A 44068-nucleotide genomic window follows, 5' to 3' on the forward strand; every position below is an offset into this window, starting at 1 on the left:
GGGATCATGGGCGCGACCAGGACGAGAAGTTCCACCGCCACCCGGTCGCAGACAAGCGGGGCGGTGAAGCCGCCGAAAGATTGCGCGACAACGATCAGATTGGTCCGATCGCCGATCGCCTCAGCCACGGTGTCGGCGTACTCGGTCAGGCCGGCCGAGTCGTCATCGCATGGAAGATCCGGCGAGATGGCCTCATGGCCTCGCGCATGTAGTTCGGCCTCCACCAAATGCCAGTACCATCCGACATCGCCAGCGCCGTGGATCAACACGAATGTAGCCACCCTGCCCCCTTCTGCTGTTCAGATCCCGATCCAGACCGCCACCTGCCCGTCTGGCTTTGGATAAATCGACGGGCGGGCCGCAGTTCCTTTTTCGTGGGTTAGGTTAGGCGACGGTGCTGACATTCTCGGCGGTGTCGCCGGGCTGTTGAGATCGGTCATGACCTTCACCTCGAGACCTGATCGCACCCAAATCCGTTCGGCTGCGGGACACCCAGCAACTCGCACGATCATCATCGTCCACGCGTTAATCCTTGCGATTCCTCACCGGGCGAGCAACGTGAGCGGCTGGCGACGGTTAGCGTTGCGCCAGCACCATCAGGTTGCGTGGGGTGAGGGAGCGGTCGCATAAGCTGCCGACCTGTACTTCGAAACCGGCCTCCTCGAGTCCGACGGCGAGGTCCATGACGAGCCACAGTTCCAATGCGCGGCGAAAGGCGTGGCGGACGAGCTCGAGGCGACGGATCTCGGCGCGGCGCTGCTCGCCGACGGCCAGCCAATGCGTCCAGTCGACTGCGGCCGGCAGGTCTACGCCTTCGCGGTGGGCCAGTACGTGGCAAAAATCGGCGAAGTCGCCCGACAGCCAGCGTGCAGGCATTGGGCGGAAGGTTCGGGCCGCTTCGCCTTCGAGCTGGTTGCGCAAGGCGATGAAGCCCAACTTCCAGGCTTGGTCGCGGGCAAGGCGCCGGCGGTCGTGGCGCGAGGCGGTCACGGTTTCGGTAACGGCCAGCCGGATGGCGTCGGCGTCAAGAGACAGCGAAGAGTCGCGGGCGAGCGGATGGTAGGCGTCAGCGATCCCAAGGTGGTAGCAGCACGGGGCGATGCGGTAGCCGTGGGCGCCGGCTTGTGCGGCGCGGCGTACAAGGCAGCGGTGTAGTTCGCCGCAGGCGTGCAGCGCGACCACCGTGCGGCCCTTCACCTGGGCGTGGGCCGCGTCGTCAATGGCGTCGGCGCAGAGCACTGTCTGCTCGATGCCGGCGCGCTCGGCGAGCTGCGTGGCGTCGGCGCACAGCCTCGGGTCGATCTCCAGCGATCGCACGGGCACCTGGTCGGCGAATGCGAGCCGTCGTCCCAAGTGACCTTTGCCGGCGCACCACTCCAGTAGGGGCGCATGTGCGGCCGGTGAGTGTGCGGCGAAAGCCTCGATCTGGGCGCGCTTGCGGCCGCGGATGCGCCGGTCGAGGCGAGGGGGCATGGCAGGCAGGTCACGCTTGGGCAGGGGCGGGAGGTTCGCCAGCCGTCCCAGTGTGTCGGCGACCGGCAACCTGGGAGTGAGCCAGTCGCGGCAGTCGTCGGGGTCGTGGGCCAGCTTTTCAAGCGTGCGGTCGTCGAGGCCGAGCACCGCCTCTGCCAGCTCAGGTTGGTCCGCGCACCAGTCCGGTCGGCGAACGTGGAAGGGCGACGGCCGCCAAAGTGTCTGATGAGCATCGAGCGCCGCTTGCAGCTCCAGTAGACGCTGGCGGTTCGGTCCGCGCTGCAGGCGAACGTGCACGGCGTCTGCCAATGCCGACCGATGGCAAACTCCCCGCGTTACGGAGAGATCGGAAGGTTCAGACTGCCTGGCGGTAACACTGTCCTGGCCATCCGCCGGCAGAGAAAATGAGCGCAGCATGCCACACACCCTTCGATCGGGTAGTGGGCAGCTGCGAGCAACTGCCGCCATCCCACGCGAGTACGGCGCGAGATGGCTCTGTAGGAACGAGTCGAGCGTGTCACAACGGGCCCGACCCCGGCAACCGGCTTGCCAGCCTGAACGGCCGGCCCAGCGTGAACAGGGTGATCCGCGATCACACCAGTAGGGCTGTGCGGTTGTCGAGAATGAACTGCGCCGCTGCCCGGTAGCCCTCGGCGTGGTTCTCCTGGCGGTGCACCTCGAAGTCGGGATTGCCGGCACGGACCTCCTGCTCGATGTGGGCGGCGATCGAAACCAAACGCAATACCACATGATCGAGAATCTCGGGCGGGGTAACTCCAAGCCCATAGGCGTCAGCGAACAGTTTCAGACGTGCGGCGCGCTCTGGCTCGTCGTTCCAACCGAACGGCGCCAGCGAGGCAGGAGGGTGTAGGGGCACGAACTGGTGTGCCGCATAGGACAGGTCCCACACGCGGTTGGACGGACGGATGGAGTCCCAGTCGATGATGCCGACCACTTGGCTGCCGTCGAAGACGATGTTCCACGGCGCGAGGTCATGGTGTCCAATGCAGTTGATACGTGCGGGGACAGCGGCTTCTTGGTCATGCCATGCATTCGGTCTCACCGGCACGAAGCCTTGGGTTGCGTCATGCATGGCGCGGATCGCACGAGCCACCTCCACCAACGCCTCGTCCGAGCGCTGAGCATCCGGCAGCGGGGGATAGCCGGTCTTCCCCTCGATGAAGCTGAGGACCTCCCGACGCCCGTCGGCCGTGATGCCAAGGACCCGTGGTGCCAGGGTGAAGCCGATCCGCTCGAAATGGCGCAATAGAGCGTGTACGTTGGCGCTCGCCGGGCTCAGACGGCGCTCGACTGTGTCTCCCTGACGCATAGGTTTGGAGAATCGGCCGCCGTCCATCAGCTCAGGCATGCGGCGACTCTAGCCGCTTACCTGGATTCCGACGCCTGCTGGCTCACCCCGGTCACGCACTGCCCTTCCCGCGCTACCCGTTCCTAGCGGTCGGGGGGCGACGGTCAGTTGCCTGGTGATCGGTCGTGGATCGTGACAGCGAGCAGAGGTTGGCCGGCGCGCCGCTTGTTTGTGAGTGCCCAGGGGTTCTCAGGCTTTGTGTCGGGGCGGAAGCCGTGAGCTTCAGCCATTGCGGCTGCCTCAGCGAAGCCCGCGCCAAGCGCCTCCGGGAGGTGGGCGTCGCTACCGAAAGTCACCCGTTGTCCGCCCTCCTCACGCCACCAGGCAAGGATCGTGGCGTCGAGCGGGCGCCGGGTGTTGATCTCCAACGCTCGTTCGCCGGCAGCCAGCGCTCTAAGGGCGTGCCGCAGTTCGTCTTCGAACACGTTTGGATCGAACGGGCCAAGGGCTTCGGGCCAGAAGCGTACGGGGTAGTCGATATGGCCGAGGACATCGAACACGTCGGACTCGGCCACCATCCGAGGAATCTCCGCTAGGTACTGACGGAACGCAGCGTCTGCCGGATAGTGGGGGAACAGCTCCCACGGTTCGGCGTACTCGTCGCCGTCGGGAATGCAGTGAAGTGAACCAATCATCCGGTCGAAGGTGCCCTGGGCCAAGAGGTCAGCGATCTCGCCCGCATGGCGGTGTGGCTGACCCACCTCCATGCCGGTGAGGATCCGCAGGTCCGGATACTTCGCGCGGCACTTCTCGACCGACTCCAGGTAGCCCTCAACATCGAGTTCGGAAGCTGTGAGGATCCCGTCTGTGACCAGATGACCGAACTTCTCGGCCAGATCGCCGGCCCGGAACGGAGTGAAATCCACATGCTCGGTAAAGGCGACCGCCGGAAGACCCAAGGCGACCGCCCGGGCACAGGTGGCGTCCATCGCGCCCAGATCGGTGTCCCATGACCACTCGCTGTGTACGTGACTATCTGCCGGAAGATCCATCCGGTCAGTCTGCCAGCCCGGAAGTACGCAGCCTGCTAGCGTCCGCCGAACGCCCAGCAGTGAGATCAACGCCGCAGCTGCTGGCACCTGGACGATCGGCGATCTTACGGTCAACAGGATCGGATTCGGAACCAAATGCCTCGCCGGGGTTCCGCATTCGATATCGACACCGCGAGCGACCGTTACCAGACGACTGCGTTGCTTCGGCGCGTCGTCGAACTCGGCGTCATTCACATCGACACGGCCACCTTCTAGCTCACCTACGCTGCTCCAAAGCTGGGGCAAATCCACCAACCAGGCTCGCCAACGTCTGCGTGGAGCATCTTGCAGAGGCCAGCACGATCGCTCCCGTCGTGGCGGTACAGAACCGATACGGCGTCGACTTCGAGCGCCCCTGCAGCCAGGTAAGGCGAGTGAGCCTGGAATGTACTCAGGAGGTGGCGTCCGTCGTTCCGTACGCGGCGAGGAAGACGCGCACGCCTTCGTCGGCGTGGCCATGCAGGTTCCTCTCGCGCCTCGGCACCTGGGTACCGTACCGTCCACCTCTATCCAAGGAAGGAGGGCGCGACCATGAACGAAATCTGGTCCGTGGTTCACATCGAACGCGAGGCGTTGATCCAGGATCTGGAGACCTTGCCGCCACAGCGGTGGGCAACGCCATCACTGTGCCCCGGTTGGGACGTCCACGATGTCCTGGCCCACCTCGTTGATGACGCGAAGACCACGCGCCTGGGTTTTCTCCGCCACCTTATCGCCGCGCGCTTCGACTTCGACCGCCTCAATGCCGCCGGGGTCACACGGGAGCGCGCTGACGATCCGCACCGCACTCTGGCCGAGTTCGGGGCGGTGAGCACCCGCACGACCAGTGCTCCGGCGGCGCTGGCCACTCGATTGGTCGAGGCGTTCGTACACGGGGAGGACATCCGACGCCCGCTCGACATCAGACGCGATTACCCGACTGTCCACATCGCAACCGCATTGCGTTACCAACTGAACACCGGCGTGGGGCTCGGCGGTGGTAAGGAACGAGCGCAGGGGCTGCGCCTTGTGGCGACGGATGCGGACATCAGCGCCGGCACGGGCCCAGAGGTACGCGGGCCTGCCCTCGAATTGCTGCTGGCAGTATCCGGGCGCCCTGTCAGCGCCAACGTACTGACAGGTCCAGGAGTCACGACACTGACCCGCGAAGGTGGCCACCGGGCTTGACAACGGCTCCGTCCTTATCGATTATCGAGACATCGACTTTCGATAAGGAGGGGTCATGAAGTTGTGGGAGAGCATCCGCCGGCCGGACTGGTTGAAGGAGCTACAGGCCGTGCTCATTCTCGGCCTGCTCGTGGTCGGCGCGCTGGGGGTGTTCGGTACCGGCGCCACGGCGGCGGTTGGCGACTCCTTGTCCCTGCAGTTACCCGCCTCGGCGGTCTCCGGCACCGTCGAATACGGACTGCGCGCGGGAGTCGCGATCGCCTCGGAGCAGGACGTGACTGTCACAGTGGCTGATCCGAGCCTCCAGCAGCGGGTCGTCTGGGCGCTGACCACGCTGCCGACCCAGGTGGTGGTCGCGGCACTCTTGGCGCTGCTCCTCCGCATCGTGCGGCACGCCCGCCACGGTGACCCGTTCACCCCGGCGACCGTGCGCCGACTGCGGGTCCTCGCGATGCTCGCGCTCGCTGGCGGTTACCTCGGATTCCTGATTGAGCTGATCGCCGCGATAAACCTGTCGACCACGGTGACCACCGACGGCGCGGTCGGGTTCTCGCAGCTGCCCCTGCACTGGTTCCTGATCGGATCTGGACTGTTGGCAGTCGCCGAGGTGGTCAAGCGCGGCTACGCGATGCGCGCCGAGCTGGAGACGGTGGTCTGATGCCGCCGGCGGAGGAACATCAGGTCGAGCTGCACCTCGACAAGCTGCTCGCGGAGCGGGGGATGACACTCACCGAGCTCGCCGACCGGATCGGCCTGACGCTGGCCAATCTCTCCGTGCTCAAGAACGGTCGGGCCCGTGCCATCCGGTTCAGCACCCTGAGCGCCCTGTGCCAGGAGCTTCAGTGTCAGCCCGGTGACCTGATGACCGTACGTCTCACCCGGCAGGCCCACCACTGAACTGGCCCTCCTGCGGCTCGACCGCGCCAACAGGACCGTCCTCATAGCCGGGACGAGTACGGCCCAAAAAAGCGATGGCGATGATTCGTGGAGATGGCTATGGTCCGTCGAGCGTGGATGTCTCTCGAGTGAGAAAGGGCGTCGATGCCTGGCTCCGTGCTCGCGACAACTGTCCGGTACCTGCCAACCGTCAGCAAGCCATTGACGCTTCTTCTCCTAGTCTTTTCGATCGCGCATCCAGCGCTGAGTGTCGCCTTCATTCTTTCCGTTGGTGAAGTCATCGATCGATTGCCGAGTGCGGTGTCCGGACGCACGGAGATCTGGATCCCGCTAGCGGTCGTGGCGATCGTTTACGTACTGCAGCAATGCGTCGGCCATGCGTCGAGGATCGTGGACTGGCATCTTGGTCAGCGACTGAACAACCTTCTCGATGATCGGACGATGGCTGCGGTGCTGAAGCCCGCCGGGCTGGACCACCTGGAAGACGACCGCAACCGGGATCTCGCCGCGGAGGTTGCCGACGGTCTGGGTGCTGGCCGTTGGCGACCCGCTGAGGCGCCAGGGGCATGGAGACGGTTCGTCAGCGGGATTGTCGGCGTCGTCTTCTCGGTCATCGTGGTGGGAATGTTCCAGTGGTTGATAGGGGTGGCGCTGGCCGTCGCGATGCTGGGCGCGCTCGCATTCAGTGTGAGGCACCTCGCGAGGATGATGCTGGAAAGGATCGACGAGGAGGGGGAGGCGGAGTTCCGGAGGCTTGATTACGAACGGGACATCGTCATGTCACCGGCCTGGGGAAAGGAACTACGCGTCCTCGGCTTCGGAGAATGGATCATCAATCGGTGGTATCGCCGTCTCACCTACGTCCTGGCGCTCGACATCAGAAAGATGGGCCGGTTGGGACCAGGCGTGATCGGGGCAACCGTCTCTCTCGTGGCCGTGATCTCTGTGGCATTCGTCTGGGCGTCGGTGCAGATCTCGTCCGGCGCACTCAGCATTGGCGCGGCCGCCGTGCTGGCGCAGGCCGTGCTGCGCCCACTTGCCGACGTGGAGTCCATAGGCCAAGCCCACTTCGATCTGACTGAGGCAAGCCGCCCGCTCAAGGCCCTGACGCTGCTGGAGAGCCGGATCGAGGAGAGATACGTAGCTCCGATCCTCACTACACCCAGGGCGGCCACGCAGGTAGCGAAGGACGCGCCTTCTACGAGTGTCGCCTTCCGAGGGGTCCACTTTCGCTATCCGAACTCCGACAGAGCTCTACTAAGTGGCGTTGACCTCGACATACCCGTCGGGACCTCACTGGCGATCGTCGGACTGAATGGTGCCGGAAAGACGACCCTGATCAAACTGCTGTGTCGGTTCTGTGAACCTTCACAAGGCGCGGTGCTGGCCGACGGGATCGATATCGCGACAATGGACGCAAGTGAATGGCAGGGACGAATAGGGGCGATCTTCCAGGATTACGCGCAGTTCCCCATGAGCGCCATCGACAACATACGGGTGGGGAATCTGGCCGCGAGCCGTGAGCGGGCACTGGCGGCGGCGGGTCGCGCCGGGATTGACCGAGCGATAGCGGAGCTTCCGCACGGTTGGGAGACCATGCTGGCGCGGGAATTCAGCAACGGTGCCCAACTGTCGGGAGGGCAGTGGCAGCGCGTCGCCCTGAGCCGGGCCCTGCTCGCCGCGGAGTCCGGCGCTCGCATTCTCGTGCTGGACGAACCCGCGGCCAACCTCGACGTCAGAGCCGAAGCCGAACTCAACAAGGGATTCCTCACCATGACGAAGGGCCTGACCACCGTGCTCGTGTCACACCGGTTCTCGACGGTTCGGCAGGTGGACAGGATCTGCGTCCTCGAAGACGGACACATCACCGAGACCGGTTGTCACGAGGAGTTGATGGAGCTGGACGGAAGATACGCGGAGATGTTCCGCCTCCAGGCTATGAGGTACGCCCTATGAGCGAAGCTGCCGCACCAAAGTCACCCTGGCTTCCTGACTCGGTTCGTGCCCTGAAGCTCATCCTGGTCCTCGCGTTCCGAGCGGATCTCGTGGGGACGATTCTTCTGTGCCTGTCGCTGCCGCTCAGCTACGTCTCGCCCGCTTTCGGTGCGCTGGCCGTGAAAGCGCTGATCGAGTCCGACATCGACAGCGCGTCGTCGGTCGCCTGGGCGGCGACGCTTGCGGGGCTGGCCGCCGCGGCAGCGTTCGGCTCCATGCAGTTGAGTGTCTACCTGATCCACGTTGTCGGGAAGAAGATCGACCTCGTTGTCCAGCGACAGCTCACCGAGATGCTCGCCGGACTTCCTGGCATCGAGCACTTCGAGCGGCCGGACGTCTTCAACCAGATCCAGGTCCTGCGTAAAGAGTCGGGCATCATCGGTGTCGGTATCACCGCGACGCTGAGCTTGTTCGGCACGGTGTTCCAAGCGGTCATCGCGTGCGTTCTGCTAGCCGCTCAGACTCCACTGCTGCTGCTCCTGCTGCTGTTCGCCCTTCCGTCGTTCGTCATCGGAGGAATCTCCAATCGTTGGATCCGCGTGGCCCAAGAGGAGACGGCAGAGTCCGATCGCCTGCTGCATCGCTTCGTCGCAATGGCCGGCGAGATGCCGGTCGCGCGTGAGGCTCGCCTCTTCAGACTCGGCACTGAGCTGCGGGACAGGCGGCGGCGCCTCGCAAACCACGTGGACCAGACCCAAGGCAGAGCCCTCACGCGCTCGACTCTGCTGAGCGCCGGCGGAGACCTCGTCTTCGCAGTGGGCTACCTTGGCGCCGTCGCGTTGGTTGTCGCCCGTACCCTGGCCGGCGAACTGACAGTCGGCGATGTGATCGTCACGCTGGTGCTTGCCGGTCAGACCCAGGGGTTCGTTTCCGGCCTCGTGAACGGGGTCCGTGACGTCGCCAGCGTATGCATCGTGGGAGCGAAGATGGAGTGGCTGTCTCGCTACCGACGTACGCAGGCACGCGACGCAGACACTCCGACCGCCGAACCCCCGCGCCGCCTCACTGAGGGTATCCGGCTGGACAAGGTGTCCTTCACGTATCCCGGCACCTCGAAGGAGGTCCTCAGCGATGTCTCGTTGGTGTTCGAACCAGGCACCGTGGTCGGGCTCGTTGGGGAGAACGGCGCCGGAAAGACTTCGCTTGTCAAGCTCCTGCTCGGCCTTTATCAACCGACGTCCGGACGGGTGCAGGTCGACGGCCAGGACCTGTCGGGGATCGACCCGGAGGCGTGGAGAAGGCGTACGAGCGGGGCGTTTCAGGACTTCTGCCGGCCGGAGTTTCGCGCGCGTGAGTGCATAGGCATGGGCGACGTGGAACGCATGGACGACGAGGACGCCGTCCTGACCGCAGTGAGGCGGGGTACTGCGGAGCATGTCATAGCTGGCCTGGCCCACGGCCTGGACGCTCAGCTCGGATCCTCCTGGAAGGCAGGCGTCGACCTCTCCGGCGGGGAATGGCAGCGGCTCTCGCTGGCGCGTGGCCAGATGCGCAGGACACCACTCCTGCTCGTCATGGACGAACCCACCGCATCGCTCGACACCGAGGCGGAGCACCAGATCTTCCTCACCTTCGCGAGCGCAGCCAAAGACGTCGCGGAGGTCGGCGGCATCACCTTGTTGATAACGCACAGGTTCTCCAGTGTGCAGATGGCCGACCAGATCGTCGTACTCGATGAAGGCCGCGTTCGGGAGGTCGGCACGCATCACGAGCTCGTTCGGAGGAACGGGTTGTACGCCGAATTGTTCGACCTCCAAGCGGAGGCCTACCGCTAAGCCAGCGGCTGCCGCACTCCTGGCCAGCACCGATCGTGCTGCGGCGAATTTGATCGAAAGACTTGCTCAACTCGCGTCATGATCGCGTCCTTGGCGTGTCCTAGCTGAGGGCGGCGAGTTCGCCTGCCCGGGTGTCCGGCCCGAATTCCCTGCGGGCCGGACACCGCCGCGACACAGCTGTCCCCGATCAGTTATCGGCAGGACGGTAGATGGCGATGATCACACCTGGGCCCGTGCGCTGCCAAACACCACCAGGTTCCCCTCGAGCTCCTTCTTGAGCGTGGCCACCTCGTCGGAAGCTTCACCCTTCAACAGCGTGGAGTTCTGCCAGGGCAGCGGCTCGCTCAGCGTCCTCGATGCCACGTACTTCTGCACGCGGTTGAGTGCCTCGGTGAACGGATTCCTCTCCTGCTTGGGCCAGTAGTCGGCGAATCGCTCGTACGTCGTACGGCCAGCCAGCAGGGACCACCCGCCTGACATGCGCGCGCTCATCACCTCCTGCATGGCCGGATCTGCTCCACGGCTCGCCCAACCGCCGTGCCGGAAGCCATCGCGAGGATCCTCATCCGGGTGCCCCGGCGCCTGCATGACACCATCGAGCGTCACGTGCTCGATCACCACAACCTTGCCCATGCGATCTCGTTCGTCGTCGTCCGCAGGGACTCGACAAGGAAAACGACAAGGAGGTACAGACCCCCATGTACGAACTCTCCCCATGCATCGAGCTCCTCTTCACCGAATATGACCGGCCGTTCCTCGACCGCATCCGCGCGGCCGCCGCAGCCGGTGTGCCCGCCGTGGAGTTCTGGTTCTGGCAAGACCAGGACATTGCCGAGGTCCAGGCAGTCCTCAAGGACACGGGCATGTCCATAACCTCACTGGTAGCTGAGCCCTGGGGCGCCGCTATCAACCCCGACCGACGACCGGAATTCCTCCAAGGAGTCACCCAGGCCTGCGCCCTGGCCAGCAGGCTCGCGGCACCTGCTGTCGTTGTCGTGGCCGGTGACGAGCTGCCGGAAGTCCCACGCGCGACCCAGCACGCGACAGTTGTCGAGGCGCTCACCGCCGCCGCACCCATTGCGGCCGACTACGGCGTGACGCTCGTCCTGGAACCCCTCAACACCTTCGACCACCGCGGCCACTACCTTCGCGACACGAGCGAAGGACTCGACATCATCCGTGAGGTCGACCAACGCAGCGTCCGGCTTCTCTACGACCTCTACCACTCCGTCATGATGGGTGAAGACCCACAGCAGGTCCTCTCCGGGAACGGCGACCTCATCGCGCACGTCCAGATCGCCGACGTACCCGGACGCGGCGAACCTGGTACAGGGAACATCGACTGGTCACTCCAACTCAACACCCTGCACGATGTCGGCTACCGAGGACGTCTTGGGCTGGAGTACTACCCGCAAACCGACTCCGCGGCCTCCTTGGCCTACTTGCAGCGGCTCTTGAGCAGGTCGGTCTGAATGTAGGAGTTGATGCGCGAGGCGGCTCGGCCGTCAAAGAAGACGGTTTACCGACCGTGTCTTGATGGGCACTCGTGCGTCATGCGTGCTATCTGCCCTATGTGCGGCGGGACCGGACAGCTCAGTGTCGAACATTGCGCGGCTTCGTTGCGGGACCGACGCGTTGTCAGCGTCCTTATCCCTCGACGATGCGCGACGTGCAGGGGCTGTGGATGGCCGCCGCACCCGCGATCGGCCAAGCCGACGCGCCCACCAGCGAGCGTCCTGGACACCTCACGGGACGTGAAACAACCCGCCCCGATCCCATGGAGGTGGGGCGGATTCATACGGTGGATCGAGAGCAGATTTAGACGGCGGCGCCGGGCGCGACCAGGCCGGACTCGTACGCGAACACCACCAGCTGGGCCCGGTCCCGGGCGGCAACCTTTGCCATCGCTCGCGAGACGTGGGTCTTGGCCGTCAGCGGGCTGACGACGAGCCGCGAGGCGATGTCGTCGTTGGACAGTCCGGACGCGACCAGACGGACGACCTCGCGTTCCCGCGCGGTCAGAGCAGTCAGCTCTGGTGGCTCCCGGCGCGGGCGGGCATCCGCCGACGAAGCACGGATGCACCGGGCGATCACGGTCCTGGTGATACTTGGCGAGAGCAGCGCGTCGCCGCGCGCCACGATGCGTACGGCCTGAAGCAGCTCATCAGGCTCGATGTCCTTCACCAGGAAGCCGCTGGCACCCGACCGCAGCGCCGCGAAGACGTTCTCCTCCTCCGCGAAGGTGGTGAGGACGACGACCCGCACGGCGTTCAGCCCCGGGTCGGTGGTGATCCGGCGGGTCGCTGTCACCCCGTCAACCTCCGGCATCTGAATGTCCATCAGGACCACATCAGGCCGGAGTTCGCGAGTCAGGGCGATCGCCTGCCCGCCGTTGTCGGCTTCGCCGACCACCTCGATGTCGGTCGCACTCTCCAGAAGTGCCCGGAAGCCGGCTCGGACCAAAGCCTGGTCATCGGCCAACAGCAGACGGATCACATCGCCTCCCGGGGCAGGCGCGCCCACACACTGAAGCCTCGTCCGGACTTCGGTCCGGCTTCGAACTGGCCACCGAGTGCCTCGGCCCGCTCCCGCATCCCGGCCAGACCGTGCCCGCCGCTCGGGCGCTTCCCGTCAGTGCGTACACCATCGGTGCCCACGCCCGAACCGCCATCGGCGGTGCCTACGCCGTCGTCGCTCACCTCGACCGTGACCCATTCCGGCTCCCAGGTCAGGCTCACCTGCGCCCGTGCCGACGGCCCGGCGTGGCGCAACACGTTGGTCAGCGACTCCTGGAGGATCCGGTACACCGCGTGGTCAGTCGGCTCGGCCAGTCGCGGGTCGTCGAGGTCGCTGTCGAAGGTGATGTCCAGGCCAGCCGCTCTTACCGCGGCCAGCAGATCTGGCAGCCGGTGAAGGCCGCCGTCGTGGGCTGCCATCGTGGCCGGCTCACCGTCAGCTCGTATGACAGCCAGGGTCGAACGCATCTCGGCCAACGCCTCCTTGCCGGTACGCCGGATCGCGGTCAGCGCTTCACGGGCGTGGTCGGGCTCACGGTCGATCAGGTGCAGCGCGGTGCCTGACTGTACGGTGATGGTGGCGATGGCGTGGGCCACTGTGTCGTGGAGTTCTCGGGCGATGCGCAGGCGTTCCTCAGCGACCCGCTGGCGGGCGAGCAGCTCCTGCTCCTCTTCTGCCAGGCGCAGACGCTGGCGCACCTCTGCGGCGTACGCTCGTCGACTGCACGCGAGCGCGCCCAGCAGCATCGCCACGGCCGCCAACGCGAACTCCGGCAGGAAGATGGCGAATGCATCGAGCGGGGGTTCGCCACGACGTACCGTCACGAAGTAGCCGGCCGACAGGAAGGCGACGGGGACCGGCAACGCCCGCCACAGGAACCCTGCCCGCGCTGCGTCGTACAACGGGATGGCAAGCACCACCGAGGGCGGGAAGCCCGGATAACCCAGCGTGTAGAACACCAACAGGGCCACCGCGACCAGGTAGAGCGTGGCCACCGGCAACCGCCGCCTCAGCAGCAACGGCGCGGCCATCGCCACACCGAGTACGTACGCCAACCAGTCACGATCGGCGGAATCGGCTTCACGCCCGGTCACGATCGCGATCTCGGCGGCGGCGAGCACCACACCTACCACCGCGGTATCGACCAACCATCGCCGAGCCGCGGTGCGCGTCCGACTCCCGACCTGATCTCGGTCGGGCACCCGCATCATTGCCACCGGCCAACGGTACGCTCCGCGTGGCCCAACGGAGGTACGACGTCATGAATTACCGAACTCTCCAAGCGGGGCAGACCGCGCAGGTCTGGTTCGGCGGCCCCGGCATGTCTGAGCCAGAGCTGTTGTTCGAGACGAGCCAGATCCTGATCGAGGCGCCCAACTGGTCGCTGGACGGAGCGTCGCTGTTCGTCAACGGCAACGGCCGCCTCTGGCGGATCGACCTCGACGCCCCCCACACGGGACTCATCCCGATCGAGTTGCGCGATCTTCCCGAGATCAACAACGATCATGTGCTCGACCCCGACGGGCGGAACGTCTACTTGTCGGCGATGGACGGCCACATCTACCGAGGATCACTCACTGGTGGCGAGGTGGTCCGGGTGACCTCCGAGGAAGGCATCTGGCACTTCCTGCACGGGGTGTCGCCCGACGGGACCCGGCTGGCCTACGTCAGGCTCCGCGACTTCGGCGAACCGGGGCGCCTCGCGCTGATGGAGCCGCACGGGCCGTCGGTGGTCGTCGACACCGGTGACGGTCACCTGGACGGTCCGGAATGGTCGCCGGACGGTACCTGGATCTACGTCAACTCCGGGAGCTTCACCCAGGCCCCGGGTCATGCCCAGCTCGCCCGCGTTCCAGACGGTGGCGGAGCCCTCGAGCGGCTCGTCACCAGCGAGACCGTCGACTGGTTCCCGCACCTGTCGCCGGACGGACAGTTCGCCTCCTACATCGTCTTTCCCGCCGGAACGCTGGGACATCCCCCGGACCTCGACGTCGAGGTGCGCGTCGTCGCGACCACCGACTGGTCGACTGCTGTCCAGTCCTACCCCGTGTTCGGCGGTCAAGGCACGATCAACGTCAACAGCTGGTCCCCGGACAGCGCGAGGTTCGCCTTCGTCGCGTACCCGCTGACATGACCGATCACGACCTCAACCGTCAGGACTGGCTCCGGCCACTCGGCTCGACCGGGCTCACCGTCTCCGCGGTGGCCATCGGAGGCGGACCGATCGGCAGCATGCCGCAGATGTTTGGCTACGACGTTCCCGCCCAGCAGGCGATCGATCTCGTAGCGGACATCCTCCGCGGCCCGATCCGCGTTATCGACACCTCCAACGGCTACTCAGACGGAGAGAGCGAGCGACGAATCGGAGCGGGAATCAGGCGAGTAGGAGGGCTCACCGGCGGGCACTGGATCGCCACCAAGGTCGACGGGCGAGACGGCAACTACTCCGGCGCACGGATTCGTCGATCCGTCGAGGAGAGCATGGAGCGCCTCGGACTCACGCACCTCCCGCTCGTCTACCTGCACGATCCCGAGTACGCGCTCGACCATGGACTCGACAGCCCGGGCGGCGCCGTCGATGCGTTGGTGTCCCTACGCGACCAAGGGGTCATCGGACACATCGGCGTCGCCGGCGGCGACATCGCCGTCATGAACCGCTTCCTTGACCTCGAGGTCTTCGAGGTGTTGCTGACCCACAACCGCTATTCCCTGGTCGACCGAAGCGCCGCCACGCTCATCGCGCGCGCTGCGGCCGCGGGCTTGGGCGTCGTGAACGCGGCGTACCTGGGTGGCGGCCTGCTCGCGAATCCACGCGGACCAAAGAGCTATGGCTACCGCCCCGCCAAACCGGCAACCATCGAAGCGGCGCTGGCCCTGGAGTGCTTGTGCAAGGAGTGGGGAACGGACCTGGCGACCGCCGCGTTGCAGTTCTCCCTTCGAGACCCGCGCATCCACATGTCGACCGTCGGGATCAGCAAACCCGAGCGACTCGCCGCTTTGTGGAGATCCATCCAGGTGGAACTGCCGAGCGAATTCTGGGCCGCCGCCGAAGACCTGCTACCTGATCCGGAAAACTGGCTGGAACCGCCCGCTTGACCGGCAGGGATTCAGCCGAGTGCCGCGAGGCCACGCTCGATCGCCGCGATCAGCCGGGGTCGCAGCTCGTTCGCGCTGATCACCGCGTCGACCGAGCCAACCTCGACGGCCCGCTGGATGCTGTGCACCCGGTCGAACCCGGCCGCGACCTCGCCGAGCTTCTCGGCCCGGACGGCGGTCCGCACCTCCGCCAGCTCCGTCGCCATCGCCGCGCGTTCCGCTCCGGCTGCCTTGGCCACCCGCGCGGCCAGGGTCGACACGCGGGGGTCGGCCGACGTGCGGGCGTCGACCTCGCCGGCGAACACGACCGCCGCCGCGGGCGCGCCACCGATCACAGAGGCGTACGAGCCCTCCACCGCCAGGACGGTCAGGCTCGGATTCAGTGCCTTGGAGAACACCACGAACGCCCCACCGTGGTAGCGCGACACCACACAGAACACGATCGGTCCGACGAAGTTGACGATCGCCCGGCCGATCTCCGCGCCGTACTCCAGCTGGAGGTTCCGCATCGAGTCCGGTGACCCGTCAAAGCCGGACAGGTTCGCCAACACGACTAGAGGCCGGTTCCCACTGGCCGCGTTGATCGCTCGCGCCACCTTCTTCGACGAGCGCGGGAACAGTGTCCCCGACGTGTAGGTGTCGGGCCCATCGGTGGGTGGGAAGCCCCGTCGGGGTACGGACTTGGATTCGATCCCGAGCAGGCAGACCGGGTACCCACCGAGTCTCGCGTCCTGGACCACGGCGGTGTCAGCGTCAGCCATCCCAGCCCAGCGCTCCAGCACCATGGAGTCCTGGTCGGTGACCGCCTGCATCACCGTACGGATGTCGAAGGCCTTCTTGCGGTCCGGGTTGGTCACCGCGGAGAAGATGTCGCCGACCGTACGGAAGTCGCTGCCCGGCGCGTCGTGCGGGTACGTCGTGACGTCCCGGTCCACCGGATCGGTCGTCTCGGCCCGCCGCGGCCCCGACTCGCCCGGAACGACGTATGTGTATTCGTAGTGGGCCATCAGCACGTCGCGGGCACCCTGCAGGTCCGGCGCCCAGTACTGCGCCTGTCCGTTCGGACCCATCACCCTGTCGTAGCCGCCGATGCCGAAGTTGTCCTCCGCGGAGACACCGCCGGAGAAGTCCAACGACTGTTTGCCGGTGAGCACCATCGCGCTGTCCGGCGTCATCACCAAAATGCCCTTGGTGTGCATCAACATCGTCGCCTCGGCGTTCCAGTACGGCTGCGCGCCGACGTTGATACCCGCGACCACGACGTTGATCTCGCCGCCGTTCTGGGTGAACTCGACGATCCGCTTGAGCGCCTTCGCGATCCAGTCCATGTTCTCGGTGCCGGAGTCCATCGAGATCCGGGCGCCGGCGGACAGCGCGTACCACTCGACCGGAACCCGCATCCGCTCGGCCAGGTCAAGAGCCGCGATCACCCGCGCGCACTCGGCCTCCGCCACGGCGCCGAGCGCCTTCGTCGGGTCGCCGCTGAGCACCACGCGGGTGACGCCCTCGGGATAGCGCAGCGTTGGCGTACTGACCACCCCGGCGATCAGCCCCGCCTTGTTGAGCCCACGTGGCCGGTCGGCTGGCACCAGCGTTCCGGAGTCGTCCAGGTCGTATTCGACGACCGAGCCGCCCGGGCCGGCGACCATGTCGGTCAGCTCGTACGGGTAGACCGTGTTGCGGCGACGCGAGCGCAGGACCTTCTGGGCGTAGTCGTCGAGCGGTTTGAGTCCCTCGGTCGTCGGCGCCTCGACAGAGGTGACGACACCGGATCCCCGCTGGTAGGAGAAGCGCGCGACCACCGGCGCCACAGTGCCGTCCGGCGTCCTGACCCGGCCCTGCGCCAACACCTCCTCGATGCCCGCACCGACGGTGAGCGGTGCGATGTTGCGCTGCAGAGCGGTCAGCTCATCGACCTGGACGTCGACGACGGGCCAGATGTGCACCCAGACGTGGTTCATGTCCAGGCGCGCGCCGGCCGTACCGCGGGTACTGCGGGCCCGGCGAATGCCCTCCAGGCAGTTCGCGATCGCCCGCTCGACGTGCGGCAGGGATGTCACCTGCCCGTCGTCGTCGCGTACGACGGCGAACTGGCGGACCTGGGCGAGTGCCACCAGTCGCTGGTCCGCGTCGTTGTCCCGCGCCACGCAGTGGTAGAGCAGCACGTCCTCGGGGGCCTCCAGCCGGGTGATCCGAAAGTCGCGAAGCCGCCACAGGTTCAGCCGCCGGCCCACCATCGGGTGGACGCCGCGGACGTTGTCGTCCTCGGCGACCGATCCGCCGGCCGGCCGGTAGGTGAAGTACTCCACCGCCTGGTCGCCGCCCCGTGCGATGGCCAGGGAGATCCGGCGTACGCGCCGAGCCCACGGTAGGGCCGCGACCAGAGCGCGGCACTCGTCCGACGCCTCCTGCTGTCCTTCCGGAGTGTCCGGTCCGAACAGGTACAGGTCGACCACTGCCCCGTGCCCGGCGGGTCTGGTATCGATCTGCGCGGTAAGAGCACGGACCAGACCGCTGTCGGAGTCGGCGAGCTCGGCGACCGTACCGACCGTACTGACCAGGTGGAGCGGACGGTCGTCCAAGGAGTAGTCGGCCGTCGCGAACGGTCTCCCGTCGACGGTGGACTGGCCCAGGTTGTGCAGCTCGTACTCGCGGTAGTGCCGGCGGATCAGCACCTCGAGCATCGGCTCCCGCTCTGAGCTCCTGGTCGCGTTCGGCTCCTCGCTCGTCCCTCGCTCGCTCGCCGAGCCGCTCTGACTCCAGCGGTGCTCCAGCCGCTGCGCCAGGAACCGAGCGATCTGTTCCGGGATGGCCGCGAGTGCCTCGATCCGCTGCCGGCGGTCCGGCGCATCCGGGTTCGCCGCGAGCGACGCGACCTCGTTGCCGACGCCGGCCACCACCTCGGCCCGCGCCTCGTCCACCAACGGCTGGTCGAACCAGCGGAAACGTACGCTGCGGGCCAGGTCGCCGACGACCGGGAAGCGCAGCTGGGTGGCGAGCACCAGCCGCTCGAGTACGTCTCGAACCCGACCGTCCAGCGGCGGGGCCGGTCTCGGCTCGGTGATCCAGCACTGCAGCATCGCGGTGACCAGCAGCACGTCAGGCGTCGATCGCTGCTGCGCGAGGAAGATCCGGAACACCGCCTCTTCCAACTCGGCACTGCGCTCCAGGTCGGTCACGCCGTAGTGGCCGAGCACGCGGGCGAGCCGGACGCGGAACTCCTCCGGCAGGCCGCCGCGGTCCGGGTCGAGGCTCTGCAGGTAGGTGTGGAAGTGCTCGCGCGGACTGTGGACGCGGTTCTCGGTGCTGACCTCCTCGCCAGCCGGACGGTTGCGGCTGAGCTCGGCGAAGTCGGCGAACACCTGCAGCAGCTCGATCTCCGCCGTCGCAGGGGCCTCTCCGGCAGCCGCCGACTCGGCCCGGGCAGCCAGGTAGCCGGCCAGCATCTCGCCCTCGTCGCGGGGGTCGATGTCGAAGCCGAGGAGCATGCTGCGCAGGTCGTCCAGACCGCGCTCGGCCCGCTCCGATGCGGACTTCTCCACGGTCTCGCTCGGCAGGTCCAGGTCAACTTCAGTGGCCGCCATGGCCAAGGCGGTGGTGCTCGCGTCACTCGCGGCACTCCCGTCGGCGACCGGCTCCAGCCGGACCAGGGGCGCGCTGGTCTCGACCTGGCTCCCGGTGGAGACCAGAAGCTCCCGCACGGTGGCCCGGAACGGCGCGTACAGCACCGTCTCCATCTTCATGCTCTCCAGCACCAGCACCGGTGCACCAGCCTCGACCTCGGCGCCCGGCCCTACCGGGGTCGCGACGACCAGGGCTGGTGCCGGCGAGCGCAGCACCCCGCCCTCATCTCTGCTGACCCGATGGGTGATGCCGTCCACCTCGACCAGATGCACCGGACCGTGCGTGGCGGTGACCAGCCGGAAGCTCCGGCCGCCGACGACCAGCCGACCGGAGTACGTGCCCAACCGCTCCAGCTCGCCGTAGACCACCTGCTCGTCGACGCCGCTGCCAACGCCGACGCGGAACCGGTTCGGACCAATCTGCGCCACGGTCACGCGGTACGCGACCCCACGCAGTTTGAGGTCGATCGCCCGGCCCACCTCGTGCTGCACCTGGGGCCGTCCGCCGTGCGCGGTCGCCAGCAGCCGAAGGCGCTCAACCTGCTCGGCCTCCTCGTACCCCTCGATCGCCGCCGCGACCAACCCGATACCGGAGTGCCGGTGGGAGACCAGCCGGCCCTCGAGGCGTACCCGGTCGATCCAGCCGGTGTCGGCGCTGCCGTCGATCACCTCGGGTTGGTCGAGCAGCGCGAGGATGAAGCTCTTGTTGGTGACGCCGCCCTCGATGATCACGGTGGTCGCGGCAACCGCCCGGCGCAGCCGCGCCAGCGCCTCCTCCCGAGTTCGGCCGTACGCGATGATCTTCGCGATCATCGAGTCGAACTCGGCCGGGATGGTGTCGCCCACGCTGACGCCGGTGTCCACCCGCACACCGGGACCCGCCGGCAGGTCGAGCAGTGCGATCCGGCCCGGCGACGGGGCGAAGTCGCGGTCGGGGTCCTCGGCACACAGCCGGGCCTCGACCGCGTGCCCACTCTCGGTCGGCCGCGCGCCTTCGAGCCGGCCACCGGCGGCGATGTTCAGCTGAGCCTTCACCAGGTCGACGTCGGTGGTCACCTCGGTGATCGGGTGTTCAACCTGGAGCCGGGTGTTGACCTCGAGAAAGGCGAAGAACGTGTCGCTCGGACGGTACAGGAACTCGACTGTCCCGGCGCCGCGGTAGCCGACCGCGAGCGCGAGCCGCTCGGCCGCGCTCTTGAGCTGGTCGACCTGCGCCACGGACAGCACGGGAGAGGCGGACTCCTCGATCACCTTCTGGTTCCTGCGCTGCACGGAGCAGTCCCGCACACCGAGCGCCCAGGCGGTGCCCTGGCCGTCGGCGATCACCTGTACCTCGACGTGGCGGGCTCCGGTCACCAGCTGCTCGAGGTACACCACGCCGCTGCCGAACGCACGCTCCGCCTCGTCGCGGGTGCGGTCGTACGCCTGCTTGAGGTCCTCGGGCGACATGATCACCCGGATGCCCCGACCGCCGCCGCCGGCGGCTGCCTTGAGCATCAGCGGGTAGCCGACCTTCTCGGCCTCCGCGAGTGCCGCGTCCAGCGTGTCGACCGGGCCGCCGCTCCACCGCGCGACCGGGACACCGACCTCCTCAGCAACGAGCTTGGAGGCGATCTTGTCGCCGAGCCTGCGCATCGCCTCAGGCGTCGGCCCGATGAACGTCACGCCGAGCCGCTCGCACAACTCGGCGAACGCGGGATCCTCGGCGACGAAGCCCCAACCGACCCACGCGGCGTCCGCCTCCGTCTCGCGAAGGGCGCGCTCGAGCACCGCGAGATCGACGTACGGTCGCGCCGAGGCCGGCCCCAGCGGGTAGGCGAGGTCGGCCTCCCGTACGAACGTCGCCGTCCGCTCGACGTCGGTGTAGAACGCCACCGTCTCGATCGGCTCGCCGCCCTCCGCGTTGAGCTCACGAACGGCGTTGATCAGCCGCATCGCGGCCTCGCCACGGTTCACCACCGCGATCCGCCTGAACACCGACCCGCCCCCAGACTTCGACTGCACTTCACTTCGACTGCACTTCGTGGCGCCGGATCACCGACCGGATCACCGCCGCCACGAGCACAGGGTTTCAGGCCTGAGGAGTTACCGTCGAGTCAACCTCCGGGCGGGGTGTCTTCCGCACCGGACAATGCCAGCCGCGGCTGGTGTGGCAAGGCCCAGGTCGAGCACGGTGGAGAGCGAGGAGATTCATGGACGATGATCCGAGACGCCATGGCCTGCGTACCGGATTCGACAGGGCGGCGGAGGACTACCAGCGCACCAGACCGGTCTGTCCGCCCGAGCTGTTCGACGACCTGATCGACCTGGCAGGACTCAAAGTGGGGGACCGGGTGATCGAGATCGGCTGTGGCACCGGGCAGGCGACCGTCCCGCTCGCCGAGCGCGGGATGGCTGTCACCGCTGTGGAGCTGGGTGCCGAGTTGGCGGCCACCGCCCGCCAACGCCTGGTCGGATTTCCTGCTGCCGAGGTCGTGACCAGCTCGTTTGAGGACTGGCAGCCGCAAGGTGCCCCGGTCGATGCGGTGGTGGCCGTCAACTCCCTGCACTGGATCGACCCGCAGCTTCGTTACTCAAAACCCTATGAGCTGCTGCGCTCCGGGGGCGCCATGGTCGTGGCCGGATGCCAGCGGGCACAGCCCGCCGACGCCGAGCCCTTCTGGGCGGATGTGCAGGAGGACTACGAGGCAGTGGACTACGAAGGTGGCCCGCCGCCACCTCCCGAACAGATCGGTTCGCGACACTTCCCATCCGCGGCCGGGAGCCTCTTCGAGGAGGTGGCGAGCCTGCGCTACCCCTTTCACCTCCGCTACAGCGCCGAGGGTTACCTCGCCAACCTGGCAACGCAGTCTGGCACTCACGCCCTTGGTGAGACCCGAAGCGCTGAGTTCCTCGCGCGCGTAGGGCGCCGACTGGAATCGCTCGGCTGGCCGCAACTGACCGCCACCTTCGTTGGACTTCTCACTGTCGGGCGGCGGAAGTGAGTGCCGCCGCGCGTCGTACGGCCGGTGCTGCGAGCCGATTTGCGCCCGAACCTGTGGTGGCCGAGATCAACGCCCGGGCGGGTTGTGGCCTGGAGTTCCTCGGTATGGCCGAGTGGGGCGACTCCGGCGGGGCGTATGTGCGATGGCCCGATGGCAGGCACGGTGTCGTCACGCGCAGCTTCGCGCCACTCGACCAACTCCACACGACTGCCGACATCCTCCACCTGGCAAGATCTCGAGGTCTGCCCGTACCCCGCCACGACCTGATCGTTGAACTTCGCGACGGCACCGCGGCCATCGTCCAGGAACGCCTTTCCGGTACGCCGCTACGCCGCGTTGACGCCGACACGATCGACACGATCGACGCGATGGTCGCCGTCAATGACCGCTTCGCCGGCCTGCTCGCCGACCGGTCCGACGTACCCATACCAGCGATGCACCTACGCGCGAGCGGGCCTGCGTTCTTCCGTCACGAGACACTCGAGGCCCACAGCGAGCGCAGCCGCCGGCTCCTTCACCTGATCCGCGAGACCGGCGCCGCAGAACCACACGAGATGTCAGGCGACGACCTCATCCACAACGACTACAGGCCCGAAAACGTCCTCTGCGACGACCGGGGTCAGATCACCGGCGTCGTCGACTGGCATGTCCTACGCGGTGACCGGCACTTCACCCTCGTTGGCCTGCTCTTCGCCCTCACTTGGTGCACCATCGACCCGCGCTGGTCTGGAGTTCAGCAGTCTGCGATCGACAGACTCGACGAGATCCTTGCCGCAACGCTAGAACCCCACCTGCTGCGGCTCTATTGGGCACATTGGATGCTGCGCCAACTGGACCTGACGATCAGCCACCACACACCCGAGTCCATCGAAATCCACCTCGACCTCGGGGAATCCCGTCTCAACTGATCTGCAAGTTATTCGCGGCCGTTCCAACCGGCTGCGAATCTGACTGATGGATGGTCAGGTCCTTCTGATAGCACCTGACCCACGGCGCGCATCGAGATAACTCCCGTACGGCGCTGCAGGAGCGTACCCGCAACGTTCGTACAGCGCGATCGCTTCCGGCTACGTGCCATATCGAGGCCTATTCAAAAGGCCCTCGCACCGATTCGCGCATAGTGGGCGCGTCTCGAACCAACCAAGATCATTTCGGGGAAGTGGCCCACGTCTCGCGCGAAAGGTGGGCCACTTCCCCGAAATGATCTTGAGTCAGCCCCAGGTAGTCCGGTCCGTGAGACATGAGGCTGCGCCTTCAAGAATCATGAAGGATTTTGGTCAAATAGCGACGAAAAGCCTTCATGATCATGGCCCGTCGCTTTAGCGGAGTTGATCAACGGTCCAGGTTCTGGTTGCTCGCCGAGGCCGATCAGGGGCCCGATCCGGGCATGCCGGTGTCGATCAGGGTCAGCCCGTCTGGATCCGCCCACAGGTAAGCGTGCCCGACCGGGAACCGGAGGAAGGAGAGCCGCGGCCGCAACTGGATGACGTCCATGCGCCAGACCGTAAGGGCCTTCGCCCCCGTCCGGATAGAGATCTACGCCGTCCGCCGAATCAGCTCAGGGCTTCGAAAGAGCCTGGCAGGCGTTCAGAGGCGGAAGTGGTCGGTGGCGTTGATCAGATGGTGGCGGGTCCCGGGCTCGGAGCCGCCGTGGCCCGCGTCCTCGACAATGTGGAACTCGGCCTCAGGCCAGGCTTGGTGAAGATCCCATGCCTGATTGGGTGGAGTCTTCATGTCGTAGCGGCCGTTGACGATCACAGCAGGAATGTGCCGAATACGTTCGATACCCGACAAAAGCGCATCGTGAGCGAGGAAACCGCCGTTGCTGATGTAGTGGTGGGTGATGCGAGCGAACGTGACAACGGTGGCGTCGTCGAGTTTCGGCGGCTCGACGGGGAGCAGAGTGTTGGCCGAGAGCTCCCAGTCCAACCAGGCACGGGCTGCCGGGAGGTGCACTGCTGGGTCCGGGTCGCCGATGCGGCGGCCGTAGGCGGCGATCAGGTCGTGCTGCTCGGCGGCGGGGATCGCGTCGCGGAAGGATGCCCATTCGGCAGGGAAAAGGTTGGCGATGCCGGCGGGGGTGAATGTCCACGCTTCGTCGGACGGGCGGACGAGGTAGATGCCACGCAGCACCAGTTCGGTGACGCGTCCCGGGTGGGCCTGGGCGTACGCAAGGGCAAGGGTGCTGCCCCAGCTTCCGCCGAAGACCAGCCAGCGGTCGATGGAGAGATGCTCGCGGAGCCGCTCTATATCTTCGATCAGGTGCGGGGTGGTGTTGTGCTCCAGTGAGACATGCGGGTCCGCGGCACTCGGTCGGCTTGCGCCGCAGTTGCGCTGGTCGAACAGCACGATCCGGTATGCGTCTGGATCGAAGAGCCGGCGGAAGTCTGGCAGGAGGCCGCCGCCGGGGCCGCCGTGCAGGAAGACCGCGGGCTTGCCGGCGGGATTCCCGCAGATCTCCCAGTAGATCTCGTTGCCGTCACCAACATCAAGCAGACCGGAGACATACGGCTCGATCGGCGGATAGAACTCCCTCAGCCTCATGCGATCAAGTAGTACACGATCACGATTCGATCGGAGCCGGGGCACCTGCCACCCACGCGTCAGGCGGTCAGCAGCCCGACGCCGAGGCTGATCACACCCGCGGCGAGGGAGAGCGCACCGATCCAGAGCACCACGATGAACCTGTTGGGTCCGGTGACGTTCCGGCCGGCGGAGGAGGCGAAGAACCCCGCCGACATCAGGATCGCGGCGACGGGCACCCCCAGCCGGGCGATCCACAGGAGTACGCCGGTGAGGCCGGTGGCGTCCACGTAGAGCAGGCCGACCAGGCTCAGGATCACGAGTACGCCGGCATGGCCGTGCCCGGCGCGCGCGAAGGCCTTCTGGAAGTCGGTCATCGGCACCTCGCCACGGGCGATCCGGGTCATGAACCAGCCGCCGACCTGGATGGTGACGATGGTGAGGAGAACCGCTCCGGCGATAATCCTGGATTCGGTACTCAGTGCCATGGTCGCCACGGCGTACTCCTTTCGATCAGCGTGACAAGGGTTATCGGGACACCGGAGTTGCTCCCGCGGCGCCGGGGTGCGGCAGGTGCAGTACGCGTCGAACCACCGTGCTGTCGGCCGATCGGGCCACCCAGACAGCGATCGCGATGTAGAGAACCTGTTCTGGAACGCGCAGCCACAACGATGTCGGCTCTCCTCCGTTGAACGACACGTGCGCGACGGCGGCGTAGATGTTCGCCGGAAGCAGGAGCACGTAGAGCGCGGCGAGGCTGATCCCGGCTGCCCAGCGGGTCGCGGCCACGACCAGGCCGACGGCACCCAACAACTCCAGCACTCCGGTCAGGTACACCATCGCGTCCGCGAACGGCACGACGGGCGGCACCATCCGGACCAGATCGGCGTGGTTGGGCATCGCGGTGACGCTCGCCGGTACGAAGTGTGCGCTCGCGGTGATGACGAGCATGACGGCCATCCCGTGCGCAGCGCTGGCCGGCCAGCTGGCGAACCGCCGTACGCCAAGCGCGCCCAGGAGCCGGAAACCCAGTGTGGTGATCACCAGTACGAGTTCGAGCATGACCTTCCACCTTGATGGATAGTTGAGGTATCCGTTTATGGATACTGATACTATCCATGACGACGGAGAGGAAGGCAAATGCGTATCGCGGAGCTGAGCCGGCGGTCAGGGATCGCGGTCCCGACGATCAAGTACTACCTGCGGGAGGGTCTGCTGCCGCCCGGCGAGCTGACCAGTCCCAACCAGGCCAGCTACGACGAGCATCACCTGCATCGACTCCGCCTGATCCGAGCCTTGACGGACCTCGCGCAGGTTCCCGTGGCCGGGGTCAGAGTCGTCCTGGAAGTGCTCGACTCCGACACGATGTCCCTTCACGCCCGGATCGGTACGGTGCATCGAGCGATCAGCCCGAGTCGGCGGCTGACCGCGAGTGACGATGCGCGCACCGCCGCCGCGGACCAGGTGCGGGAACTCATCGAACGCCGCGACTGGCAGGTCGAGCCGGACGCACCTGCCATCGGCACTCTGGTCGAGACCATCGCCGTCCTGCGGACGCTCGGCCAGGACCATCTGCTCGGCACCCTGGACTCCTATGCGGAGGCCGTTGAGCGGTTCACCGAACTGGAGGTCGCGGCGGTCACCTCGCGCACAGACCCTGATCAGATCGCCGAAAGCGTGGTGATCGGAACCATCCTCGGCGAGACACTCATCTCCGCACTACGCCTGCTGGCCCAGGAGAACAACTCGGCCCGACAGTTGGGCCAGAACACCCGATCGAAGCGGCGCAGTGAAGGAACGCGCCGACGCGCTTAGGCCGGGTCCGTAGGCACCGCGAGCTTCTTTCCGGGCGTGTTCGCTGTGCGACTATGCGTCAGGTTCAATGAGTCGACGCAGTTCCGCCATGAATCGGGAGAGGTCGGCTGAGGTGACCCGCTGGAGCCGGAGTTGATAGATGGATTTCACGGCTTCTGATCTACGCAGGGCACCTTGCCGAGATCTATCAACGGCACGCTGCGTTTATCGGCGTGCGGAGGAGATCCGAGAAGGGCCGCGCCCGGGACCGGTGAACTGGATTCGGGCGTCCATGGCGGTGCTCCTTTCAGGTCAAGGGCTGGTGCCTTCGGGATCGTTGATCCCGCTAACGGGCATCCAGTGAGGAGAGCGCGAACATCAGTGGGTGGCGCCGTCACGATCCTCATGGCGGTCGCCTGGAGAGGCGTCTACGGACGGTACCTCCGCCGCCCTTGTAGCGCCAGCAATTTCCGCGCGGGCCGGTCGACCCGAGTCGTGGGATGGATACGAGGCAGCCACTTTGGACGATCAGGTGCGTGTCGGGCGATGAGTTTGGGAACGGTCCCGAGTCAGGATCTGTGTCAGCGATGCCACTTGTGAGGAGAGTCCATGCTGCCCGAGCCGATTTCGGCGAAAGACCTCAACATCTACGGCGACGCCGAGTTGCCCTGGAGCCGGGTGCGTGAGGCGTTGAAGACCCTGCCTCGGCCGGAGACTCCACAGTTTCTCGGGACCGTTCGACCGGACGGCAGCCCGCATTCGGCGGGCATCGGCTGCATCGAGCACGATGGCGGCTTCTACTTCACCAGCGGCCCCAAGACCTGAAGTCCCGCAATCTGGCCGCCAATCCGGCCTGCGCCCTGTCGTTCCGGCTTTCCGATGTCGACCTGGTGCTGGAGGGCGAGGCGCACCGAACCACCGACGTGGGCGAACTCGACCAGGTCACCACGTTGTTCCGCGATTCCGGCTGGCCCGCCGAACGCGACGGCGACGCGGTCACCGCTCCGTACAGTGCCCAAAGCGCTGGGCCGCCGCCCTGGTATCTCTACCGTTTCGCCGTCCGCACCGCTGTCGGAGTCGCGCTCACCGCCCCACACGGGGCGACACACTGGCGGTTCGCGTAAGAAGCGCCCATCCACTCGCACGGCCGGGATGAACCGTTCACCTCTCACTTGATGCAAGGCGTCATGTACGTGCCTTCACGGGTTGCTGGGCCGGCGCTGTCTGGACCTGCCTGAGGAAGGGGCGACCAGAATCGAATGGATCGTCGCGACGAGGGTGGCCGCGACCTCGCTGCCGTTCATGCGCCCGGCGTGGACCTCGTCTGCGGCGCCGTGCACGACGTAGTGCACGACGTTGACGAGCCAGGTGATCGGCAGGTCAGTGCGGAAGGTGCCGTCAGCTTGACCGCGGCGGATAAGGTCTTCGACCCGTGCGGAGGGGCCGGCGTGCAAGTCGCGAATGCGTCCGGCGGGCAGTGTTCCCTCTGCTGCTGCCAGCAGTGCCGTGGATTCAGCGAGCAGGGTCCAGCTGGAATCAAGTAACCGTGCCAGTGCGTCGCGTGCGTCCCCGGTGAGGTCCACGGCCGACAGCGTCGCCTCGCCGTCGCGAAGGGCGTCGACCACGGCGGCCTCGACGAGTTCGGCGCGGCTGGGGAAGTGCCCGTAGAGCGTCATCCGTCCCACACCCGCAGCTTTGGCGATCTCGTCGATGGTCGCTTCTGGGTTGCCGCTCAGGGTTGCGCGCGCCGCGGAGACGATGCGGGCGATGCTGCGTTCGGCGTCAGCGCGCCGACGTGGTCGGGCAGCGGCGGGAGACATGCCACCAGTTTAACTCGTACGGGAATGTACGCGTTAGCCTAGCCCGTTAGAAGCTCGTACTTGGATGTACGAGTTAGGCGGGAGATTCCGATGACACAACACGAGGCCAGCGCGACATCGGCGCGGCACAGCGCGGCCCATCCGCTGCGATGGCGCATCCTGGGCTTTCTTGGTGTAGCCCAGTTGATGTTGATCCTCGACGTGACGGTGGTGGCTATCGCGCTGCCGCACATGGGGACGGATCTTGGTCTGAGCCGAGCGGCGCTGACCTGGACGGTGAGCGCATACACGTTGACCTTCGGTGGCCTGATGCTGCTGGGTGGTCGGATCGCAGACCTGATCGGCGCCAGGCGGGTGGTGCTCGCCGGTCTGCTGCTGTTCACGGTGGCGTCGCTGGTGACCGGTCTCGCCCAGTCCTCCATGATGCTGCTGAGCGGTCGGGTCGCGCAGGGTGTTGGCGCGGCGCTGTTGTCTCCGGCGGCGCTGTCCCTGGTGGTGACGCTGTTCGACGGCGACGAGCGGAGCAGGGCGCTCGGGGTCTGGTCGGCTCTCGGTGGTGGCGGCGCGGCGCTCGGTGTTCTGCTGGGTGGTCTGCTCACGGCCGGGCCGGGCTGGCCGTGGGTGTTCTACGTAAACGTGCCGATCGGGCTGGGCATCCTGGCCGCTCTCGTGCGGATGCTGCCGAGGCAGACCACCCCCGTACCCGGGGGCCGGCTGGATGTCCTGGGGGCGCTCCTGGTCACCGCCTCCTCCGGCGCGATGATCTACCTGCTGGTCAACGCCGGCGATCACGGGTGGCTCACCGGTGCCAACGCCGGGCTGGTCGTACTGGCCGCGGTGGGCTACGCGGCGTTCGTGGCGCGGCAGAAGACCGCCCGCTCACCCCTTATGGACGTCGCATTGCTGGTCCGACGCCCGGTGGCTACTGGCACGTTCCTCATCCTGATGGCGACCGCGCTGATGATCGCCGTGTTCTTCCTCGGCACGTTCTACTTCCAGCACGCGAACGGTTACGGCGCCCTGCACACGGGTCTGCTGTTTCTTCCGGTCGCACTGGCGACGATGCTGGGTGCTCAGCTCACCGGCCGGGTGCTCGCCCGATGGGGAGCGCGCCGACTTGCCGTCGCCGGGCTCATCGTCGCCGCGATCGGGATGGCTGTGCCCGCACTGTGGATGTACCCAGCGGTCGTGGTGATCGGCGTCGCGATCGCTGCCGCGGGGACCGGTGCATTGTTCGTTGTCGCGTCGGCGACCGCACTTGGGCAGGTGGCTCCGCACGAGAGCGGGATCGCTTCCGGCATCGTCAGCACGTTCCACGAGTTCGGTGCTTCCCTCGGAGCGGCTGTCATCTCGAGCGTCGCAGCGGCGAGCCTCGCCGACAACACGCTCGGCGGTTTTACCAACGGTTTCGTCGTCGCCGCGGTCGCCGCTGGTGTGGCAGCTGTCGTGGCCGCTCTTCTGACGCCTGGGCGAACAACCAAGGCGACGTGACCGTCGGTTCGGGCAGTCCGGTGGGCCTGCGGAGTCTGTCCCGGCAGCCCGCTTAGGAGCAGGACCCGCGGTGGCAGATCCACCGCGGGTCCTGAGCGTGCCGGGCAACGCCGGCCCAACGGAAGCCCGTCAGCGCGGTGTCCAGAACGGGTCGCGGCCGATGAAGCCGAGCATCCGGGTTTGAGCATCAGCGTCGTCGGGAGTAGGGACGGCTGGACCGTACTGGCCTGAGGCGCGCAGCAGGTCGTCGATCGGCTCCATACCGGCCAGCAGCGCCGCGCAGAACTCGGGGTCGAGCTGGTCGTCCTGCCCGGTGCCGCGGGCCAGGTCCCAGGTGTGCATGAACACGTCGGAGGTGTAGAACCGGTCGATCGCCTGGTCCAGGGGTACTTCACCGGTGTGCGGGTTGACCAACAACCGGTGCGGGGTCTCCGGGTCATCCAGCAGCGTCTGCACTGCGGCGCACTGTGTCTCCCAGGCCGCGACCGGGTCGTCGTCCACGCTGGGTCCGGTGGGCAGCTCGACGCTGGTGCCGGCGGCAAGGAACGCTGGGAACCATTCGACGAGGTGGCGTACCACGTCGCGGGCGGTCCAGCCGGCGACCGGGGCGGGGGCGTCCCAGTGCTTGGCACCGCGGACGCGATCGGTGAACCCAGCGGCGATCTGGCGGTGCCGCTCGGCGGGGTGCAGGTCAGAAAGTGCCATCGGCCAGCATCCTTTCAAGCTTGGCATAGCCGTCTTTCACGCCGGTCTCCATGCCGCTCTCCAGCCAGGCGTCGCGGGCCTCGAAGCTGTCCACCAGCGACTGGGCGCGCAGCCCGCTCCGGCCGTTGCCGAGGTCGTCGAACCACAGTGTCTCCAGGGCCACCCCATCGGGTTCGCCCTCGTACGTGAACGTCTGCACGATCCGGTCCGGGCGCACGTCGTGGAAGCAGCCGCGGAACGCGTACTCCGCTCCGTCGCCGGCGATGGACACGTACCGGTAGCTGCCGCCGGTACGCGCGTCCCAGTGGTCGATGCGTGTGCGCAGGGTGTCCGGGCCGACCCATCGCCTGAACAGCTCGGCGTCGGTGTGTGCCCGGAACAGCTGCTCAGGTGTGGCCTGGAACTCGCGCGCGATGCGGATGATGGGGACCTTGTGGTCCGCCTCGATCGTGGTCATGCCTTAGTGCTCCTTGTGTTCGTCGGCCTCGTTCATCCCGGCCAACACGCGGTCGAGGCGCTGGTAGCGCTGCTCGGCCTGCCGACGGTACCGCTCAATCCATTCGTCCATCAGGTCAAACGCTCCAGTCTCCAGGTGCACCGCGCGCGGCTGTGGACCGCGCAACCGGCTCACCAGGCCCGCCTGCTCCAGTACCCGCAGATGCTTGTACACGGCCTGCACGCTGATCTGGTACGGCTCGGCGAGTTGGTTCACCGTGGCGTCGGCGACCGCGAGCCGGGCCACCATGTCACGGCGGGTCGGGTCTGACAGGGCGGTGAAGACCTTGGACAGGATGTCGGCCGGCACCATCGTCCTCGTTTCAACCGATTGGTTTAAAGGCCAAGGTAGTCCGTTGACGCACCACGGTCAAGGGAGCTCGCGCTCGATAACCTCGCCGCACTACACAAGCAAGTCGCCGTGGCTCCTGGGCCGCCACGCCACTCCGTCAGTGTCGTCGCCGCCGTGCTGGCGTGCGTCACCGACAGACATGAGCGTCGGCCGCTCGCCGCAGGTCTGCAGCGATGTCGTCCCAGTCTGGACCGTGTAGGTAGAGGTTGTCCGCCGCCTCGCGCATGATCGCTGGGTCGTCAGGTCGCTGCAGGAGAATCAGCCGGTAAGCGAGGTTGCGGACCCAGACCGGCAGAAGGCCGTCAACGACGTGTGGGCATAGTTCATGCAGCATGGCGAGGATCGAGTCCGGGTCGGCGAAGGTCAGTTCCTCAACGAAGTGGCGTTCCTGGTGGTCGAGGTTGCACTCTGGCGTGGGTCGGTACTCGTCGCCGTAGAGGCAGCGGGCGTGCTCCGTCAGGGTGCTATGCATGGTCGGGAGCCTACGGCTGCCGTGATCTGCGGGACAGAACCCTAGGCCGAGAGAGCGGCTGATGTGTGGCCGTGATCAGGCGGGGATGCTGCGCGAAACAGCGAGCTGCGCCGGGCCATCGAACATTTCCCTCGCCGGTTACCTCTGGCGTCTCTTTAGATCTACTGCTTACCGGTGGCAGATCGAGCATGGCAGCGATCGGCGTCAGGCATCTTCTGAGGAGTCCGGGGATGAGGAACAGTGGTACGAACCACGGCCCGGCCATCTGGAAGTTCGGATGGACATAATGGCGTGGCTTCGCGGTCACCACATTCGTTCGCGGTTGTCATTGACGGCCTGCGGATCCGGAGGGTCGAGAAGACGGCCATCGTGAGCCAGAGCGCGGGTTCGAGTTCCCAGTGTGCCGACAACCACATGGGAGCCCAGCAGGCGAGCAGCGAACCCAGGATGAGGGTGCGACCGGAAGCACCGCGGGTGCCGGTGATGAGGGTGGTAGCGACGACGGCGGCGAAGATCGCCAAACCGATAATGCCGAGCCCAGTGCCGACCTCGAGGACTATGTTGTGGGCGCCGAGTCGTAGCGGTGGGAGGGTGGTGAATCCACCAGCGCCGATTCCCAGGAGCCAGTGATCGATGAACGTTTGTCTGGCAAGCGGCCACAGAATCAGCCGGTAAGAAAGGTCCCCGGTCGAACGTACGGACGCAGCGTCAACAGCGCGCAGCCAACTGGTCGCCAATCCAGTTGAGATCACGAGTGCCGTCAGACAGATTCCAATGCACAAAATGGAGATCCCGCGACGAAGAACGAACCGATGTATGGGCAGCCAAGCGGCGACGAGAACGACCCCGACAAGCGCTCCGCGACAGCCAGTTTGCAGGATCCCAAAAACAATTGCCACGGCGGCAGCGGCCAATACCAATCGAGCCCATCGAGCCGAGGAGTGGGTGGTCCAGAGCAGGATTATGACGACGAGACCGGTGACCAGCGCGTAGGCCAGGTTGTTGACATTTATCCCGTCGATGCCATAACGGGCGGTCGAGAACCCGACGACCAAGGGCATTGTTGGGTTCTGGTAGATCAGAAGAACGATGGCGACAAGGCAACCGCTGACGTAACCCCAGGCGACCACGGATATCCGCCGCTGGTTGGTGATGATGGTCCGGGTGGCCAGAAAAATTATGAGGACTTCGAGTAGGCAGCGGACGGTGTACCAGGTCCATTGTGGCTGGATAGCCCAGACGATCGACGTGGCAGCGAAGGCCACATAGAGCATTGCAAATGTCTCTGGAGCCTCTATGCGCAGATGCCTGACGTGCAACAGCAGGATCACAGCGCAGATAACTGACCCGTGTACGACCGCGATCGCGGGGTTGAAAACCGAAGTCGCCGCCACACCTCCAAGCAGGAGGGGCGAGGCGGTAGTTATCGCGCGCTGCGGGCTCATCGGCATCAGGTCCTCCCGCGCGATGTCGCTCATGTGAGGATCCGACCTAGACGAATTCCCGGTGGCCTTCTCGGCGAGCGGCAGAACAGACACGTCCCCAACAGTAAACGCCAACAAACACAAGCCGGGCGATCAGGTATTGGCGCGGACGATAGTCCAGTCCAGATTGCTGGCGGCGAGCCGGAGAGTGCCTGATCCGTCCGGTGCGTGACCGTTGCCGCCCTCGTGGCGGGGGCGGCGTCTGCCTACGCTGACCGGTGAGTGAACGTACGACGGGTGTCACCGGGCGGGTCGTGGTGCTGGTGCTGCCTGAGGTGAATCTGCTGGACCTCGGCGGATCGGTGCAGGTCTTCGACGCGGGGACCTGGGTGGCGGCTAACGGCTGGAGTACGCCGCCGAGACCGCCGAGGTGCGCACCGCGCAGGAGCTGGCGCTGGCTGGGCTCGCCGGACTGGCGGCGACGGAGGCGGGCCCCGGCGACCTGGTGCTCATACCGGGCCCGCGGGGCTGCGGGGGATGGTTGGCCAGCCGCGCGGCAGTGTCCACGGGTCGGATCACATTGGCCCGGCGCACCTGCTCCCTGATCACACGCCGGCCTAGGTGGAGGACGGTGCGCTGCCCGAACCCGATGTCGTGGTCGTGCACGGGGACCGACCCGACCGGGGGCCAGGAAGCGGCACTGCGGGACTGGATGGCGGCTGTCCTACCCGCGCTGGACGCTGGACGGCCCGACCGCGATCCCCGCCAACCGTCTCGCCGCCGCCGACCTGGCGTACGCCCTGAACGCAGCCTTCCCCTGGCTGCGGCCCACGGTCGGCATCGGCCTGCTCGAGGGCGTGGGCGAACTCGACGCCGCCGCCGCGTTCGAAGGCTATGGCGGGGTGTCCTTCGCGGCGCGGACGGCAGTGCCTTGCAGCCCAGGGCACGGTGACCACCCGGCATGGGGTTGTCCGGTCGCCGAACCTGCGCGTGCCACCGTCCAACTCCCCGACCGCGGACGGCGCCTCGGTGAGTTCGGCTTCGACCCCGTACTGCGCGACCTCGCCGCGCACACCGACCGGACTTGCCCGGACCCTGATCCGGCGGGTGGTACGGCGCCGTGCCGGTTGGCACGCACGCGACAGCATTCCCGAATGGCCCCTACCACGGAAATCAATGAAGGATGAGCCGTTCATATATATTCCACTCGTGGAACTATCCTGATTTCGATCAGGCTGCCGGGCTCATTTCTCCGCGAACTTTTCGCTGATCGAATAAGAAGCGAATTATGTCTGACGTTATGAAGCCTCCTTGGGTAGACGGCCCTTCGAAAAGAATTAGGGGTGACGTAAATAGCGCATACCATCATGAGTGGCTTGCCAACCTTCTGGCGGTTTACCGGCCAGGTTGACGGGAATTCCGGCCTCATGCGTGCTATCTGTCCCGTGTGCGGCAAGTCCGGCCGCCTCGGCGTTGAACTTTGCGCGGCTTCGCTGCGCGACGGACGCGTTATCAACATCCTCATCCCTCGACGCTGTGCGACGTGCAGAGGTTTTTGGCCGCCTCACCCGCGATCGGTCAATCCGCCGCGCCAACCGGCGAACGTCCTGGAGGCCTCGCCAGTCGTGATCCAACCTGCCCCGATCCCATGGAGTCGGGACCCGGGCGGATTCACGCGGTGGGTTGAGAGCAGGTTGCATGACGGGAGTGGAGCTCTTACTCCCCTGGGGCCTGGCCGGGTACGCGCCAAACACCGCCGCGCCAGGAAATGGGGACTGTGGGCGGCTGGATTCCGGAGGCTACTCGCGCCGTCTGCCCGTTCGATCACCTAGAAGGTCGCCATGGGGCCGGCACGTTCACACCAGCTGGACGACGACCTGTCGGGAGTCCTCGGCGCACGCTGGTACCTCGACTGGTACCAGCGTGCTCGGCCAGCCGAACCCGTACCGCTGCCGCGCTCTGCGACCGGGTCGAGGCGTCGCTGGCTGTACTGAGCCAGCCGGGCGAGGTGATCGGCGCCGGGGGAGAGGTGTCAACGGCTAGGGGTTCGGAACGGCGGGTTGGTGCGCGGTGGCCGCAATCCGCCGTTCCGAAAGCTCACTACACCGGTCGGTAGGTCGCGATGATCGCACCACTGCTGGTCGGCCGGGCACTCACCAGTTCGAGCTTCTTCAACGGGCTGTCGTCGGCGAACAGCTTCCTGCGGCCTTCACCGGCGATCACCGGGTGGATCACCAACACCAGTTCGTCGAGCAGGTCCTGAGCCAACAGCGACTGGACCAGACCCGGGCTGCCGGCGATCGTGATCTCCTTGCCATCGCTCGCCTTGAGCTGCTTGATCGCGGCGGCGAGGTCACCCTTGATCAGCGTGCTGTTCGCCCACTCGTCGACGTTGTCCAGCGTGGTCGAGAAAACGTACTTGGACGAGTTGTTGATCCAGTTCGCAAACTCCGCGTCCTCGCCGCTGGTGTAGGCGGGCCAGTACCCGGCCCACATGGCATAGGTCGCCCGGCCGAGGAGCACCGTGTCGGCGGTCTCCAGCGTCGCGGCCAACGCCGCACCCATCTCCTCGTCGAACTCGAACTGCCACTGGTCCGGGGACTCAACGACGCCGTCGAGGGAGATGAACAGAGTCGAAACAATCTTGCGCAAGATGACGACCTCTCTATTACGGGCCAGCGTTTTCCCGTGAGGTCCCAGGACGCCGCCTGGGTCGAGGCTGGCCCCGATTGCTGCGCCTGGGATGTTAGGTCGGAAGAAGAGGTCAGGTCTTGTACAGAAGCGACAGCGGCACCGACGGATCCTGGGCGCTCAACTGCGTGGCGGTCCGCCCGACATAGCGGGTCAGCGACCGCGCCAGGTGTGGCTGGTCGAAGTATCCGAGTCGGTGGATCACGTCGTGGGCCGGCACGCCCGCCTGGATCAGGGCCGCCGCCTGCCGGGCCCGATCGATCTGCCGGATGGCGCCGCGGGTAAGTCCGGTCGCCGCCACGAAGCGCCGCTGGAGGGTACGTTCGGAGACGTCCGGTGACGCTCCACGTAGCACCTCGGCGACGATCGGGTCGCAGACCAGGACACCCTCGCGCACCATCCGCCGTACGAACACCTCGGCAGTGTCGTAGTCGGGAAGGTGCCAGGCCGAGCCCTTCAGCCAGAACGACCTGCGTGTCGCGTCAGGAATCTCGACAGAATCGTCGACGAGCCGGTTGATCGGAAGGTGCGGCATCGACGTGCCGAGCGAGAAGCTGATCCCGAAGAAGGTGGCGCCCTCGGGAACCGGCGCCGGACTCGCCGTCGACTCCGGCCCTTGGACAGCCACACTGACCTGACCGCGTTGCTCCCAGATGACCAGATCCCAATGCGATGTCGCGATCGACATCATGCGGTTGCTGTCATCGCTACGGCTGCGCCACACCCGCTCGATGTAGGGCGAATCGGACGGCCGATTCTCGATCTCCAAGCCCATCCGAGTCATTCCCTCGCGGTCGACGGACGCTGACCAAACTACACCAAGACCGACCTGGACACCTCGGCACGGCGTTTGCTGGGTTGTCATAGGTTTCTCGGCTAGAGACCGAGAAACCTATGACGGCTCGGGAGGCCTATTCAAAGCCTCTCGCCGGAGCTGCGGGCCATGATCATGAAGGATTTTCGTCGCCATATGACCAAAATCCTTCATGATCTTGAGGGTGCCCACTATGTGAGATCGCTCGCGAGTTGCGATGACTTGGCGGAGGAGTTTCGGCAAAGAAGCCGAGACGCCTCCGCCAAAGTCGGCTCCGGCTCCCTCGCGAGGCCGCGCGGTCTATCGCATCGCCCCACCGGCACGCTCAATTCGCCCTGCCTGCGTGGTGACGACTTACCGCGGGCGGCGTCACATCACCAGGCCGGTAGCAGGACCGCCAGGCGCAGAAGCCTCGTGAACTCACCGCCAACCTCGTCTCGACAGCGGTTCGTGGATTCATCGGTCGCTCCTTTCGGACCGCGGATTCTGGCGCCGTGGTCAGGCGACAACAATGTCGCTCTCGCACATGAGAATGTCACATCGTGATCGTGGGACAGTGTGCCGGAATACCCAGTCCAGCTGCGGACATGAGGGCTGGACAGCTCTTGTCTGATGGGGTCCAAAATGCGTGATTGTGACCTCGGGAATGCCAACACCCATCAGCGACGCCCTCGCGTTCGTACGGCGTGAATGGGCTGGTGGGCGTCTTCGAGCGATCCGGCTGCAAGAGCTCGCGGATGCGGCATCGGTGTCGACGGGTCATTTCGCGCGGCAGTTCCGCGCGTACTACTGCATGGGTGCCGCCACCGCGCTGGAGCGGCTACGCCTTGCCTGTGCGGCGTCGTTGCTGCTCGACGGTAACCAGCCCATCGCGGTGATAGCGAAGGAATGCGGGTTTGCCGACGCGTATCACTTCTCCAAGCGCTTTTCGGCGACCTATGGTGTACCGCCAGGCCGTTATCGCCGGTCGCACCTGAACCTCGACGCCGACGCGCCGCTGGTGGAGGCGGGGCTGAAGGCGATGGCTGCGACGCTGTGGCCTCCCACCGCGATTGAGCAGATCGTTACCACTTCGGCGCCGCCCTTTCTCCGCAAGGGCCGCAGCTATGGGCAGAGCTTCACCGTGCCGTACGGTCTGCGGCTCACCGAGGTCAGGTTCATGCTGGCGACCTACAGCAGCACGACGTCGGGGATCACCGTCACGCTTTACCGCGGTGAACCCGGTCAGGCGCGGGACCGGCTCGCCAGGAAACGGATCGATCCGATGTCCGACAACACCACTGAGTGGTTGACGATCCCCCCGCTCGAACACGGCAGGTACTACCTCGAACTCACCCAACCGGCCGGGACGCCGACCTGGTGGTGGCATCAGGGCAACGTTGCCGCGGTGGGTGGGACCGCCCATATTGACGGCTCGCCCGTTCACGACACGAATTTCATCTTCTCGGCGACGGCCGTAGGTCCCGCCGCCACGCGCACCGCCGCGCACTAGAAGGGGACTCTGATCCCGATCTACCTTATTTTCAAGAACCTTGGCTGACTCGACACGTTCTATCCGCTCAGCACGTACGCCGCCCGGGCGCTCGAGGTCGGCGCACCGCTGCGCGAGGACGGCTCGGTGGCGATCCGATGAGCCTTCACCGTCCGGCGGTCGGCATCGCGTGCGATCCGAGGATTCGCGACAGCTACCTCGCGCCGGCCGACCTGGCCCGGCTGGAGTCGTTCGCGCGCGTGTCGACGGCCGACTTCGCCGGTCAGTGGTCGACGACCGCGCCGCGCCTCCTGATGGTGGGCGACCTCGAGGGCGACAGGTTCGGCGGCCGGGTCGACGTGGCTGCCGCGTCGGCGCGCGGGGTTCGGGTCGTCGACACCACGCACGGGTCGTCCTATCCCGTGGCCGAATGGGCCCTTGCCCTGTCCATCATGGGACTGCGCGACGCCGGCCGGAGGTTCCGTGCGCTGGTGGCGGGGGTGCCGCACCCGGACGAGGCCGGTTGGCCGCCACGGGAGCTGACCGGCCGCACCGTCGGCCTGATCGGGTTCGGTCACATCGCCTGGCGGCTCGTGGAATTGCTCGCACCCTTCCACGTTGAGCTGCTCGTTCACGACCCGTACGCCCCGCGTGAACTCGCGGACGCACTGGGCGTGACATTCGCGCCGCTCGACCACGTGCTCGCCCACAGCGACGTCGTGATCTGCCTTGCACCGTTGACGTCCCAGACCCGGGGCATGCTAGGTGCCCGGGAGCTGGACCTGTTGCGGCCAGGAAGCGTGTTCGTCAACGTGTCCCGGGGCGCGGTCGTCGACACCGCGGGTCTGGTGGCCCGCCTCCGCCGCGACGACATCATCGCCTGCCTCGATGTCCATGATCCCGAGCCGATCCCGGTCGACGCCGACGTACGTAACCTCCCCAACGTGTTCCTGTCGCCGCACATCGCCGGAACCACGCCGGAGTCGCGGAGCCGCTTCTTCCGGCTGATGGTCGACGACCTTGAACGAACCTTCACGGGAGCCGAACCACGCGCCATGCTGACCGCTCGCATCGTGTCAGTCCGCAATGCCGCGGTAGATCCCGAAGGCGTCGATCCCCCCGGCGCCGGCGACGAACCCGGAGGTGGGTCGTGATCCTGGACAGCCACTGCCATGCGTGGCGGCGTTGGCCGTATGACCCGTTGGTGCCCGATCCCGCCTCGCGCGGAAGTGTCGAGCAGTTGCTGTACGAGATGGACGCCAACGGTGTCGAGAAGGCCGCGCTCGTGTGCGCCCGGATCGGCACCGGCAGTTGCGCCAACGATGACAACAACGACTATGCGGCGGAGGCCGCGGCCCGCCACCCGGACCGGCTGGTGGTGATCGCCGACATCGACTGTTCGTGGCGGCCCGAGCACCACACACCGGGTGCCGCGCGCCGGTTGCGGGAAACGGCAGAGCGGCTCGGCATCGCCGGCTTCACCCACTACGTCCATCCCGGGAACGACGGGTGGTTCACGTCAGAGGAGGGCATGGGGTTCTTCGCGGCCGCTGCCGAACTCAACCTGATCGCGAGCCTCGCGCTTTCGCCCGCGTGGCAGCGGGACCTTCGCCAGGTGGCGCGGGCGTTTCCGACGCTGCCGATCCTCGTCCACCACCTGGGCGGCCTCTCACCCGCGCGGCCGTCGTACGCCGACGATCTGGCGGAGACGATCGCGTCGGCCGCGCAACCGAACATCCTCATCAAGGTGTCCGGCTTCCACTATGTCTCCGCCCGCGGCTGGGACTTCCCCTACGCGGATGCTCGCGAGACGTTCCGCCAGCTTTTCCAGGCGTACGGGCCAGACCGGATGTGTTGGGGGTCCGACTTCCCCGCCGCCCGCGCGTTCCTCACCTACACCCAGTCGCTGGAGGTGGTCCGGTCCCACTGCGACTTCCTCCAGCCCCACGACCTCGACCAGCTCCTCGGCGACACCCTGGCCCGGGTGCTCGCCACCCGCCGTCCCGCCACCATCGCCGTACCGGAAGGAACCCCGCCATGCCAGTCACCCTGATCGCGAGGTACCACATCCGTCCAGGCCATGCCGCCGCTGTCAAGGCAGCGGCGCGGAGCAGGACCGAGTTCTCGCGATCGGCGACATCGTCGAACTAGAGGTCGAGCGGATGGGCGTCCTGCGCAACCGGATCGTGGCAGACAGTCGACAAACGGCGGTCCGGGCGGCCCCACGGTTGCCGCGAAGTGGCGGGAAGATGGCAGAAGCGGAGGAGAGTGGGGGAGAGGAGAGTAGGGGAGGACGACCAGCCCATGACCGGGCCGAGCGCGCCGGCCGGCCGGGCGCCATCAGCGGCCACGGCGACGTCGGGGCGTGGGCTCGCGGTGATCTTTGGCGCTCTGCTACTCGGGGTCCTGCTCGCAGCGCTTGACCAGACGATCGTCTCCACCGCATTGCCGACCATTGTGTCGGACCTGGGTGGGGCCAATCACCTGTCCTGGATCGTGACCGCCTATCTGCTGACGTTAACCATCTCCACCCCATTCTGGGGCAAGCTCGGCGACCAGTACGGCCGCAAACGGCTGTTCCAGGCGTCGATCGTGATCTTCCTGGTCGGGTCAGTGTTGTGCGGGCAGTCGCGAACAATGCTGGAGCTGATCGGTTTCCGCGCACTGCAGGGCATCGGTGGCGGTGGGCTGATGGTGCTGGCGATGGCGATTGTTGGGGATGTCGTCGCACCGCGTGAGCGCGGTCGGTACCAAGGCATCTTCGGTGCCGCGTTCGGCGTCTCGAGCGTGGCCGGCCCGCTGCTCGGCGGCTACTTCGTCGACTACCTGTCCTGGCGGTGGGTCTTCTACATCAATCTGCCGATCGGCGTGCTGGCACTTGTCGCGATCGCTCTCACGCTGCCGGCTCGCGCGACGCGCGAGGCGCACCGGATTGACTACCTGGGGACACTGCTGCTGGCCGGTGCCGCGGCAGCCCTGGTGCTGGGCACCTCGTGGGGCGGGACGCAGTACGCCTGGGGCTCGCCAGTCATTGTCGGCCTGTTCGCCGGAGCGGTCGCGTTGGTGGTGGCATGGGCGGCCGTCGAGCGCCGGGCACCTGAGCCGGTCCTGCCGCTGCATCTGTTCAGGTTGCCGGTGTTCACCGTCGCGTCGGCGATCGCGACCGCGGTCGGCTTCGTCATGTTCGGCACGATCGCCTATCTGCCGGTGTTTCTCCAGGTGGTGCACGGCGTGAGCCCGACCAGTTCGGGCCTGCACCTGGTGCCGATGGTGCTTGGCATCCTGGTTGCCTCGGTGGTGAGCGGACAGCTGGTCACCCGCACCGGGCGGTACAAGATCTTCCCGATTCTCGGTACGGCGGTGATGGGAGTCGGCCTCTACCTGTGCTCCCGACTGACGGAGTTCTCCACGACGGCGGAGATGTCCCTCACGTTCCTGGTCCTGGGCACCGGCGTCGGCCTCGTCATGCAGGTGCTCATCACGATCATCCAGAACGCCGTGGACTACAAGGATCTCGGCGCGGCCACCTCAGGCGCTACGTTCTTCCGGTCCATCGGTGGGGCGTTCGGAACGGCCGTGTTCGGTGCCATCTTCGCCAACCAGCTGGCCCACAACGTTCCTGCCGTGCTGCATGGTCATTCACTGCCGCCCGGGGTTACGCCCCAGTCCGTCCAGCAGCGACCGGTGCAGCTGAAGACCTTGCCGGCTTCCTTGCACGATCCGCTGGTGCACGCATTCGCCGAGTCCCTCCACGCGGCATTCGTGGCAGCGATCCCAGTCGCACTCCTGGCGTTCATCCTTGCCTGGTTCGTCCGTGAGCTGCCCCTGCGCTCTACCGCTGGGGCGTACGAGTACGGCGAAGGCATCCCCGGCCGGGTCATCGCTCGTACTTCCCACGCGGAGCTCGAGCGGGCCCTGAGTTTGTTGCTGCAGCGCGACGACCGAGCCCGCGGCCTCTACGAACGGCTTGGTGCGGCCGCGGGCGTCAACCTGCCCGCTGGCTCACTATGGACGCTGTGCCGGATCGCCCGGCACGGGCCAAGCACGGAAGCTCAGCTCGCCGAGCGCGCCAAGGTCAGCCTCGAGCGCGCGCAACCGGCCTTCGACCGGCTGGTCCGCCGTGGGTACGTCGAACGCGTGAACGGCACGCTCTCCATCACCGCCGTCGGCCGAACAGCCACGGACCGGGTCTTTTCAGTCCGGCGCCAGGTGCTGGCCAATCACCTGCGGGGGTGGTCACTCGAGGACAACCCCGAACTCGTCGAGCTGCTGAACCAGCTGGCTGTGACCTCACTGGGCGACGGGCCGGAGGGAAAGACGCTCGACGCCCCGCAGTGATCTGCCGGCAACCGGGGGACCGCGCGGGTCAACAGCTCAACCCTGGGCGACAGCGGTGCGCTGGTGGCGTTGGAGGAGGTGTGCGCGGAGGGTGGCGGCGTCATTGCCCACCCAACCGAGAAGTGCGGATCCACGGTGACGTTGGTATGGCAGGCCGAGGTAATACAGGCCAGAGATCGGGCTGATGCCGTGGGTGTGTCGTGGCCATCCGGTGGTGGCGATGGCGTCGGGGACGGTCAGCCAGTTGTAGTCGGGTCGGTAGCCGGTGGCCCAGATCACTGTGGATGCGGTGATCTCGTGGCCGTCGACGGTGCGTATCTGGCTTTGATTCGCGAACGTGACGGCGGTCGACGATCTTGACACCACGGCGTTTGAGCCGGCGGAGGTTCGTGCCGATAAGTGGGTCGCGTTCGCGGATCCGCCGCCCGAGCCAACCCTCAGCAGGTGCCCGCATGACGCCGAGACGATCCAGCCAGGTGAACACGTCGCGACCGAGAACGCGCTGCGGAATCGCGGGTTGACGGCTTCCCACGGCCAGTGTCACGGGGCGGAGTTTGGACAACTCCTCAGCGATCTGGAGGCCGGAGTTGCCAGCCCCGATAACGAGCGTTGGGCCTTCGGGAAGCTGGGCGGGGCTGCGGTAGTCATTGGTGTGAATCTGGGTGACGTCGGACGCCAGATTCCGGGCCATGGCTGGGATTGCTGGTTGCTGGAATGGTCCGGTCGCTACCACGACGGCCTGAGCGGAATAGGACCCGTGCTCGGTGATCGCCTCGAATCGGCCGTCAGCACCGTGGCGTAATTTCCGTACGCTCGTGCCGAGTCGGATCGGCAGCCCGAAGTCTTCGGCGTAGCCGGTGAGATAGTCGGCGACTCCGTCCTTGGACGGATAGTGGTCGGCCGGTGCGGGAAAAGGGCGGCCGGGTAGGCCGCTGTGGCGGGCGGAGGTAAACAACCGTAGTGAGTCCCACCGGCGCCGCCAGGATCCGCCCACCGCCGTACCAGCTTCGACGATCAGGAAATCCTTGCCTGCTTGGCGGAGCTCGTAGCCAATGGCAAGCCCGGCTTGACCGGCGCCGACGACAAGGACATCGACGTCGGCGGAATCAGCCGTCATCGCGGTAAACCTCCGGTATCAAAAGGCCAGGCAGGCTGCGGAAATCTCCCACGCCCTAGGCGTGTAGGGGGTGTTCGTGGTCGGAGTGTCCGGAGGGTTCGACTTGGAGGGTTGAGTGTTCGAGGTCGAAGTGTCCGGTGAGGCAGGTTTGGAGTTTGTCGAGGATTTGTGGGGCGTGGCCGTCTTGGAAGCATCCGGTGTCCAGGACGATGTGGGCGGTGAGGATGGGTAGGCCGGAGGTGACGGTGTGGACGTGGAGGTCGTGGACGTCTTGTACGTGGTCGACTTGGAGGAGGTGGCGGCGGATTTCGTTGAGGTCGACTTGGGTGGGTGCGGCTTCGAGGAGGATGTTGACGGCTTCGCGTAGGAGGCGGATGGCGCGGGGGAGGATGACGAGTCCGATGACGATGGAGACGAGTGCGTCGGCGCGTAGGAATCCGGTGGTCGCGATCACTCCCGCGGCGATGAGGACGCCGACAGAGGTGAGGGTGTCGGTGGTGACTTCGAGGAACGCGCCGCGCATGTTGAGGCTGGCGTCTCGTGCGCGGAAGAGTAGTGCGACTCCGATGAGGTTGCCGGTGAGGCCGATGAGGGCGAAGAGTGCCATCCCTGCGGGTTCGACCGGCGTCGGTTC

General features: G+C 66.5%; 41 protein-coding genes. 18 read left to right on the forward strand and 23 right to left on the reverse strand.

Going from position 1 to position 44068, the window contains the following annotated elements:
* The 4 genes from B141_RS0129490 to B141_RS0129505 all read right to left on the reverse strand — a co-directional run.
* Positions 1-269: alpha/beta fold hydrolase (locus B141_RS0129490; RefSeq protein WP_020578794.1), on the reverse strand; the 269-nt coding region annotated here is incomplete at its 3' end.
* A 307-nt stretch (positions 270-576) separates the two neighbouring features.
* On the reverse strand, positions 577-1890 hold the full coding sequence (locus tag B141_RS0129495; protein WP_084678603.1) for a methyltransferase: 1314 nt from the start codon (positions 1888-1890) through the stop codon (positions 577-579).
* A 175-nt stretch (positions 1891-2065) separates the two neighbouring features.
* Positions 2066-2842 (reverse strand): phosphotransferase enzyme family protein, encoded by a 777-nt coding sequence (locus B141_RS0129500; RefSeq protein WP_026257670.1) that lies wholly within the window; start codon positions 2840-2842, stop codon positions 2066-2068.
* 104 nt (positions 2843-2946) lie between these two features.
* A complete protein-coding gene (locus B141_RS0129505) occupies positions 2947-3834 on the reverse strand; it encodes a histidinol-phosphatase HisJ family protein (RefSeq protein ID WP_084678604.1) in 888 nt (295 codons plus the stop codon).
* Between the two features lie 570 nt (positions 3835-4404).
* On the opposite strand from B141_RS0129505, the gene B141_RS0129515 reads away from it, so the two are divergent.
* From B141_RS0129515 to B141_RS43460, 5 genes are all read left to right on the forward strand, one after another.
* Entirely contained in the window at positions 4405-5040 is a 636-nt protein-coding gene (locus tag B141_RS0129515) for a maleylpyruvate isomerase family mycothiol-dependent enzyme (protein WP_020578799.1), read from the forward strand.
* Positions 5041-5095: 55 nt separating this feature from the next.
* Entirely contained in the window at positions 5096-5698 is a 603-nt protein-coding gene (locus B141_RS0129520) for a DUF2975 domain-containing protein (RefSeq protein ID WP_020578800.1), read from the forward strand.
* The gene (locus tag B141_RS0129525; protein WP_020578801.1) at positions 5698-5937 is read left to right on the forward strand and encodes a helix-turn-helix domain-containing protein; all 240 of its coding nucleotides are present in this window, start codon (positions 5698-5700) and stop codon (positions 5935-5937) included. The genes B141_RS0129520 and B141_RS0129525 overlap by 1 nt, the downstream gene beginning before the upstream one ends.
* Positions 5938-6378: 441 nt before the next feature.
* A complete protein-coding gene (locus tag B141_RS0129530; protein WP_157181390.1) occupies positions 6379-7893 on the forward strand; it encodes an ATP-binding cassette domain-containing protein in 1515 nt (504 codons plus the stop codon).
* A complete protein-coding gene (locus tag B141_RS43460) occupies positions 7890-9707 on the forward strand; it encodes an ABC transporter ATP-binding protein (RefSeq protein WP_020578803.1) in 1818 nt (605 codons plus the stop codon). The genes B141_RS0129530 and B141_RS43460 overlap by 4 nt, the downstream gene beginning before the upstream one ends.
* A 219-nt stretch (positions 9708-9926) precedes the next feature.
* Here B141_RS43460 and B141_RS43465 read toward each other — a convergent pair whose 3' ends face one another.
* A complete protein-coding gene (locus B141_RS43465; RefSeq protein ID WP_020578804.1) occupies positions 9927-10340 on the reverse strand; it encodes a dihydrofolate reductase family protein in 414 nt (137 codons plus the stop codon).
* A 65-nt stretch (positions 10341-10405) separates the two neighbouring features.
* On the opposite strand from B141_RS43465, the gene B141_RS0129545 reads away from it, so the two are divergent.
* Positions 10406-11179 (forward strand): TIM barrel protein, encoded by a 774-nt coding sequence (locus B141_RS0129545; protein WP_020578805.1) that lies wholly within the window; start codon positions 10406-10408, stop codon positions 11177-11179.
* A 346-nt stretch (positions 11180-11525) separates the two neighbouring features.
* Here the strand turns inward: B141_RS0129545 and B141_RS0129550 are convergent, their stop codons facing one another.
* On the reverse strand, positions 11526-12203 hold the full coding sequence (locus B141_RS0129550; protein ID WP_026257671.1) for a response regulator: 678 nt from the start codon (positions 12201-12203) through the stop codon (positions 11526-11528).
* Positions 12200-13435, reverse strand: a complete 1236-nt coding sequence (locus B141_RS43470; protein WP_020578807.1) for an ATP-binding protein — start codon at positions 13433-13435, stop codon at positions 12200-12202. The genes B141_RS0129550 and B141_RS43470 overlap by 4 nt, the downstream gene beginning before the upstream one ends.
* Positions 13436-13485: 50 nt before the next feature.
* Here B141_RS43470 and B141_RS0129560 point away from each other — a divergent pair, with 50 nt between their 5' ends.
* Entirely contained in the window at positions 13486-14358 is an 873-nt protein-coding gene (locus B141_RS0129560) for a TolB family protein (protein WP_020578808.1), read from the forward strand.
* Positions 14355-15320, forward strand: a complete 966-nt coding sequence (locus tag B141_RS0129565) for an aldo/keto reductase (RefSeq protein WP_020578809.1) — start codon at positions 14355-14357, stop codon at positions 15318-15320. The genes B141_RS0129560 and B141_RS0129565 overlap by 4 nt, the downstream gene beginning before the upstream one ends.
* Before the next feature lie 11 nt (positions 15321-15331).
* On the opposite strand, the gene B141_RS0129570 is transcribed toward B141_RS0129565, so the two are convergent.
* A complete protein-coding gene (locus tag B141_RS0129570; RefSeq protein ID WP_020578810.1) occupies positions 15332-20920 on the reverse strand; it encodes an ATP-binding protein in 5589 nt (1862 codons plus the stop codon).
* Positions 20921-21135: 215 nt separating this feature from the next.
* On the opposite strand from B141_RS0129570, the gene B141_RS0129575 reads away from it, so the two are divergent.
* Both B141_RS0129575 and B141_RS43475 read left to right on the forward strand, forming a co-directional pair.
* A complete protein-coding gene (locus tag B141_RS0129575; protein WP_020578811.1) occupies positions 21136-21927 on the forward strand; it encodes a class I SAM-dependent methyltransferase in 792 nt (263 codons plus the stop codon).
* Positions 21928-21983: 56 nt separating this feature from the next.
* Complete coding sequence (locus tag B141_RS43475) at positions 21984-22835, forward strand: phosphotransferase family protein (RefSeq protein ID WP_237742846.1); 852 nt, start codon at positions 21984-21986, stop codon at positions 22833-22835.
* Between the two features lie 460 nt (positions 22836-23295).
* Here B141_RS43475 and B141_RS52395 read toward each other — a convergent pair whose 3' ends face one another.
* The 4 genes from B141_RS52395 to B141_RS0129600 form a co-directional block, all read right to left on the reverse strand.
* Positions 23296-23421, reverse strand: coding sequence for a hypothetical protein (locus tag B141_RS52395; RefSeq protein ID WP_020578813.1), 126 nt, complete (start codon positions 23419-23421; stop codon positions 23296-23298).
* Between the two features lie 93 nt (positions 23422-23514).
* Positions 23515-24471, reverse strand: coding sequence for a prolyl aminopeptidase (gene pip, locus B141_RS0129590; RefSeq protein ID WP_020578814.1), 957 nt, complete (start codon positions 24469-24471; stop codon positions 23515-23517).
* A gap of 59 nt (positions 24472-24530) precedes the next feature.
* Entirely contained in the window at positions 24531-24938 is a 408-nt protein-coding gene (locus B141_RS0129595) for a hypothetical protein (RefSeq protein WP_040422718.1), read from the reverse strand.
* A gap of 40 nt (positions 24939-24978) precedes the next feature.
* Positions 24979-25512, reverse strand: a complete 534-nt coding sequence (locus B141_RS0129600; protein WP_020578816.1) for a DoxX family protein — start codon at positions 25510-25512, stop codon at positions 24979-24981.
* A gap of 78 nt (positions 25513-25590) precedes the next feature.
* Here B141_RS0129600 and B141_RS0129605 point away from each other — a divergent pair, with 78 nt between their 5' ends.
* From B141_RS0129605 to B141_RS50945, 3 genes are all read left to right on the forward strand, one after another.
* On the forward strand, positions 25591-26265 hold the full coding sequence (locus B141_RS0129605) for a MerR family transcriptional regulator (RefSeq protein WP_020578817.1): 675 nt from the start codon (positions 25591-25593) through the stop codon (positions 26263-26265).
* A gap of 588 nt (positions 26266-26853) precedes the next feature.
* Complete coding sequence (locus tag B141_RS50940; RefSeq protein WP_202805967.1) at positions 26854-27069, forward strand: hypothetical protein; 216 nt, start codon at positions 26854-26856, stop codon at positions 27067-27069.
* 65 nt (positions 27070-27134) lie between these two features.
* On the forward strand, positions 27135-27368 hold the full coding sequence (locus tag B141_RS50945) for a hypothetical protein (protein ID WP_202805968.1): 234 nt from the start codon (positions 27135-27137) through the stop codon (positions 27366-27368).
* Positions 27369-27443: 75 nt separating this feature from the next.
* Here the strand turns inward: B141_RS50945 and B141_RS0129615 are convergent, their stop codons facing one another.
* Positions 27444-28064 (reverse strand): TetR/AcrR family transcriptional regulator, encoded by a 621-nt coding sequence (locus tag B141_RS0129615; RefSeq protein WP_020578818.1) that lies wholly within the window; start codon positions 28062-28064, stop codon positions 27444-27446.
* Positions 28065-28154: 90 nt separating this feature from the next.
* Between B141_RS0129615 and B141_RS0129620 the strand changes: the two genes are divergently transcribed.
* On the forward strand, positions 28155-29555 hold the full coding sequence (locus tag B141_RS0129620) for an MFS transporter (RefSeq protein ID WP_020578819.1): 1401 nt from the start codon (positions 28155-28157) through the stop codon (positions 29553-29555).
* A gap of 129 nt (positions 29556-29684) precedes the next feature.
* Here B141_RS0129620 and B141_RS0129625 read toward each other — a convergent pair whose 3' ends face one another.
* From B141_RS0129625 to B141_RS0129665, 8 genes are all read right to left on the reverse strand, one after another.
* Positions 29685-30260 (reverse strand): TIGR03086 family metal-binding protein, encoded by a 576-nt coding sequence (locus B141_RS0129625; protein ID WP_020578820.1) that lies wholly within the window; start codon positions 30258-30260, stop codon positions 29685-29687.
* Positions 30247-30717, reverse strand: a complete 471-nt coding sequence (locus B141_RS0129630; protein WP_020578821.1) for an SRPBCC family protein — start codon at positions 30715-30717, stop codon at positions 30247-30249. Before B141_RS0129630 ends, B141_RS0129625 begins: the two co-directional genes overlap by 14 nt.
* Before the next feature lie 3 nt (positions 30718-30720).
* A complete protein-coding gene (locus B141_RS0129635; protein WP_020578822.1) occupies positions 30721-31068 on the reverse strand; it encodes an ArsR/SmtB family transcription factor in 348 nt (115 codons plus the stop codon).
* Positions 31069-31234: 166 nt separating this feature from the next.
* Positions 31235-31579, reverse strand: coding sequence for a hypothetical protein (locus tag B141_RS0129640; protein WP_020578823.1), 345 nt, complete (start codon positions 31577-31579; stop codon positions 31235-31237).
* A gap of 161 nt (positions 31580-31740) precedes the next feature.
* Positions 31741-33024 (reverse strand): O-antigen ligase family protein, encoded by a 1284-nt coding sequence (locus tag B141_RS0129645; RefSeq protein WP_202805969.1) that lies wholly within the window; start codon positions 33022-33024, stop codon positions 31741-31743.
* Positions 33025-33620: 596 nt separating this feature from the next.
* Positions 33621-34151, reverse strand: a complete 531-nt coding sequence (locus tag B141_RS49845; RefSeq protein ID WP_157181392.1) for a hypothetical protein — start codon at positions 34149-34151, stop codon at positions 33621-33623.
* A gap of 952 nt (positions 34152-35103) precedes the next feature.
* On the reverse strand, positions 35104-35655 hold the full coding sequence (locus B141_RS0129660) for a dihydrofolate reductase family protein (RefSeq protein ID WP_020578827.1): 552 nt from the start codon (positions 35653-35655) through the stop codon (positions 35104-35106).
* A 112-nt stretch (positions 35656-35767) separates the two neighbouring features.
* Positions 35768-36469 (reverse strand): helix-turn-helix domain-containing protein, encoded by a 702-nt coding sequence (locus B141_RS0129665; protein WP_020578828.1) that lies wholly within the window; start codon positions 36467-36469, stop codon positions 35768-35770.
* Positions 36470-37154: 685 nt separating this feature from the next.
* Between B141_RS0129665 and B141_RS0129670 the strand changes: the two genes are divergently transcribed.
* The 4 genes from B141_RS0129670 to B141_RS43490 all read left to right on the forward strand — a co-directional run bounded on the left by B141_RS0129670 (position 37155) and on the right by B141_RS43490 (position 42317).
* Complete coding sequence (locus B141_RS0129670) at positions 37155-38000, forward strand: helix-turn-helix transcriptional regulator (RefSeq protein WP_020578829.1); 846 nt, start codon at positions 37155-37157, stop codon at positions 37998-38000.
* Positions 38001-38137: 137 nt separating this feature from the next.
* A complete protein-coding gene (locus B141_RS46330) occupies positions 38138-39133 on the forward strand; it encodes an NAD(P)-dependent oxidoreductase (protein ID WP_020578830.1) in 996 nt (331 codons plus the stop codon).
* On the forward strand, positions 39130-40032 hold the full coding sequence (locus B141_RS0129680) for an amidohydrolase family protein (protein ID WP_020578831.1): 903 nt from the start codon (positions 39130-39132) through the stop codon (positions 40030-40032). Before B141_RS46330 ends, B141_RS0129680 begins: the two co-directional genes overlap by 4 nt.
* Positions 40033-40283: 251 nt before the next feature.
* The gene (locus tag B141_RS43490; RefSeq protein ID WP_020578832.1) at positions 40284-42317 is read left to right on the forward strand and encodes an MFS transporter; all 2034 of its coding nucleotides are present in this window, start codon (positions 40284-40286) and stop codon (positions 42315-42317) included.
* Positions 42318-42417: 100 nt separating this feature from the next.
* On the opposite strand, the gene B141_RS46885 is transcribed toward B141_RS43490, so the two are convergent.
* A complete protein-coding gene (locus tag B141_RS46885; RefSeq protein ID WP_202805970.1) occupies positions 42418-43434 on the reverse strand; it encodes a flavin-containing monooxygenase in 1017 nt (338 codons plus the stop codon).
* 55 nt (positions 43435-43489) lie between these two features.
* A partial coding sequence (locus B141_RS0129700; RefSeq protein WP_020578835.1) for a cation diffusion facilitator family transporter occupies positions 43490-44068 on the reverse strand: 579 nt, incomplete at its 5' end.

This window comes from Actinopolymorpha alba DSM 45243 (assembly GCF_000373925.1).
In the GTDB taxonomy this organism is placed as follows: domain Bacteria; phylum Actinomycetota; class Actinomycetes; order Propionibacteriales; family Actinopolymorphaceae; genus Actinopolymorpha; species Actinopolymorpha alba.

Excerpts from the sequence above, each read along its gene's own strand:
- B141_RS0129495 (WP_084678603.1), bottom strand. The coding sequence starts at position 1,890 with ATGCTGCGCTCATTTTCTCTGCCGGCGGATGGCCAGGACAGTGTTACC.
- B141_RS0129500 (WP_026257670.1), bottom strand. The coding sequence starts at position 2,842 with ATGCCTGAGCTGATGGACGGCGGCCGATTCTCCAAACCTATGCGTCAG.
- B141_RS0129505 (WP_084678604.1), bottom strand. The coding sequence starts at position 3,834 with ATGGATCTTCCGGCAGATAGTCACGTACACAGCGAGTGGTCATGGGAC.
- B141_RS0129515 (WP_020578799.1), top strand. The coding sequence starts at position 4,405 with ATGAACGAAATCTGGTCCGTGGTTCACATCGAACGCGAGGCGTTGATC.
- B141_RS0129520 (WP_020578800.1), top strand. The coding sequence starts at position 5,096 with ATGAAGTTGTGGGAGAGCATCCGCCGGCCGGACTGGTTGAAGGAGCTA.
- B141_RS0129525 (WP_020578801.1), top strand. The coding sequence starts at position 5,698 with ATGCCGCCGGCGGAGGAACATCAGGTCGAGCTGCACCTCGACAAGCTG.
- B141_RS0129530 (WP_157181390.1), top strand. The coding sequence starts at position 6,379 with ATGGCTGCGGTGCTGAAGCCCGCCGGGCTGGACCACCTGGAAGACGAC.
- B141_RS43460 (WP_020578803.1), top strand. The coding sequence starts at position 7,890 with ATGAGCGAAGCTGCCGCACCAAAGTCACCCTGGCTTCCTGACTCGGTT.
- B141_RS43465 (WP_020578804.1), bottom strand. The coding sequence starts at position 10,340 with ATGGGCAAGGTTGTGGTGATCGAGCACGTGACGCTCGATGGTGTCATG.
- B141_RS0129545 (WP_020578805.1), top strand. The coding sequence starts at position 10,406 with ATGTACGAACTCTCCCCATGCATCGAGCTCCTCTTCACCGAATATGAC.
- B141_RS43470 (WP_020578807.1), bottom strand. The coding sequence starts at position 13,435 with ATGATGCGGGTGCCCGACCGAGATCAGGTCGGGAGTCGGACGCGCACC.
- B141_RS0129560 (WP_020578808.1), top strand. The coding sequence starts at position 13,486 with ATGAATTACCGAACTCTCCAAGCGGGGCAGACCGCGCAGGTCTGGTTC.
- B141_RS0129565 (WP_020578809.1), top strand. The coding sequence starts at position 14,355 with ATGACCGATCACGACCTCAACCGTCAGGACTGGCTCCGGCCACTCGGC.
- B141_RS0129575 (WP_020578811.1), top strand. The coding sequence starts at position 21,136 with ATGGACGATGATCCGAGACGCCATGGCCTGCGTACCGGATTCGACAGG.
- B141_RS52395 (WP_020578813.1), bottom strand. The coding sequence starts at position 23,421 with ATGGACGTCATCCAGTTGCGGCCGCGGCTCTCCTTCCTCCGGTTCCCG.
- pip (WP_020578814.1), bottom strand. The coding sequence starts at position 24,471 with ATGAGGCTGAGGGAGTTCTATCCGCCGATCGAGCCGTATGTCTCCGGT.
- B141_RS0129595 (WP_040422718.1), bottom strand. The coding sequence starts at position 24,938 with ATGGCACTGAGTACCGAATCCAGGATTATCGCCGGAGCGGTTCTCCTC.
- B141_RS0129600 (WP_020578816.1), bottom strand. The coding sequence starts at position 25,512 with ATGCTCGAACTCGTACTGGTGATCACCACACTGGGTTTCCGGCTCCTG.
- B141_RS0129605 (WP_020578817.1), top strand. The coding sequence starts at position 25,591 with ATGCGTATCGCGGAGCTGAGCCGGCGGTCAGGGATCGCGGTCCCGACG.
- B141_RS50940 (WP_202805967.1), top strand. The coding sequence starts at position 26,854 with ATGCTGCCCGAGCCGATTTCGGCGAAAGACCTCAACATCTACGGCGAC.
- B141_RS0129615 (WP_020578818.1), bottom strand. The coding sequence starts at position 28,064 with ATGTCTCCCGCCGCTGCCCGACCACGTCGGCGCGCTGACGCCGAACGC.
- B141_RS0129620 (WP_020578819.1), top strand. The coding sequence starts at position 28,155 with ATGACACAACACGAGGCCAGCGCGACATCGGCGCGGCACAGCGCGGCC.
- B141_RS0129625 (WP_020578820.1), bottom strand. The coding sequence starts at position 30,260 with ATGGCACTTTCTGACCTGCACCCCGCCGAGCGGCACCGCCAGATCGCC.
- B141_RS0129630 (WP_020578821.1), bottom strand. The coding sequence starts at position 30,717 with ATGACCACGATCGAGGCGGACCACAAGGTCCCCATCATCCGCATCGCG.
- B141_RS0129635 (WP_020578822.1), bottom strand. The coding sequence starts at position 31,068 with ATGGTGCCGGCCGACATCCTGTCCAAGGTCTTCACCGCCCTGTCAGAC.
- B141_RS0129640 (WP_020578823.1), bottom strand. The coding sequence starts at position 31,579 with ATGCATAGCACCCTGACGGAGCACGCCCGCTGCCTCTACGGCGACGAG.
- B141_RS0129645 (WP_202805969.1), bottom strand. The coding sequence starts at position 33,024 with ATGAGCCCGCAGCGCGCGATAACTACCGCCTCGCCCCTCCTGCTTGGA.
- B141_RS49845 (WP_157181392.1), bottom strand. The coding sequence starts at position 34,151 with ATGCTGTCGCGTGCGTGCCAACCGGCACGGCGCCGTACCACCCGCCGG.
- B141_RS0129665 (WP_020578828.1), bottom strand. The coding sequence starts at position 36,469 with ATGGGCTTGGAGATCGAGAATCGGCCGTCCGATTCGCCCTACATCGAG.
- B141_RS0129670 (WP_020578829.1), top strand. The coding sequence starts at position 37,155 with ATGCCAACACCCATCAGCGACGCCCTCGCGTTCGTACGGCGTGAATGG.
- B141_RS46330 (WP_020578830.1), top strand. The coding sequence starts at position 38,138 with ATGAGCCTTCACCGTCCGGCGGTCGGCATCGCGTGCGATCCGAGGATT.
- B141_RS43490 (WP_020578832.1), top strand. The coding sequence starts at position 40,284 with ATGACCGGGCCGAGCGCGCCGGCCGGCCGGGCGCCATCAGCGGCCACG.
- B141_RS46885 (WP_202805970.1), bottom strand. The coding sequence starts at position 43,434 with ATGACGGCTGATTCCGCCGACGTCGATGTCCTTGTCGTCGGCGCCGGT.